Annotated in this window: 59 protein-coding genes and 1 pseudogene (2 of these 60 running past the window's edge); 29 read left to right on the forward strand and 31 right to left on the reverse strand. The window is 71.3% G+C overall.

Annotated elements, in window-relative coordinates; genetic code table 11:
* The 3 genes from ACWEOE_RS15580 to ACWEOE_RS15590 form a co-directional block, all read right to left on the reverse strand.
* Positions 1-633: the 5' portion of a citryl-CoA lyase gene (locus tag ACWEOE_RS15580; protein WP_452008974.1), read on the reverse strand. It extends 168 nt beyond the left edge of the window; only the first 633 of its 801 coding nucleotides appear in the window; the start codon lies at positions 631-633; its stop codon lies beyond the left edge, outside the window.
* On the reverse strand, positions 630-1,808 hold the full coding sequence (locus ACWEOE_RS15585) for a CaiB/BaiF CoA transferase family protein (RefSeq protein WP_452008976.1): 1,179 nt from the start codon (positions 1,806-1,808) through the stop codon (positions 630-632). Before ACWEOE_RS15585 ends, ACWEOE_RS15580 begins: the two co-directional genes overlap by 4 nt.
* A 111-nt stretch (positions 1,809-1,919) precedes the next feature.
* A complete protein-coding gene (locus ACWEOE_RS15590; protein WP_452008979.1) occupies positions 1,920-2,738 on the reverse strand; it encodes an IclR family transcriptional regulator domain-containing protein in 819 nt (272 codons plus the stop codon).
* Between the two features lie 217 nt (positions 2,739-2,955).
* On the opposite strand from ACWEOE_RS15590, the gene ACWEOE_RS15595 reads away from it, so the two are divergent.
* From ACWEOE_RS15595 to ACWEOE_RS15620, 6 genes and pseudogenes are all read left to right on the forward strand, one after another.
* On the forward strand, positions 2,956-4,392 hold the full coding sequence (locus ACWEOE_RS15595; RefSeq protein ID WP_452008982.1) for an amidohydrolase family protein: 1,437 nt from the start codon (positions 2,956-2,958) through the stop codon (positions 4,390-4,392).
* Between the two features lie 84 nt (positions 4,393-4,476).
* Positions 4,477-5,472, forward strand: coding sequence for a non-homologous end-joining DNA ligase (gene ligD, locus ACWEOE_RS15600; RefSeq protein WP_452008984.1), 996 nt, complete (start codon positions 4,477-4,479; stop codon positions 5,470-5,472).
* A 274-nt stretch (positions 5,473-5,746) separates the two neighbouring features.
* A pseudogene (locus ACWEOE_RS15605) lies at positions 5,747-6,121 on the forward strand (hypothetical protein); the annotation flags it as partial.
* A gap of 358 nt (positions 6,122-6,479) precedes the next feature.
* The gene (locus ACWEOE_RS15610) at positions 6,480-7,178 is read left to right on the forward strand and encodes a hypothetical protein (RefSeq protein WP_452008986.1); all 699 of its coding nucleotides are present in this window, start codon (positions 6,480-6,482) and stop codon (positions 7,176-7,178) included.
* 18 nt (positions 7,179-7,196) lie between these two features.
* The gene (locus ACWEOE_RS15615; RefSeq protein ID WP_452008988.1) at positions 7,197-9,341 is read left to right on the forward strand and encodes a bifunctional lysylphosphatidylglycerol flippase/synthetase MprF; all 2,145 of its coding nucleotides are present in this window, start codon (positions 7,197-7,199) and stop codon (positions 9,339-9,341) included.
* 58 nt (positions 9,342-9,399) lie between these two features.
* A complete protein-coding gene (locus ACWEOE_RS15620; RefSeq protein WP_452008991.1) occupies positions 9,400-10,704 on the forward strand; it encodes an MFS transporter in 1,305 nt (434 codons plus the stop codon).
* A gap of 39 nt (positions 10,705-10,743) precedes the next feature.
* On the opposite strand, the gene ACWEOE_RS15625 is transcribed toward ACWEOE_RS15620, so the two are convergent.
* The 3 genes from ACWEOE_RS15625 to ACWEOE_RS15635 are packed head-to-tail and all read right to left on the reverse strand — an operon-like array spanning position 10,744 to position 14,422.
* Entirely contained in the window at positions 10,744-13,089 is a 2,346-nt protein-coding gene (locus tag ACWEOE_RS15625; protein WP_452008993.1) for an aerobic carbon-monoxide dehydrogenase large subunit, read from the reverse strand.
* Positions 13,086-13,559, reverse strand: a complete 474-nt coding sequence (locus ACWEOE_RS15630) for a (2Fe-2S)-binding protein (protein ID WP_452008995.1) — start codon at positions 13,557-13,559, stop codon at positions 13,086-13,088. Before ACWEOE_RS15630 ends, ACWEOE_RS15625 begins: the two co-directional genes overlap by 4 nt.
* Positions 13,544-14,422, reverse strand: coding sequence for an FAD binding domain-containing protein (locus ACWEOE_RS15635; RefSeq protein WP_452008998.1), 879 nt, complete (start codon positions 14,420-14,422; stop codon positions 13,544-13,546). The genes ACWEOE_RS15630 and ACWEOE_RS15635 overlap by 16 nt, the downstream gene beginning before the upstream one ends.
* A gap of 177 nt (positions 14,423-14,599) precedes the next feature.
* Here ACWEOE_RS15635 and ACWEOE_RS15640 point away from each other — a divergent pair, with 177 nt between their 5' ends.
* From ACWEOE_RS15640 to ACWEOE_RS15710, 15 genes are all read left to right on the forward strand, one after another.
* Positions 14,600-14,836: a hypothetical protein gene (locus ACWEOE_RS15640; protein ID WP_452009001.1), complete on the forward strand. Its 237-nt coding sequence runs from the start codon at positions 14,600-14,602 to the stop codon at positions 14,834-14,836.
* Between the two features lie 10 nt (positions 14,837-14,846).
* Complete coding sequence (locus tag ACWEOE_RS15645) at positions 14,847-15,713, forward strand: FAD binding domain-containing protein (RefSeq protein ID WP_452009003.1); 867 nt, start codon at positions 14,847-14,849, stop codon at positions 15,711-15,713.
* Positions 15,710-16,228: a (2Fe-2S)-binding protein gene (locus ACWEOE_RS15650; RefSeq protein WP_452009004.1), complete on the forward strand. Its 519-nt coding sequence runs from the start codon at positions 15,710-15,712 to the stop codon at positions 16,226-16,228. The genes ACWEOE_RS15645 and ACWEOE_RS15650 overlap by 4 nt, the downstream gene beginning before the upstream one ends.
* A gap of 10 nt (positions 16,229-16,238) precedes the next feature.
* Entirely contained in the window at positions 16,239-18,629 is a 2,391-nt protein-coding gene (locus tag ACWEOE_RS15655; RefSeq protein ID WP_452009006.1) for an aerobic carbon-monoxide dehydrogenase large subunit, read from the forward strand.
* Between the two features lie 10 nt (positions 18,630-18,639).
* The gene (locus ACWEOE_RS15660; protein ID WP_452009008.1) at positions 18,640-19,575 is read left to right on the forward strand and encodes an XdhC family protein; all 936 of its coding nucleotides are present in this window, start codon (positions 18,640-18,642) and stop codon (positions 19,573-19,575) included.
* Positions 19,569-20,153 carry an SRPBCC family protein gene (locus ACWEOE_RS15665; protein ID WP_452009010.1) on the forward strand — a complete coding sequence of 195 codons (585 nt, stop codon included), beginning with the start codon at positions 19,569-19,571 and terminating at the stop codon, positions 20,151-20,153. Before ACWEOE_RS15660 ends, ACWEOE_RS15665 begins: the two co-directional genes overlap by 7 nt.
* Before the next feature lie 10 nt (positions 20,154-20,163).
* Entirely contained in the window at positions 20,164-20,418 is a 255-nt protein-coding gene (locus tag ACWEOE_RS15670; protein ID WP_452009013.1) for a hypothetical protein, read from the forward strand.
* A 13-nt stretch (positions 20,419-20,431) separates the two neighbouring features.
* Complete coding sequence (locus tag ACWEOE_RS15675) at positions 20,432-20,659, forward strand: hypothetical protein (protein WP_452009016.1); 228 nt, start codon at positions 20,432-20,434, stop codon at positions 20,657-20,659.
* A 13-nt stretch (positions 20,660-20,672) separates the two neighbouring features.
* The gene (locus ACWEOE_RS15680; protein ID WP_452009019.1) at positions 20,673-20,915 is read left to right on the forward strand and encodes a hypothetical protein; all 243 of its coding nucleotides are present in this window, start codon (positions 20,673-20,675) and stop codon (positions 20,913-20,915) included.
* Positions 20,916-20,917: 2 nt separating this feature from the next.
* On the forward strand, positions 20,918-21,187 hold the full coding sequence (locus tag ACWEOE_RS15685) for a hypothetical protein (protein ID WP_452009021.1): 270 nt from the start codon (positions 20,918-20,920) through the stop codon (positions 21,185-21,187).
* Complete coding sequence (locus ACWEOE_RS15690; RefSeq protein ID WP_452009024.1) at positions 21,184-21,543, forward strand: hypothetical protein; 360 nt, start codon at positions 21,184-21,186, stop codon at positions 21,541-21,543. The genes ACWEOE_RS15685 and ACWEOE_RS15690 overlap by 4 nt, the downstream gene beginning before the upstream one ends.
* 132 nt (positions 21,544-21,675) lie before the next feature.
* A complete protein-coding gene (locus ACWEOE_RS15695; protein WP_452009027.1) occupies positions 21,676-23,160 on the forward strand; it encodes a cytochrome ubiquinol oxidase subunit I in 1,485 nt (494 codons plus the stop codon).
* Positions 23,157-24,158, forward strand: a complete 1,002-nt coding sequence (locus ACWEOE_RS15700; RefSeq protein ID WP_452009030.1) for a cytochrome d ubiquinol oxidase subunit II — start codon at positions 23,157-23,159, stop codon at positions 24,156-24,158. Before ACWEOE_RS15695 ends, ACWEOE_RS15700 begins: the two co-directional genes overlap by 4 nt.
* A gap of 104 nt (positions 24,159-24,262) precedes the next feature.
* On the forward strand, positions 24,263-26,122 hold the full coding sequence (locus tag ACWEOE_RS15705; protein ID WP_452009031.1) for a glycoside hydrolase family 15 protein: 1,860 nt from the start codon (positions 24,263-24,265) through the stop codon (positions 26,120-26,122).
* Complete coding sequence (locus ACWEOE_RS15710) at positions 26,119-27,423, forward strand: NAD(P)/FAD-dependent oxidoreductase (protein ID WP_452009034.1); 1,305 nt, start codon at positions 26,119-26,121, stop codon at positions 27,421-27,423. Before ACWEOE_RS15705 ends, ACWEOE_RS15710 begins: the two co-directional genes overlap by 4 nt.
* Here the strand turns inward: ACWEOE_RS15710 and zwf are convergent, their stop codons facing one another.
* From zwf to ACWEOE_RS15740, 6 genes are all read right to left on the reverse strand, one after another.
* The gene (zwf, locus tag ACWEOE_RS15715) at positions 27,424-28,824 is read right to left on the reverse strand and encodes a glucose-6-phosphate dehydrogenase (RefSeq protein ID WP_452009037.1); all 1,401 of its coding nucleotides are present in this window, start codon (positions 28,822-28,824) and stop codon (positions 27,424-27,426) included.
* A gap of 109 nt (positions 28,825-28,933) precedes the next feature.
* Entirely contained in the window at positions 28,934-29,323 is a 390-nt protein-coding gene (locus ACWEOE_RS15720) for a hypothetical protein (RefSeq protein ID WP_452009039.1), read from the reverse strand.
* On the reverse strand, positions 29,320-29,580 hold the full coding sequence (locus tag ACWEOE_RS15725; protein WP_452009042.1) for a hypothetical protein: 261 nt from the start codon (positions 29,578-29,580) through the stop codon (positions 29,320-29,322). The genes ACWEOE_RS15720 and ACWEOE_RS15725 overlap by 4 nt, the downstream gene beginning before the upstream one ends.
* A 10-nt stretch (positions 29,581-29,590) precedes the next feature.
* On the reverse strand, positions 29,591-30,685 hold the full coding sequence (locus ACWEOE_RS15730) for a vWA domain-containing protein (RefSeq protein WP_452009044.1): 1,095 nt from the start codon (positions 30,683-30,685) through the stop codon (positions 29,591-29,593).
* 1 nt (position 30,686) lies between these two features.
* Positions 30,687-31,553, reverse strand: coding sequence for an AAA family ATPase (locus ACWEOE_RS15735; RefSeq protein WP_452009047.1), 867 nt, complete (start codon positions 31,551-31,553; stop codon positions 30,687-30,689).
* A complete protein-coding gene (locus ACWEOE_RS15740) occupies positions 31,550-31,873 on the reverse strand; it encodes a hypothetical protein (RefSeq protein WP_452009048.1) in 324 nt (107 codons plus the stop codon). Before ACWEOE_RS15740 ends, ACWEOE_RS15735 begins: the two co-directional genes overlap by 4 nt.
* 99 nt (positions 31,874-31,972) lie before the next feature.
* On the opposite strand from ACWEOE_RS15740, the gene ACWEOE_RS15745 reads away from it, so the two are divergent.
* On the forward strand, positions 31,973-32,908 hold the full coding sequence (locus ACWEOE_RS15745; protein WP_452009051.1) for a LysR family transcriptional regulator: 936 nt from the start codon (positions 31,973-31,975) through the stop codon (positions 32,906-32,908).
* Positions 32,909-32,941: 33 nt separating this feature from the next.
* Here the strand turns inward: ACWEOE_RS15745 and ACWEOE_RS15750 are convergent, their stop codons facing one another.
* Both ACWEOE_RS15750 and ACWEOE_RS15755 read right to left on the reverse strand, forming a co-directional pair.
* On the reverse strand, positions 32,942-33,229 hold the full coding sequence (locus ACWEOE_RS15750; protein ID WP_452009054.1) for a putative quinol monooxygenase: 288 nt from the start codon (positions 33,227-33,229) through the stop codon (positions 32,942-32,944).
* A gap of 52 nt (positions 33,230-33,281) precedes the next feature.
* A complete protein-coding gene (locus tag ACWEOE_RS15755; protein WP_452009057.1) occupies positions 33,282-33,494 on the reverse strand; it encodes a hypothetical protein in 213 nt (70 codons plus the stop codon).
* Between the two features lie 129 nt (positions 33,495-33,623).
* On the opposite strand from ACWEOE_RS15755, the gene ACWEOE_RS15760 reads away from it, so the two are divergent.
* Positions 33,624-33,956: a hypothetical protein gene (locus ACWEOE_RS15760; protein ID WP_452009060.1), complete on the forward strand. Its 333-nt coding sequence runs from the start codon at positions 33,624-33,626 to the stop codon at positions 33,954-33,956.
* Positions 33,957-34,018: 62 nt separating this feature from the next.
* Here ACWEOE_RS15760 and ACWEOE_RS15765 read toward each other — a convergent pair whose 3' ends face one another.
* From ACWEOE_RS15765 to ACWEOE_RS15800, 8 genes are all read right to left on the reverse strand, one after another.
* Positions 34,019-34,342 (reverse strand): putative quinol monooxygenase, encoded by a 324-nt coding sequence (locus ACWEOE_RS15765; protein ID WP_452009062.1) that lies wholly within the window; start codon positions 34,340-34,342, stop codon positions 34,019-34,021.
* A 173-nt stretch (positions 34,343-34,515) separates the two neighbouring features.
* Positions 34,516-36,165 carry a chaperonin GroEL gene (gene groL, locus ACWEOE_RS15770; RefSeq protein WP_452009065.1) on the reverse strand — a complete coding sequence of 550 codons (1,650 nt, stop codon included), beginning with the start codon at positions 36,163-36,165 and terminating at the stop codon, positions 34,516-34,518.
* 50 nt (positions 36,166-36,215) lie between these two features.
* Positions 36,216-36,716 (reverse strand): iron-sulfur cluster assembly protein, encoded by a 501-nt coding sequence (locus tag ACWEOE_RS15775; protein ID WP_452009068.1) that lies wholly within the window; start codon positions 36,714-36,716, stop codon positions 36,216-36,218.
* The gene (locus tag ACWEOE_RS15780; RefSeq protein ID WP_452009071.1) at positions 36,713-37,759 is read right to left on the reverse strand and encodes an amidohydrolase family protein; all 1,047 of its coding nucleotides are present in this window, start codon (positions 37,757-37,759) and stop codon (positions 36,713-36,715) included. The genes ACWEOE_RS15775 and ACWEOE_RS15780 overlap by 4 nt, the downstream gene beginning before the upstream one ends.
* Before the next feature lie 95 nt (positions 37,760-37,854).
* A complete protein-coding gene (gene mimD, locus ACWEOE_RS15785; protein ID WP_452009074.1) occupies positions 37,855-38,205 on the reverse strand; it encodes a propane 2-monooxygenase effector subunit MimD in 351 nt (116 codons plus the stop codon).
* Entirely contained in the window at positions 38,202-39,305 is a 1,104-nt protein-coding gene (locus ACWEOE_RS15790) for an aromatic/alkene monooxygenase hydroxylase subunit beta (RefSeq protein WP_452009077.1), read from the reverse strand. Before ACWEOE_RS15790 ends, mimD begins: the two co-directional genes overlap by 4 nt.
* Positions 39,306-39,361: 56 nt before the next feature.
* Positions 39,362-40,411: an FAD-binding oxidoreductase gene (locus ACWEOE_RS15795; RefSeq protein WP_452009080.1), complete on the reverse strand. Its 1,050-nt coding sequence runs from the start codon at positions 40,409-40,411 to the stop codon at positions 39,362-39,364.
* 91 nt (positions 40,412-40,502) lie between these two features.
* The gene (locus ACWEOE_RS15800; RefSeq protein WP_452009083.1) at positions 40,503-42,140 is read right to left on the reverse strand and encodes an aromatic/alkene/methane monooxygenase hydroxylase/oxygenase subunit alpha; all 1,638 of its coding nucleotides are present in this window, start codon (positions 42,138-42,140) and stop codon (positions 40,503-40,505) included.
* 279 nt (positions 42,141-42,419) lie between these two features.
* Here ACWEOE_RS15800 and ACWEOE_RS15805 point away from each other — a divergent pair, with 279 nt between their 5' ends.
* Both ACWEOE_RS15805 and ACWEOE_RS15810 read left to right on the forward strand, forming a co-directional pair.
* Positions 42,420-44,201 carry a sigma-54-dependent Fis family transcriptional regulator gene (locus ACWEOE_RS15805; RefSeq protein WP_452009086.1) on the forward strand — a complete coding sequence of 594 codons (1,782 nt, stop codon included), beginning with the start codon at positions 42,420-42,422 and terminating at the stop codon, positions 44,199-44,201.
* A gap of 49 nt (positions 44,202-44,250) precedes the next feature.
* The gene (locus tag ACWEOE_RS15810; protein WP_452009088.1) at positions 44,251-44,811 is read left to right on the forward strand and encodes an enoyl-CoA hydratase-related protein; all 561 of its coding nucleotides are present in this window, start codon (positions 44,251-44,253) and stop codon (positions 44,809-44,811) included.
* An 82-nt stretch (positions 44,812-44,893) separates the two neighbouring features.
* On the opposite strand, the gene ACWEOE_RS15815 is transcribed toward ACWEOE_RS15810, so the two are convergent.
* Positions 44,894-45,925 (reverse strand): LLM class flavin-dependent oxidoreductase, encoded by a 1,032-nt coding sequence (locus ACWEOE_RS15815; RefSeq protein WP_452009090.1) that lies wholly within the window; start codon positions 45,923-45,925, stop codon positions 44,894-44,896.
* Between the two features lie 148 nt (positions 45,926-46,073).
* On the opposite strand from ACWEOE_RS15815, the gene ACWEOE_RS15820 reads away from it, so the two are divergent.
* Positions 46,074-46,592, forward strand: coding sequence for a L,D-transpeptidase (locus tag ACWEOE_RS15820; RefSeq protein ID WP_452009093.1), 519 nt, complete (start codon positions 46,074-46,076; stop codon positions 46,590-46,592).
* A gap of 16 nt (positions 46,593-46,608) precedes the next feature.
* Here ACWEOE_RS15820 and ACWEOE_RS15825 read toward each other — a convergent pair whose 3' ends face one another.
* The 4 genes from ACWEOE_RS15825 to ACWEOE_RS15840 all read right to left on the reverse strand — a co-directional run bounded on the left by ACWEOE_RS15825 (position 46,609) and on the right by ACWEOE_RS15840 (position 49,824).
* The gene (locus ACWEOE_RS15825; protein WP_452009096.1) at positions 46,609-47,904 is read right to left on the reverse strand and encodes an NAD(P)/FAD-dependent oxidoreductase; all 1,296 of its coding nucleotides are present in this window, start codon (positions 47,902-47,904) and stop codon (positions 46,609-46,611) included.
* Positions 47,905-47,988: 84 nt separating this feature from the next.
* A complete protein-coding gene (locus tag ACWEOE_RS15830) occupies positions 47,989-48,402 on the reverse strand; it encodes a VOC family protein (protein ID WP_452009098.1) in 414 nt (137 codons plus the stop codon).
* A 187-nt stretch (positions 48,403-48,589) separates the two neighbouring features.
* Positions 48,590-49,375 (reverse strand): SigB/SigF/SigG family RNA polymerase sigma factor, encoded by a 786-nt coding sequence (locus ACWEOE_RS15835; RefSeq protein WP_452009100.1) that lies wholly within the window; start codon positions 49,373-49,375, stop codon positions 48,590-48,592.
* Positions 49,372-49,824 carry an ATP-binding protein gene (locus ACWEOE_RS15840; protein ID WP_452009102.1) on the reverse strand — a complete coding sequence of 151 codons (453 nt, stop codon included), beginning with the start codon at positions 49,822-49,824 and terminating at the stop codon, positions 49,372-49,374. The genes ACWEOE_RS15835 and ACWEOE_RS15840 overlap by 4 nt, the downstream gene beginning before the upstream one ends.
* 215 nt (positions 49,825-50,039) lie before the next feature.
* On the opposite strand from ACWEOE_RS15840, the gene ACWEOE_RS15845 reads away from it, so the two are divergent.
* The gene (locus ACWEOE_RS15845; RefSeq protein ID WP_452009104.1) at positions 50,040-50,771 is read left to right on the forward strand and encodes an ANTAR domain-containing response regulator; all 732 of its coding nucleotides are present in this window, start codon (positions 50,040-50,042) and stop codon (positions 50,769-50,771) included.
* 84 nt (positions 50,772-50,855) lie between these two features.
* The gene (locus ACWEOE_RS15850) at positions 50,856-51,383 is read left to right on the forward strand and encodes a bifunctional nuclease family protein (protein ID WP_452009107.1); all 528 of its coding nucleotides are present in this window, start codon (positions 50,856-50,858) and stop codon (positions 51,381-51,383) included.
* Between the two features lie 122 nt (positions 51,384-51,505).
* Here the strand turns inward: ACWEOE_RS15850 and ACWEOE_RS15855 are convergent, their stop codons facing one another.
* From ACWEOE_RS15855 to ACWEOE_RS15870, 4 genes are all read right to left on the reverse strand, one after another.
* Positions 51,506-51,688: a hypothetical protein gene (locus ACWEOE_RS15855; RefSeq protein ID WP_452009110.1), complete on the reverse strand. Its 183-nt coding sequence runs from the start codon at positions 51,686-51,688 to the stop codon at positions 51,506-51,508.
* Positions 51,685-52,170 (reverse strand): STAS domain-containing protein, encoded by a 486-nt coding sequence (locus ACWEOE_RS15860; protein ID WP_452009113.1) that lies wholly within the window; start codon positions 52,168-52,170, stop codon positions 51,685-51,687. The genes ACWEOE_RS15855 and ACWEOE_RS15860 overlap by 4 nt, the downstream gene beginning before the upstream one ends.
* A gap of 176 nt (positions 52,171-52,346) precedes the next feature.
* On the reverse strand, positions 52,347-52,841 hold the full coding sequence (locus tag ACWEOE_RS15865; protein ID WP_452009115.1) for a hypothetical protein: 495 nt from the start codon (positions 52,839-52,841) through the stop codon (positions 52,347-52,349).
* 34 nt (positions 52,842-52,875) lie between these two features.
* Positions 52,876-53,262, reverse strand: coding sequence for an STAS domain-containing protein (locus ACWEOE_RS15870; RefSeq protein ID WP_452009117.1), 387 nt, complete (start codon positions 53,260-53,262; stop codon positions 52,876-52,878).
* 630 nt (positions 53,263-53,892) lie between these two features.
* Here ACWEOE_RS15870 and ACWEOE_RS15875 point away from each other — a divergent pair.
* On the forward strand, positions 53,893-54,683 hold the 5' portion of the coding sequence (locus ACWEOE_RS15875; RefSeq protein WP_452009120.1) for a glycoside hydrolase family 30 protein. 724 nt of this gene lie beyond the right edge of the window; only the first 791 of its 1,515 coding nucleotides appear in the window; the start codon lies at positions 53,893-53,895; its stop codon lies off the right edge, out of view.

A 54,683-nucleotide genomic window follows, 5' to 3' on the forward strand; every position in this document is an offset into this window, starting at 1 on the left:
GGCCAGGGCGGCGCCGCAGACACCGGCGCCGTTGAGCGGCAGCGTTTTGCCGAGCACCTGCGAGTGGACGCGCCCGATCGCGGTGAACAACGTCAGGTGCGGCCCGACGAGCCCCTCCTCGGCCGCGATCTCCAGCAGGCGCGGGGTGCGGGGGTCGCCCTGTTTGTGCACGTGGTGCCCGAGGCCGGGCACGAACTCGCCCGCTTCGCGGCGCGCACGCACGGTTTCAAGGGCGAGCGCGTCCCAGCCCGCGTCGTCGGCAGGGGGGTCGCCGGCCGCCGTGAGCACGTCGTGAAGGAACCGGCCGCAGTCCTCCGTGACGCCGAGGAACCGCGAACCACCGCCGAGCAGGCCGGCGGCGAGCGCGCCCTGGATCGAGTCGGGGGCGGACAGGTAGGTCAGCCGCGTGACGATCGCGGTCGGGGTGAAGCCGTGGTCGGCCAGCGCCGCGAGCACGGCCTCGAACACGCGGGTCTCGCCCGGGGTGGGCCTGCGCTGCGTCGCGAGCCAGAAGGCGAGCTCGCCGAAGCCGACGTTGCCCATCACGTCCTGGGCCAGGTCCTGGCCGAGCAGGGTGATCTTGTCCAGGGACGACGCGCCCAGCGCCGTCTCGTACCCGGGCTGGTCGGTCACGCGGAGTCCTCTCTCGAAGCGGTGAGCCAGGCGCGCAGCTCGGCGCCGTGCTCGTCGAGCTCGGGTGGCGGCAGCCGGTACGACGCCGGCGTCTCCGACAACCGCAGCGGGTGGCGGGTGGTGGGCACAGCGCGCTCGCCCTCACCGACCTCCACGATCGGGTCGAGGCCGAAGCGCTCGGCCATCGCGAAGCCGCCGTCGATCGTCTGGATGGGCCCGCACGGCACGCCGTTGGCCGTCAGCGCTTCGAACCAGTCGACGGCGCCGCGCCCGGCGAGGCGGTCGACGAGGATCGGGCGCAGTTCTTCGCGGTTCTTCGTGCGGTCGGCGTTGCGGGCGAAGCGCGGGTCGACGGCGACTTCGGGGATGCCGAGCACGTCGCAGAGCCTGCGGAACTGGCCGTCGTTGGCCGCGGCGACGATGAGGTCGTCGTCGGCCGTCGGGAGGGGTTCGTAGGGGAACACGCTGGGGTGCGCGTTGCCCATGCGGTAGGGGACCACGCCGCCGGCCGCGTAGGCGGAGCTGTGGTTGACCAGCCCGGTGAGCGCCGAGGACAGCAGGTTGACCTCCACGAGCTGCCCGGCGCCGGTGGCGTCGCGGTGGCGCAGCGCGGCGAGGATGCCGATCACGGCGTGGTTGCCGGCCATCACGTCGAACACGGAGATCCCGGCGCGGTAGGGCGGGCCGTCGGGGTCGCCGGTGAGGCTCATCAGGCCGGAGATCGCCTGCACCATGAGGTCGTAGCCGGGCACGTGGCTGCCCGCGCCGGAGCCGAAGCCGGTGATCGACGCGTAGACGAGCCCGGGGTTGAGCGCGTGGACGCTCTCGTAGTCGAGGCCGTACTTGGCCAGGCCGCCGGGTTTGAAGTTCTCGATGAGCACGTCGGCGCGGGCGGCGAGCTCGCGTCCGAGCGCGGCGTCGGCCTCGTCGCGCAGGTCCAGCGCGATCGAGCGCTTGCCGCGGTTCACGCCGAGGTAGTAGGTGGACGTCTCGCCGCGGGTCGGCGGCATCCAGGTGCGGGTCTCGTCGCCTTGCGGCCCCTCGACCTTCACGACCTCGGCGCCGAGGTCGGCGAGCAGCATCGTGGCGTAGGGGCCGGCCAGCACCCGCGAGAAGTCCGCCACCAGCAGCCCCGACAGCGGGCCGGTGCCCGCGCCCGCCGGGGAGTCGTCCATGCGTTGGCCTCTCCGTGTCCTTCAGTGCCCTCAGCGGTATTGTCCGGCAGTCGGACTGATGTCCGACACGGTCGAGTCTGCGCCTGCCCGGGCGCGCCGGTCAAGCGGGGGTCAGGACGCCGGCGGGCCGGCGGGGGCCGGGACGTGGGGCACGTCCTGCAGGCGCGCGAAGTCCGCGCTGATGTCGCCCGCGGCCTGCAGCAGCAGTGGCAGGTGGTGGCCCACCAGGCGGTCGACGGGGGTCTCGGCGGCGTGGCAGTTGACGTTCACGCTCGCGATCACGCGCCCCGCCCCGTCGCGCAGTGGCGCCGCGACCGAGCGGATCCCGAGGGTGAGCTGCTCGTCGGTGAGCGCCCAGCCGCGAGCGCGGACCTCGCGCAGCTCGGCATCGCGCTCGGCGGGTTCGGGCTGCCAGCGCGGCACGAGACCGGAGCGCGTCGGCTGGGCGAGCGTGGCCTCCAGTTCCTCGGGCGGCAGCGCGGCGAGCAGGATTTTGCCCAGCGACGTCGCCACTGCGGGGAACCGCGTGCCGATCTGCACCGCGAGCGACACGATCTTCGGCACCGAAACCCGGGCCACGTAGACGATGTCGGACCCGTCGAGCTGCGCGATCGAGCACGACTCGTTCGTCTGCGCCACGAGCCTCTCCAGGTGTGGGCGCGCGGCGTCCCACAGTCCCATCGACCGCACGTACGCGACGCCGAGTTCGAGCACGCGGGGGGTGAGGGCGTAGCCGCGGTCGGCCGTGCGCACGTAACCGAGCTCTTCGAGAGTCAGCAGGATCCGCCGGGCGGTGGGCCGGGCCAGCGTCGTGGCGGTCGCGACCTCGGCGAGGGTCATCACCGGCTGGTTCGGCCGGAACGCGGCGATCACTTCGAGCCCCCGTGCGAGCGCCTCGATGAAGTCCGGACCGGTTCCTTCGCGTGGCATGGCACGACCTCCTCACGGCCTGGCGGGCACGGCGTCGGGCGAAGCGTATCCGCTGGCTGTCCGCGAGCCGGACAGCGTCGTCCGGCCACGCGCGGCGCCGGGCATTGACACCGGCTGCGTGGTGCGCAAAGGTGTCTGCACCCCACTGGTTGTCCGCTGAGCGGACGAGTGTACGCGCCAAGGAGTCCAGCTGTCCCGGCGCGGAGGAGAGGCAGCCATGAGCGAGCCCACCGGCCGGCCGGTCGTTCTGCGCGGCGGGACCGTGCTGACCGTCGACGCCACCCGCCGCGTGTTGCCCGGGCACGACGTGCTGGTCACCGGCGACACGATCACCGCCATCGGCTCGGAGCTGGCCGTGCCCGAGGGCACCGTGGAGATCGACGCGACCGGCGGCATCGTGATGCCGGGCATGATCGACACGCACCGGCACATGTGGCAGACGGCGATGCGCGGCTACGGCGCCGACTGGACGCTCACGCAGTACTTCGTCTGGTACTACCTGGAGCACGGCAAGGCTTTCCGGCCCGTGGACGTACACGCCGGCAACCTGCTGTCCGCCTGGGAAGCGCTCGACGCCGGCGTGACGACCACAGTGGACTGGTCGCACGGGCTGCAGACGACCGAGCACGCCGACGCGGCCGTCGACGCGCTGCAGGCCGTGCCGGGCCGGTTCGTGCTGGCGTACGGCAACATCCAGGACGCACCCGCGCACTGGACCGCCACGCCGGAGTTCCGCGCCTTCGTCGCCCGCCGCGTGACCGGCGACCCGATGCTCGGGTTCCAGCTGGCCTTCGACGTGACCGGCGACCCGGAGTTCCCGGAGAAGCCGGCGTTCGAGGTCGCGCGGGAGCTCGGCGTGCCCGTGACCACCCACGCGGGCGTGTGGGGCGCGACCGGCGACGACGGCATCCGCCTCATGCACGACCACGGGTTCATGACGCCGGAGACGGTCTACGTGCACGGCGCTTCGCTGTCGGCCGACTCGTACCACCGGATCGCGGCGACCGGCGGCTCGGTGTCGGTGTCGACCGAGAGCGAGCAGAGCGCGGGCCAGGGCTACCCGCCCACCTGGGCCCTGCGCGCGCACGGGATCCCGGTCTCGCTGTCGATGGACACGTCGGTGTGGTGGAGCGGCGACCTGTTCTCCGCCATGCGCAGCACGCTGGGCGCCGACCGCTCGCGTGAGCACCTGGAGGCGCACGCGAAGGGTGACACGGTCACGCACGCCGCACTGCGGGCCGAGCAGGTGGTGGAGTGGGCCACGCTCGGCGGTGCGCGGGCGCTCGGGCGGTCGGGTGAGCTCGGCAGCGTCGAGGTGGGCAAGAAGGCCGACCTGGTGCTGGTGAAAAACGATCACTCACCCGTTTCGTTCCCGTTGCTCAACCCCCACGGGCACATCGCGTTCCAGGCCCAGCGCGGCGACGTGCACACCGTGCTGGTCGACGGCCGCGTCGTGAAGCGCGACGGCCGGCTCGTGGACGTCGATCTCGCGGCAGTGCGGCGCACAGTGGAACAGACGGTGGAACACCTGCGTGCCGAGCTGGGCGAGGAGGCGTGGCAGCAGGGGATGAACCCCGACGTGCCCGAGGCGAAGGTCCTCGACAACCCCTACACCTACACCGACTACCAGAGCGGCAGCACGCACGGCGGTTGATCCACTGTGGACCTTCCCTGAGCGCGATCGCCGCGAACGCCTTACGGTGGAGCGGCGGGGAAGACGTCGACGAGGGAGGCGCGCATGGCCGGTGCAGCGGATCGATCACGGGTGCCGGGCCCGATCGAGCCGATGCTCGCGACCCCCGACGGTGGCGTGCTGCGCGACGGGCCGGACTACGCGTACGAGTTCAAATGGGACGGCTACCGCTCGATCATGCGCGTGGCCGCCGACGGCACGACCGTGCTGACGAGCCGCAACAACAACGACTTCACCGGCCGGTTCCCCGAGCTGTCCGGCGTGTTCGCCGATGCGCTGGGCGGCCGGCCCGCGGTCCTCGACGGCGAGATCGTGGCACTGGACGAGCAGGGCCACCCGGACTTCGGCCTGCTCCAGAACCACGACGCCACCGTGTCGTACTTCGCCTTCGACGTCCTCCGGCTCGGCGGCGACTCCCTGCTCGACGCCACCTACGACGAACGGCGTGCGGTGCTGGAGGAACTGGAGCCGCCGGACCGCCGCGTCGTGGCCATCACCCCGTCCTACAGCCACAGCGACCTGTCCGCGCAGGGGATGAGCCCGCAGGACCTGCTGGACGTCGCGCGCAAGATGATGCTGGAAGGCCTGGTGGTCAAGGCGCGCGCCTCGAAGTACCACCCGGGCCGGCGCAGCCCGGACTGGCTCAAGCACCCCCTGATCCGCACCACGGAGGTCGTGCTCGGCGGCTGGCGTCCGGGGCAAGGCCGCCGCTCCGGCACGCTGGGCGCCTTGCTGCTCGGCGCGCACGACCCCGTTTCGGGTGACCTGCTTTACCTGGGCGACGTGGGGACCGGGTTCACCGACCGGATGCTGGTGGAGCTGCGCTCGACGCTGGCGCCGTGGGAACGCTCCTCGAGCCCCTTCGCGAACGCCGTGCCCCGCGACCGTGCCCGCGGTGCGCACTGGCTGGATCCCGCGCTCGTGGGGGAGGTCGTCTACCGCCGCCTCACCCCGGGCGACGGGCGGCTGAGGCACACGGCGTGGCGGGGGCTGAGGCCGGACCGGAAACCGGGTGAGGTGACGGTTCCCTTGGCGCAGTGAATGCACCGTGGTGCCGATGCGGTGATCACGATTCTCACTGGTCGCGTGTTGCGCCGGCATCGGCCTCCCGAATCCGGGTTCGGCGTCGCCCAGCCCCTTCGGCGAGCCCCGTCGCCGGCGAGGTCAGTGTGACCCGGCGATGACGTGCGGTCGGTGGCCCCGGGCGGACGCTTCACCCGGCGCCGCAGCAGGCTGTACCGGAAAGTGGCGATGGATCCCGCCGGGGCCCACGGCCTGAACCGCCGGCTGTGCCGGCTGATGGCTTCACCCGCAGCGTCGGCTGCCGTTCGGTTCGGATCTGCCGCTGCTGATCGTCATCGTCGATTCCCCCGAGAAGATCCGGGGATTCCTCGCACAGCTCGACGACCTCGAGCTCACCGCACCCGGGGTGATCGACGAGCTCGAGTCTCTCCGCCTCGTCGAGTCGGCTCCGGCCCGCCGTTGCGGTCGGCGACGAGCGCAAGAGCTGCCTCGACGAATCCGTGCCGGCGTTCACCCATCCGGCGGCAGCCGAACGGGTCCCCTGGACCACCTCACGCCAAGGCCGCACCCCGATCCGCTGACAGTCCGCTCGTTCGAAGCACTCGGCCACCACCGGGTGATCTCGGCGGCGGGCGGGTTTTTCAGCGTCGCCGCGCTCATCGGCTGATCATCGGGCGGCCGGTGGTGGCGGACGATCAGTCGCGGAGTGTCCACAGTGCTCTCGCGTGGCCCGAGTCCGGAGGTTCGGTCCACTGTGGCCGGTGGTCGCGGAACTGTTCGGCGGCAGCAGCATTCCGTCGGCGGCCGGCGCGCAGCGGAGTCCCGCCGAACGAGCCGGACGGGCGTGTCGAGGGACCGCCGCCACAGCCGCGACCTCGCCGGGGATCGCGGCCGTGAACCGCGTGGCCACCCACTGGCCGGCGCCGAACCGGGTAATCCTGCCCGATAACGGGGTTACCATCCCGTTCACGCACTTCCCACCGGAGCCACTCGGTGGGGCCTGTCTTCGAGCCGGGGAGGCGCCGATGACCGCTACCTATCCGCCGCGGCGCAGTCCGGCGCGGATCGCCGTCATCGTGATTTCCGTGGTCGCCCTCGTGATCGGCGTGTGTCTCGCCGTGGGTGGCGGGTTGCTGCTGCTGCTGTTCGGATCGGGCGGGTCGCTGAAGTCGGGGGAGCACACCGTGTCGACGCCGACCGCGGCGATCGTGACGGACACCGCGCAGATCACCGACACCAACCGGCTCACGAGGGCGCTCGGGTCACCGTCGGTGACCGTGCACGGTTCGGGCGGCAACACCTCCGGGCTGTTCATCGGGATCGGGCCCGCGGCGGAGGTCGACCGGTACCTGACGGGCGTGGCGATCGAGCAGGCGCGCAACATCGACCTCGACCCGTTCGCGCTCGACTCCGTGCGCCGCGACGGGACGCCGCTCGCGGTGCCGCCGGCCACGCAGCCGTTCTGGGTCGCTTCCGGGGCCACGGACGTGACCTGGCCGATCGCCGACGGTGACTTCCGCGCGGTCGTGATGAACGCCGACGGCACGCCCGGCGTGGACTCCCGGCTCGCCGTGGACCTGAACCTGCCGGGGCTCTTCGGCTACGCGCTCGGGTTCTTCATCGGCGGTCTCGTGCTGGTCGTGGCCGCGATCGTCGCGCTCGCGCTGGGCCGGCCGCGCCCCCGGGTCCCGCAGCCCACGGCGCCCGCGCCGCCGCGGTACTGACGCGGCGGACCGGCGACCATGGCGGAGCACAGCATCGACCAGACCGTCGAGCACGCGAAAACCCCCGAGCTCCTCACCCGCACGCGGTCGATCGCGCTGCTGCTGTGGCGGCGCGCGCCGTTCACCACCGCGGTGGTCGTGGCGATGGTCGCCCTCGGCCTCGCGACGGGCACCCTCTGGAGCGCCGTCGAAACGCGCGAGTGGTTCCCGCAGGTGTCCTACGGGCTGCCCTCGCTCACTGCCGGGCGCTGGTGGACGTTCCTCACCGGACCGTTCTTCGCGCTCAACCCGCTCTTCTACCTCCCCGTGGCCGGCGGCTTCGCGCTGCTCGTCGGCCCGGCCGAGGCACGGCTGGGCACCCGCCGGACCGCCGCGATCGCCGTCGGCGCACAGCTGGCCGCCACGCTCGGTGCGGCGTTGATCCTGCTGGCGTTGCGCGGCACCGGCTGGGACTGGGCGGTGCAGCTCGCCGGACGCACCGACGTCGGTTTTTCGGCGGGCGCGCTGGCTGTGGTCGCGGTGGTGAGTGCGACCATCCGCTCGCCGTGGCGGCTGCGGTTGCGGGCGCTGCTGTGCGTGTACGTCGGGGTGTCGATCCTCTACATCGGCACGCTCGCCGACCTGGAGCACCTGCTCGCCGTCGGGCTCACGCTGCCGTTCGCGCGCCGCCTCGCCGGCCCGAAACGCATCCGGTCCACCGGCCGCCCGACGCGGCGGGAGTGGCGGCTGCTCGCGGTCACCGGCCTGGTCGTGGCCGGGGCCGTGCAGATCGTGGTGCGCATCGCACCGGGCACGAGCCCGCTCGGGTCCACGGCGGGCCAGGCGGACTCGGCGCCGGAGCTGGCCATCGTGCTCGTGGTGATCGCCTTGATGATCAACGGGCTGCGGCGCGGCAAACGGGCCGCGTGGCGGTGGGCCGTGGGGCTCGCGTCGCTGATCGTCGCGCTCGGGGTCGTGATCGCGGTGCTCGTGCTCGTCGCCGAGATCTTCGGGCTGGCCTACACGATCGAAAACGCGTCGTTCCTCGTCGCCGACGCCGTGCTCTGGGGCGCGATGCTGACGCTGCTCATCGCGGCCCGCGGCGCCTTTCGCGTGCCCTCACGTCGCAAACGGCGCCGCGCCCTGGGCTCGCGCGACGTCGAGGGCGCCACGGAACTGCTGCAACGCCACGGCGGCGGCACGCTGTCGTGGATGACGGTCTGGCCCGAGAACTTCCACTTCTTCGGCCCTGACGGTGAGTCCTACCTCGCCTACCGCCGCCACGCCGGCGTCGCCATCGCCCTCGGCGACCCGATCGGGCCCGCGGCCGGGCGCGCGGCCACGATCACCGCGTTCGCGGAGCTGTGCGAGAACTCGGGCCTGGTGCCGTGCCTGTTCTCGGTCACGGACGACACGACCGCGGTCACGGCGTCGCTGGGCTGGTCGTGCGTCCAGGTCGCCGAGGACACGCTCGTGGACCTCGCCGGGCTGGAGTTCAAGGGCAAGGCGTGGCAGAACGTGCGCTCGGCGCTGAACCGCGCGGGCAAGGAGGGCGTGGAGTTCCGCCTGGTCACGCTCGCCGACGAGCAGTGGTCGCTCGTGGCGCAGGTGCGCGCGATCTCCGAGGAGTGGGTGGGCGACAAGGGCATGCCCGAGATGGGCTTCACCCTCGGCGGCGTGGACGAGGCCCTCGACCCGCGCACCCGCGTGGGCCTGGCGGTCGACGCCGACGGGGTGGTGCAGGGCGTCACGTCGTGGCTGCCGGTGTACCGCGGCGACGGCGAGGTCGAAGGCTGGACGCTCGACGTGATGCGCCGCCGCGGCAACGGGTTCCGGGGTGCGGTGGAGTTCCTGATCGCGTCGAGCTGCCAGGCGTTCCGCGCCGAGGGCGCGCGGTTCGTGTCGCTCTCGGGCGCCCCGCTGGCCCGCGCGCCGGAGGCCCCGCCCGCCGCGCCGCTCGAAAAGCTCCTCGACTCGTTCGGCGGAGCGATGGAGCCGTACTACGGGTTCCGCTCGCTGCACGCGTTCAAGACGAAGTTCAAGCCGCGGTACGTGCCGATGTACCTGGCCTACCGCGAGGAAGCCGACCTGCCGCGGATCGGCGTGGGGCTGGCGCGGGCGTACCTGCCGGACGCGTCGATCGGGTCGCTCGTGCGGATGGGCAGGAACTCACAGGGAGCTTGATCACTCCGAGGACTTCTGGCCATTCCGCTCCTGACCTGCGCGCACTATGCTCGCCGCCGTGATCGACAGGGGAGAGGCCGGCGTCGTCGTGCGCGGCGAACACGTCCGGCGGGTCGCGGTGGCGAGCGCGATCGGCACGACCATCGAGTGGTACGACTACTTCATCTACAGCACCGCCACCGCGCTGGTGTTCAACAAGCTCTTTTTTCCTTCGCTGTCCCCGGCTTCGGGCACGCTGGCGGCGTTCGCGACGCTCGGCGTGGGCTTCGTCGCGCGGCCGCTGGGTGGGATCGTATGGGGCCACTTCGGCGACCGCGTCGGCCGCAAGGCGATGCTCGTCGCGTCGCTGGTCCTGATGGGCCTCGCGACCGCCGCGGTCGGCGTGCTGCCCACGTTCTCGCAGGCCGGCGTGCTGGCACCCGTGCTGCTGGTCGTGCTGCGGGTGCTGCAGGGCATCTCCGCCGGCGGCGAATGGGGCGGCGCGGCGCTGATGGCCGTCGAACACGCCCCGCCCGGCCGGCGCGGGCGCTACGGCTCGTTCTCGCAGATCGGCGTACCCGCGGGGCTGATCATCGCGCAGCTGGTGTTCTTCACGGTGACCAGCTCGCTGTCCCCGGAGGACTTCCGCTCGTGGGGCTGGCGCGTGCCGTTCCTCGTGAGCCTGGTGCTCGTGGTCGTCGGCCTGGTGATCCGGCTGCGCGTGGAGGAGAGCCCGGTGTTCGCCCACCTGCGCGCGACCGGCGAACGCAGCCGCGTGCCGATTGTCGATGTGCTGCGGCAGCGGCCGCGCTCCGTGGTGGTGGCGGCGCTGAGCTTCATCGCCAACACGGCGCTCGGGTACGTGTTCTTCGCGTACCTGCTGTCCTACGGCACTTCCGTGCTCAAGCTGAGCAGCACCACGATGCTCGTGGAGATCATCGTGGGCAGCGTGGTGTGGCTCGCGAGCATCATCGCGGGCGCGATCTGGTCCGACCGCGTCGGGCGCAAACGGGTGTACCTCGTGGGGTCCGTGCTGCTCGTGGTGTGGTCGATCCCGTTTTTCCTGCTCGTGGACACGCGCCAGCCGTGGCTGCTCGGCGTCGCGGTGGTCGTGCTGAACCTCGGTCTAGGTGCCACGTACGGGCCGCAATCGGCGTTGTTCGCGGAGCTGTTCGAGGCCCGCTTCCGCTACAGCGGCGCTTCCTTCGCCTACGCCGTGGGCGCCGTCCTGGGCGGCGGCTTCGCGCCCCTGATCGCAACGGCGTTGCAGACGTCGACGGGGACGTCGTTTTCGGTGTCGTTGTACATGGTGGCGGTGGCGTTGATCAGTCTCGGTGCGGTGATCGCGTTTCCGCGGACCACGGCGAATTCAGCCGTTGAGTGAATCCGCCTTCGCGGACATCACGAGGTCCTGGCAGGTGGGTCAGGGGATCGCCAGGTCAGGACGCAGAGGCGCGCCACGCATCGCGCGCCAGACCGCGGCCGGCGTGAGCGGCATGTCGGCGTGGACGACGCCGAAGGGCGCCAGCGCGTCGACCACCGCGTTGACCACGGCGGCGGGGGAGCCGACGGTGGCCGACTCGCCGATGCCCTTCGCGCCGATCGGGTGGTGCGGGGAGGGCGTGACGGTCTCGCCGAGTTCCCACGAAGGGCACTCCAGCGCCGTGGGCAGCAGGTAGTCCATGAACGAGCCGCCGAGGTGGTTGCCCTCGGCGTCGAAGGCCATGAGTTCCATCAGGGCCATGCCGATGCCGTCGGCGAGGCCGCGGTGCACCTGGCCCGCCACGATCATCGGGTTGATCCGCACGCCGCAGTCGTCCACGGCGACGAAGCGGCGCACGCGCACCTGGCCGGTGTCCGCGTCGACGTCGACCACGCACAGGTACGCGCCGAAGGGGTAGGTCAGGTTCGGTGGGCTGTACACGGTGCTGGCGTCGAGCTGTCCCTCCACACCGTCGGGCAGCGCGAGGTCGGAGTGGGCGGCCAGCGCGATCTCGCGGATCGTGTGCCCGCGCCCGGGCACGCCGCGCACGAACCAGCGCCCGCGTTCCCACTCCAGGTCGTCCGGGCTCACCTCGAGCATCGCCGACGCCACCTGCCGCGCGCGGTCGCGCACCTTGCGGGCCACGGTCACGGCGGCGGCTCCGGACACGGGCGTCGAGCGGGAGCCGTAGGTGCCGAGGCCGAACGGCGTGTGGTCGGTGTCGCCCTGCACCACCTCGACCTCGTCGGGCGGGATGCCGAGCTCGGCCGACACGAGCTGCGCGAACGTCGTCTCGTGGCCCTGGCCCTGCGACATGCACGAAAGCCGCAGCACGGCCGAGCCGGTGGGGTGCACGCGCAGCTCGGCGCCGTCGGCCATGCCGAAGCCGAGGATGTCCATGTGCTCGCGCGGGCCGGCGCCCACGGCCTCGGTGAAAAAGCTCAGCCCCAGCCCCATGAGCTCGCCGCGGGCCCGTTTCGACGCCTGCTCGCGGCGTAGCTCGTCGTAGCCCGCCAGCTCCTTCAGCAGTGTCAGCGCCCGCGGGTAGTCGCCCGAGTCGTACTGCCAGCCGGTGGCGCACGTGTACGGGAACTGCTCGGGCCGAAGCAGGTTGCGCATCCGCAGCTCCGCCGGATCCAGACCCAGTTCGCGCGCCAGCACGTCCATCATCCGCTCGACCACGTACACCGCTTCGGTGATCCGGAACGAACACGCGTACGCGACCCCGCCCGGCGCCTTGTTCGTGTACACGCCGGTGACCGAGCAGAACGCGGCCGGCAGGTCGTAGGACCCGGTGAACACGTGGAAGAACCCGGCCGGGAACTTCGCGGGCTGCGCGGTGCCGTTGAACGCACCGTGGTCGGCGAGCACCCGCACGCGCAGCCCCAGCAGCCTGCCCTCGCGGGTTGCCGCGATCTCGCCGCTCATGTGGTAGTCGCGGGCGAACGACGTGCTCATCAGGTTCTCGGACCGGTCCTCGGTCCACTTCACCGGCCGCCCGGTGACCATCGAGCCCACCACCGCGCACAGGTACCCGGGATACATCCCGACCTTGTTGCCGAACCCGCCGCCGATGTCGGGCGCGACGATGCGGATCCGGTGCTCCGGCAGGCCCGTGATCCGCGAGTACAGCAACCGGTGCGCGTGCGGGGCCTGCGCGGTGGCCCACACCGTGAGCTTGCCGGTGATCGCGTCGACGTCGGCCACCGCGCCGCACGTCTCCAGCGGTGCCGGGTGCACCCGCGGGTACAGCATGTCCTGCCGCGCCACCACGTCCGCGGCGGCGAACGCGGCCTCGGTCGCGGCCTCGTCACCGGAGGACCAGTCGAACACGTGGTTGTCGGCCTTGCCGAGGTCGTCGCGGATCACCGCGGCGCCGGGGGCGAGCGCGGCCCGCGCGTCGACGACCGCCGGCAGCGGTTCGTACTCGACGTCGATCAGCTCCAGCGCATCCCTTGCGGCATAACGGTTCTCCGCGATGACGAACGCGATCTCCTGGCCCTGGAAGCGGACCTTGTCGGTGGCCAGCACGGCCTGCACGTCGTGCGAGAGCGTCGGCATCCACGCCATGCCGCGCTCGGCGAGATCCCGCCCGGTGAGCACCGCGCGGACCTTCGGGTGGGCCTCGGCCGCGCTCGTGTCCACGGACACCAGACGTGCGTGGGCGTGCGGGCTGCGCAGGATCGCGCCGTGCAGCATGCCGGGCAGCACGAGGTCGTCGACGAACTTCGCGGCGCCGCGCACGAACCGCGCGTCTTCCTTGCGGGGCAGCGATCCGAAGGTCATGCCGATGCTCCGTCCGGGTGCTCGGCCGCCCAGCGGATCGAGCGGACGATGTTCTCGTAGCCGGTGCAGCGGCACAGCTGCCCGGAGATCGCCTCGCGGATCACGGCCTCGCTCGGGTCCGGGTCGTGGTCGAGCAGCCAGCGCGCGGTCATCAGCATGCCCGGCGTGCAGAACCCGCACTGGATCCCGTGGCACGCCACGAAACCCTCCTGCACGGGATCCAGCTCCGCACCGTGGCCGAGGTCCTCGACGGTGCGCACGCGCTTGCCGTCGGCCATCGCGGCCAGCACCGTGCACGATTTCACCGGCACGTCGTCGAGCCACACCACGCAGGTGCCGCAGTTGGACGTGTCGCAGCCCCAGTGCGTGCCGGTGAGCCCGAGTTCGTCGCGCAGCAGGTGCACGAGCAGCAGCCGCGGCTCGATCGTGCGGCGGCAGGGTTCGCCGTTGACCGTCACCGTGATGTCCACGACGCCGTCCTCTCCGCCGCCCGGTGCAGCGCGCGGGTGGTGAGCGTGGCGACGAGGTGGCGTTTGTAGTCCACCGGCCCGCGTTGGTCGGCGGTGGGGCGGCAGTGCTCGGCCGCGATGAGGCCGGCCTTCTCGAAGCGGTCCGCCGAAGCGGCGCCGCCCCGCAGGAAGTCCTCGGCTTCGGCCGCGACGAACCGCGGCGCGCCGACCGCCGTGAGCCCGACGCCGGCCTCGGCCACCACGCCACCCTCGAGCACCAGCGCGGCCCCGGCGGCTGCCACCGCCCAGTCGCCCGCGCGGCGGCCGACCTTCGCGTACGCGCTCGCGCCGCCCTTGCGGATCGGCAGCCGCACCTGCACCAGCAGCTCGGCCGGGCCGACGACCGTGCCGTAGGGGCCGGTGAAAAACTCGCGCACCGGCACGGTCCGCGTGGCCTCGGCACCGCGGATGACGGCGGTCGCGCGCACCGCCGTGAACGCGGCCGAGAGGTCCTCCGACGGGTCCGCCTGGCACAGCGACCCGCCGATCGTGCCGCGGTTGCGCACGATCGGATCGGCGATCACTCGCTCGGCGTCGGGCAGGATCGGGAACAGCTCGCCCGCCTGGGCGGAGGCGAGCAGCTCGGCGTGGCGCACGAGCGCGCCGATGCGCAGCTCGCCGTCGGCGACCTCGATGCCCGCCAGCTCGCCCAGCTCGTTGACGTCGATCAGCGCTTCGGGCCGGGCCAGGCGGAGTTTCATCATGGGGATCAGGCTGTGCCCGCCCGCGATCACGCGGCTTTCGGGGCCGTAGCGGGCCAACAGCGCCAGCGCGTGCTCGACGCTCGTGGCCCGCTCGTACTCGAACTGCGCCGGCACCTGCATGACGGTCGATCGTCCCCGGTGCGCGGGCGCGGGGCAACAGCGGATTAACCGATGGCCTAATCCGCGCGAGCACCCGTTGAGCGAGGGGTTAAGCAAAGGGTTAATCGCGGATTGTCGCCCGCCCCGGCCGGGCGGAGCATCACGGCAGCTGACCGACGGCGGAAGCAGGTGCGCGTGATGCGGATCGAATCCGACGGGCACAGTCGCGGCAACCCCCGGCTGTACGAGCTCGTCGAGGACGCACCGAAAGAAGGACCCGGACCGACCGTGTGGGCGTGGCCGCAGCTCGTGGACTTCCTGAAGGTCGCGGGCCGGCCGGTCGCCGGGCCGTGGCCCCCGCACCAGCGGCCGCGCCCCGAGCCGGACGAGGACACGCTGCCCACGGCCGTGGCCGAACCTCCCGAGAAAGGTTGAGGGGGTCCGCGTGTACCCGTCCCGGTTCCGCTACGAAGCGCCCCGCTCCCTGGCCGAGGCGCTCGACCTGCTGCGCACCGACGGCGACGAGGCCAAGGTGCTGGCCGGCGGGCAGAGCCTGGTGCCGCTGATGAAGCTGCGCTTCGCGGCGCCGACGCTCGTCGTCGACCTCAACACCGTGCCCGGCCTCGGCCACCACCTGCTCGACGCCGAGGGCAACCTCCACGTCGGGGCCCTGTGCCGCCACGCCGACCTCGAGCGTTCGGAGCTGATCGAGGACGCCCAGCCCACGATGGCCGCGGCCGCGCCGCTCATCGCCGATCCCATCGTGCGCAACCGCGGCACGCTGGTCGGTTCGCTGTGCCACGCCGATCCGCAGGGCGACTGGGCTTCGGTGGTGCTCGCGCTCGACGGCTCGATCGTCGCCGAGGGCCCGGCCGGGCGGCGCAGCATCCCGGTGCGCGAGTTCGTGCGAGGCCCGTTCCAGAACGCGCTGGCGCCCGACGAGATCGCCGTCGAGGCCGTGATTCCCGCACCCCGCGGCACTCCGGCGGGCAGCTACCTCAAGCTCGAACGCCGCGTCGGCGACTTCGCCACGGTCGGCGTCGCGGTGGCGGTGGAAACGCAGGCCGGCACGGTCACTCGCGCCGGCATCGCGCTCACCGGCGTGGGTGGTTCGACGATCGAGGCGACCGAAGCCGAACAAGCGCTCGTGGGCAGTGCGCTGACGCGCGAGCGGGTCGCGGAGGCCGCCGAGCTGGCCGCCGCGGCGGCGCGCCCGAAGACCGACCACCGCGGCACGGCGGGGTTCAAGCGGCACCTGGTGCGCACGTTCGTGGTGCGCGCGCTGGGCCGCACCGGGGAGGAAGCGGCATGACGAGCGTCCACGAGATCCACGAGGAAACCACCGGCGACGTCCCCCTCCGCCGCGTCACGGTCACGGTCAACGGCGAACGCCGGGTGGTCGAGTGCGAGCCGCGGCTGCTGCTGGCGCACCTGCTGCGCCAGGGGCTGCGGCTCACCGGCACGCACCTGGGCTGCGACACCACGAACTGCGGTGCCTGCACCGTGCTCGTCGACGGGCGCGCGGTGAAGTCCTGCACGATGCTCGCGGTGCAGGCCGACGGGCACGAGGTGACCACCGTGGAGGGGCTCGCCAAGGCGAGCGAGCTGCACCCGCTGCAGGAGGGCTTCCGCGAGGAACACGGCCTGCAGTGCGGCTTCTGCACGCCGGGGATGCTGCTCTCGGCCAAGGCGCTGCTGGACGAGAACCCGGATCCGTCCGAAGAGGACGTCCGCTGGGCGCTGTCGGGCAACCTGTGCCGCTGCACGGGGTACCAGAACATCGTGAAGTCGGTGCTGTGGGCCGCGGCCAAGCTGCGGTCCGAATAGGAGGCTCGACGTGTCGCAGGCGTTGGACGAGAACAAGATCGGCGGGCTCGGCGTCAGCCGCAAGCGGGTGGAGGACAACCGCTTCATCCGGGGGCGCGGCAACTACACCGACGACATCGTGCTGCCCGGCATGCTGCACCTGGAGATCCTGCGCAGCCCGCTCGCGCACGCGCGGATCAAGTCGATCGACACCAGCCGCGCGTGGGAGATCCCGGGCGTGCGGCTCGTGCTCACCGGCGAGATGGCCGCCACGCGCAACCTCGCGTGGATGCCCACCCTGTCCTACGACACCCAGGCGGTGCTCGCCACGGACAAGGTGCGGTTCCAGGGCCAGGAGGTCGCGTGCGTCGTCGCCGACGACCCCTACATCGCCAAGGACGCCTGCGAGGCCATCGACGTCGAGTACGAGCCGCTGCCGGCGATCGTGAACCCCGAGCAGGCCGTGGCCCAAGGCGCGCCGCTGATCCGCGACGACAAGGCGGGCCAGGCCGACAACGTCGTGTACCGCTGGGAGGTCGGCGACCGGGCCGGCACCGACGCGGCGTTCGAAAAGGCCGATGTGGTCTCGAAACTGCGCCTGCACTACCCGCGCTCGCACCCGTCGCCGATCGAGTGCTGCGGGTCCGTCGCGGACTTCGACCGCGCGACGGGCAAGCTCACCGTGTACCTGACCACGCAGGCGCCGCACATCATCCGCGCCGCCGTGGCGATGGTGGCGGAGCTGCCCGAGCACCTGATCCGCATCATCTCCCCGGACATCGGCGGCGGGTTCGGCAACAAGGTGCCGGTGTACCCCGGTTACGTCTGCGCCATCCTGTGCTCGATCCTGCTGGAACGGCCGGTGAAGTGGATCGAGGACAAGACCGGCAACCTGATCTCCACCGGCTTCGCGCGCGACATGTACCTCGACGGCGAGATGGCGCTGCGCGCCGACGGCAGGATCCTCGGCGTCCGCATGCACGCCGAGGCCGACCACGGCGCCTTCTTCGCCGACGCCCAGCCCAGCAAGTTCAAGATCGGGCTGCTGCACTCCACGTTCGCCTGCTACGACGTGCCCGCCGCGCACCTCACCGCCCGCGGCACCTACACCAACAAGGCACCCGGCGGCGTCGCCTACCGCTGCTCGTTCCGGGTCACCGAGGCGATGTTCTTCCAGGAACGCATGGTGCACCAGGCCGCGAAGGACCTCGGGCTCGATCCGGCGGAGTTCCGGCGGCGCAACTTCGTGCGCGCCGAGGAATTCCCGTACCGCACGCCGTTCGGGTTCCTGGTGGACTCCGGTCAGCCGCAGGCATGCCTCGACGTCGGGCTGCGGGCCGTGGGCTACGAGGATTTCCTGCGGCAGAAGGAAGAAGCGCGCAAACGCGGGCGGCGCCTGGGGATCGGGATCTCCACGATGACCGAGCCGCTCGGCGCCGGCAACAGCCGCGAGTACGACATCCTCGGCATCAAGATGTTCGACTCGGCCGAGCTGCGCGTGCACATGACCGGCAAGGCGATCCTGCGGGTCGGGGCGAAGAGCCAGGGGCAGGGCCACGAGACGACGTGGGCCCAGATCGTGAGCCACGAGCTGGGCATCCCGGCCGACGACGTGACGGTGGAGGAGGGCGACACCGACACCGCGCCGTTCGGCATGGGCACCTACGCCTCGCGCAGCACCCCGGTCGCGGGCGCGGCGATCTCCTTGGTGTCGCGCAAGATCCGGGCCAAGGCGCGCAAGCTCGCGGCGCACCTGCTCGAAGTGTCCGAAGAGGACCTGGAGTGGGAGCTCGGCCGGTTCTCCGTGCGCGGGGTGCCCGAGCACGGCGTGACGATCCAGGAGTGCGCGATGGCCGCGTACGGCAACATGCCCGACGGCATGGAGCCCGGGCTGGAGAACCACGCCTACTACGACCCGCCCAACCTGACCTGGCCCTTCGCGGTCTACATCGTGACGGTGGAGGTCGATCCGGAGACGGGTGTGTGGGACGTGCTCACCACCGTGGCCGTGGACGACTGCGGCGTGCGCATCAACCCGATGATCGTCGAGGGCCAGATCATGGGCGGGCTCACGGAGGCCTACGCCATGGCGAACATGCAGTTCATCACCTTCGACGCCGAGGGCAACTGCGTCGGCTCGAACTACCTGGACTACCTGCTGCCGACCGCGTGGGAGACGCCGGGGTTCGAGCTGCACAGCGAGGTCGTCACGCCGTCGCCGCACCACCCCATCGGCGCCAAGGGCGTGGGGGAGTGCGCCGCGGTCGGCGGCCCGGCGGCGTTCGTGAACGCGGTGATGGACGCGCTCGACGACACCGGCGTGCGCAACATCGACATGCCGCTGCTGCCCGACCGCGTGTGGGAAGCCCTTACTCAGCACCACGACGTGTCCGGTGCGCCGCCGGTGCGGACGGACGAGTGAGGTGCGCGCAGTGTCTGCTTCTGACGGTTGGGACGTTCTCGTGCAGGCGGGCGAGCTGGCCCGCCGCGGGGAAGCCTTCGCGCTCGCGACCGTGGTGTGGCGCAAGGGGCCGTCGTCGGGCAAACAGGGCTGCCGCGCGATCATCACGGCCGAGGGCGAGGTGCGCGGGTGGATCGGCGGCGCGTGCGCCGAGCCCGCCGTGATCCGCGAAGCGCACCAGGCACTCGTCGAAGGGACCCCGCGGCTGCTGCTGCTCGGTTCGCCCGGTCAGTTCGGCGCGGGGGTGCCTGAAGGCATGACGGTGGTGCCGATCTCGTGCCAGAGCGAAGGCGCGCTGGAGGTCTACGTCGAACCGGTGCTGCCCGTGCCGCACCTGGTGGTGGTCGGGCGCTCGCCGATGGCGCACACGCTGGTGGAGCTGGCGGGTTCGCTCGGCTGGCAGGCCCGGCTCGTCGAGCACACGGAGCTGGACGAGGTCACCGTGCGGTCGTTCGTGGTCGTGGCGACCCAGGGCCACCACGACGAGGAGGCCCTGCAGCGTGCGCTGGCCGCGCGGCCGGCCTACGTGGGGCTCGTCGGCTCGCGCCGGCGCGGGCAGGGTGTGCTCGGGTACCTCGCGGAGCGGGGCGTGGCGGCCGACGCGCTGGAGCGGGTGCAGGTGCCGGCCGGGCTCGACCTGGGCCGGGTGTCGCACCGGGAGATCGCGGTGGCGATCCTCGCCGAGCTCGTGCGGATCCGGGCGGCGCGCGGGGTGCCACCCGTGCCGCCCGTGCCGCCCGTGCCGACGGTGTTGGCCGAGGTCGTCGATCCGGTGTGCGGGATGACCGTCGAGGCCGACGACCCGGTGGTGTTCGAAGGACACGAGTACAGCTTCTGCTGCGCCGGCTGCCGTGCCGCGTTCCTGCGCGACCCCGGTGCGTACGCGAAGAAGGAGAGCCGATGCTGATCCGCAACCGGTTCGAGGTCGCCCAGCCCGTGGACAAGGTCTGGCGGTTCTTCGACGACGTGCCGGCCGTGGCCGCGTGCCTGCCGGGTGCCGAGCTGACCGAGGACCTCGGCGACGAGCGCTACCGCGGCCTCGTGAGCATCCGGATGGGCCCGGTGTCACTGCGGTTCGACGGCGTCGCGGCCATCACCGCACGCGACGAGGACGACCGCCGCATCGTGGTCGACGCGAGCGGCGCCGACGCACGCGGCCGCGGTCAGGCAGCCATGGTCGTCACGGCCACGCTGGCCCGCGCGACCTCGGGCACCCGCGTCGACGTGGAGCAGGACCTGCAGGTCTCCGGCGCCGCCGCGCAGTACGGGCGCGGCATGATCGCCGACGTCTCGAAGGTGCTGATGGGGCAGTTCGCCACCAACCTGCAGGACGCCATCGCGCGCGCCGAACGCGGCGACACCACCGCTGCCGGCCACGCGGCGGCCCCGGCCCAGGGGTTCACCCTCGGCCTGCGGGCGACGCTGATGGCGCTGGCGCGCGTCTTCCGCCGGTTCTTCGCGCCCTATCCGAGCACCCCGGCCTGAGGAGGCAACCGTGGTCCTGTGGTGGATCGGCAACGCCGTGCTGCTGTTCGTGGTGCTGCCCGTGGTGATCGCCCTGCTCAACCGCGTGCTGGCCGCCCTCGAGCGGATCCGCGCCGCGGCCGACGACATCCTCGCGGGCGGCGTGCGCCTGGCCGGGCAGCTCGAACCCGTGCCGGCGGCGCTCGCCCGCACCGACCGCACCATCGACGAAGTGGCCGTCGGCGCGACCCGTTACGCGGGCAGCGTCGCGAAGCTGCTGGGCTGAAAGGAGTTCCGCCATGCCTGCCGCCGCCTGGGCCACCCTGGCCATCAGCGCGCTGATCGTCCTCTTCGCCGCCGTCGGCCTGCTGCGCGTGATCCTGCACCTGCGCCACGTGCGCAGCACGCTCGGCAGCGTGCTGGGCGGCGTCCGCGTGATCGCGGACGAGACCGCGCCCGTGCCCGGTGCGCTGGGTTCGCTGAACGCGAGCCTGAAGCCGGTGCGCGACTTCTGCGAGTCGGTGTGAGAGGGGGCCGGGCATGACCACGGGCTGGATCATCGGGTTTTCCGTCGGCGGCGCGATCGTGGTGGTCGTGGTGCTGCTCGTGCTGCCGATCCTGGCGCTCGCGCGCTCGATCGGCCGCGCCGCACCGCTGATCAACGGCGAGCTCGTGGCGACCGAACGCCACACCGCCGCGTTGCGCGAGCTGCACACCACCATCGACCACGCCGAAGTCATCACCGCGGGCCTGCGCCGCGGCCGCGCGCGGCTGGGAGGCTGACCATGTCGACCGACCCGCTCTGGTGGATCGCGATCGCCGCGGGCTTCGTGGTGATCCTCGTGGTCGTGGCCTTGCTGAGCCTGCTCATCCGCGCCGTCAAGGAGATCGACCACGGCGTGGCGGGCATCCGCGACACCCTGCACGGCGCCGAGGCCAACACCCGCGACACCGCGCTCATCCCCGCCACGGCCACCCGCGTGGACGCCGTGCTCGCCGAAGGCCTGCAGCACCACCTGTTCCTCGGCCGCGTGCTCGGAAAGGTGAAATCGTGACCACCACCCTGATCGTGCTGACCGTGGTCGACATCGCCCTGCTCATCGCGGGCCTCGCGGTGTACCTGTTCTGGGTCGGCGGCCTGCTCGCCCGCATCGCCACGAACCTGGAGGACTGCGCGGAGACCGTCGCGCGCATCAACTCCCACGCCGCGGCGATCGTGCCGGGCGTCTCCCACATCAACCGCACCGGCGCCGTCGTGGCGGGCGCGCTGCCGCTGCTGTACGGGATGGCCGAGGACATCGTGGCGGGTGCGACGTACACGCCGCCGACCGGGGGGCGCCCGCCCGCGCGCCCGGCGTCGGGCACGCGGCGGTCGCGGTTGCACGACGCCGTGGGGTTCGCGGCGCACTGACCGAGCCCGACGTCATCCCCGTGGGGTGATGCCCGCCCGGTGCCGGAGCCGACAGGGTCGGGGCACCGCCGCGAACGGCGAGCCTTCCGGACGGCCGGGGCCGGCGCACGGGAAAGCGGGCAGGGGTGACGAGTGGGCGAGACGCTGACCGTGCTGACGAACGCGGCCGCCGCCGTGAACCCCGTGCCCTGGGCGCGTGCACAGATGGCGTTCACGCTCGGCTTCCACATCATCCTGGTGCCGCTCGGGGTGTCGTGGGCGTTCATGACGCTGATCGCGAACTACCGCGCGGTGCGCCACCGCGACCGGGCCGCGCTGGTGCTCGCGCAGCGCTGGTCGAAGTACATGGCCGTGACGTTCGCGGTGGGCGCGGTGACCGGCACGGTGCTGAGTTTCGAGTTCGGCCTGCTCTGGCCGCGGTTCATGGGGACCTGGGGTGAGGCCTTCGGCATCCCGTTCGCCTTCGAGGGGGTCTTCTTTTTCACCGAGGCGATTTTCGTGGCCATCTACATCTTCGGCTGGCGGCGGCTGAAGCCGTGGACGCACTTCTGGACCGGCGTGCCCATCGTGCTCGCCGGGGTGTTCGGCTCGATCTCCGTGGTGGCCGCGAACGCGTGGATGAACGCGCCGTCCGGGTTCACCGCGAACGCCCGAGGTGAGATCGTCGACGTCGACCCGCTCGGGGTGATCTTCAACGACGCCATGCCGCTGCAGGCCGCCCACATGGTCGTGGCCGCCTACCTGGTCGGCGGGTTCCTGGTCGCGTCGGTGTACGCGGCCGGGATGCTGCGCGGCCGGACCGATCGCTACCACAAGCTCGGGTTCACCATCGCGTTCACCGTCGCCGCGGTGGCAACGCCCATCCAGATCGGCGTGGGCGACACCCTCGCGCGCTGGGTGTATGCGAACCAGCCGGTGAAGTTCGCCGCGATCGAACTCGTGCCGAGGACCTCCTCCGACGTCCCCGAAACGCTGCTCGGGCACCTCAACGCCGACGGCACGGTCACCGGCGGCATCCCGATCCCCGGGCTGGCGTCGTGGCTGTCGAACCCCGGCACCGGGCGCTCGACGGTCGTGCAGGGGCTCGACTCCGTGCCGGTCGACGCGCGGCCGACGGTGCTCGAGGCCAACATCGTCCACCTCGCCTGGGACGTGATGGTCGGCCTCGGGACGGCGCTGCTCCTGCTGTCGCTCTGGTACGCCGCGGTCTGGTTGGTCCGGCGCCGGCTGCCGGTCGGCAAGTGGTTCCTGCGCGCCGCGGCGTGCGCGGGAGTGCTGGCCGTCGTCACGATGGAGGCCGGCTGGGTGGTGACCGAGGTCGGCCGGCAGCCGTGGATCGTCTACAACCTCATGAAGGTCGAGACCGCGGCGACGGGCAACACCGGCGTCTGGATCACCTTCATCGCCGTGGCCGTGCTGTACCTCGCCCTCGGTGTCACGACGATCGTGGTGCTCCGGTCGATGAGCAGGCGCTTCCGACGGGCCGGCGGGTTCGCCGACCTCGACACGCCGTACGGGCCGGGCACGGAAGCCGAGCCGGAAGAACCTCAGCCGAAACCGCCCGAACCGAAAGAACCCCGATCCGAGCACCTCAGGGCGAAGGAACCCGAGCCGTGAGCACCGCCGTCGCGGCCGTGCTGCTGCTCGCCCTCGCCACCTACGCCGTGTTCGGCGGTGCCGACTTCGGCGCCGGTTTCTGGGACCTGATCGCCGGCGGACCCGAGCGGGGTGCCGCGCCGCGCGAGCTGGTGGAGCGCTCCATCGGCCCGGTGTGGGAGGCCAACCACGTCTGGCTGATCTTCATCTTCGTCGTGACCTGGTCGGCTTTTCCGGAGGTGTTCCAGGCGATCACACTGACGATGTTCGTCCCGCTCGCCCTCGCGGCCTTCGGGATCGTGTTGCGCGGCGCGAGTTTCGCGTTCCGCAAGACGATGGTCACGGTTCGCTTCCGGCGGGTCTTCGGCGGCTTGTTCGCGCTCTCGTCGGTGCTCGTGCCCTTCTGCTTCGGCGCGGTCGCGGGCGGTATCGCCTCCGGCCACGTGCCGGCCGGTGGCCGGGCCGGCGACCCGGTGGGCAGCTGGCTCAACCCGACCTCGCTCGTGACGGGTGGGCTGGCGGTCGTGTCGGCGGCGTACCTGGCGGCGGTGTACCTCGTCAAGGACGCGGGTGACACCGAGCTGGCGGGCTACTTCCGCCGCCGCGCCGTGGTGAGCGCCGTGGTCGCGGCGGTGGTCGCCGCGATCGGCTTCGTCGTGTTGAGCGCCTCGGCACCGCACGTCTTCGGCCGGCTGGTCTCGTGGGCGCTGCCCCCGGTCGCGCTCAGCGTGCTGGGCGGGTTCGGGGCCCTGGTGCTGCTGGTTCGCGGCGCCGCGCGCGGCGCGCGCGTGCTCGCCGTCGTCGCGGTGGCCTGCCTCATCGTCAGCTGGGGCGTCGCGCAGTGGCCGTACCTGCTGCCGGAGAGCGTCACGGTCTCCGGCGCGGCCGCGCCCACCGGAACCCTGGTCGCGTTGCTGGTCGCCGTGGGACTGGCGGTGCTGGTCGTGCTGCCCGGCTTCGTGCTGCTGTACGTGCTCGACCAGCGCCGGTTGCTCCCCGGGGAAGGCGCCGCCGACTGAGCCGGACCGCAATCACCTGCGAGGGGTGATTGCCGCGCCGCCCGGTGCATCGATCGTCGAAGCAGGCCCGCGACTCCGCGCGTCACGAATGTGAAGGAGCCCCCGTGAACGCCACGACCTCGCCCTTCCCGCGGATCGCCGACTACGCGTTCCTGTCCGACTGCCACACCGGTGCCCTGGTGGCGCCGGACGGATCCGTCGACTGGCTGTGCCTGCCCGCGTTCGACGCGCCGAGCAGCTTCGGCAACCTGCTCGACCGCGGAGCCGGCTCGTTCCGGTTCGGTCCCTACGGTATCAACGTGCCGACCTCGCGCGCCTACGTGCCGGGCACGAACGTGATGACGACCGCCTGGCACACCCCACGCGGCTGGCTGCTGGTGCACGACGCCCTGACGATGGGCCCGCGCCGTGGCCCCGACACCGTCACGCCCCACACGCGGCCACCGGCCGACTTCGACGCCGACCACCTCCTCGTGCGCACCGTCGAGTGCCTCGAAGGCGAGCTGGAGGTGGAGCTGGTGTGCGAGCCGGCGTTCGACTACGGACGGGAGCCGGCGGCGTGGACCATCGTCGGCGACGAGCACCGCGCCGACGCGACCGGCGCCGGCCAGACCTTCCGGCTCGCCACCTCCATGCTCATCGGCATCGAAGGCGGCACCGCGCGGGCACGGCACGTGCTCGCCAAAGGCGACAAGGCGTTCTGCGCGCTGTCGTGGGCCGAGGGACTGGCCACACCGGCCGACGTCGAAGACGCGCAGGCCCGGATCGACGCGACGGTGCAGTTCTGGCGCAGCTGGCTGTCCCGCGCCCGCATCCCGGACCACCCGCTGCGCCCGCCGCTGGAGCGTTCGGCGCTCACCGTCAAAGGCCTGACCTACATGCCGACCGGCGCGACGGTCGCCGCGCTGACGACGTCGCTGCCCGAAGCACCGGGCGGCGAGCGCAACTGGGACTACCGCTACACCTGGATCCGCGACACCACGTTCACGCTGCAGGCACTGCACTACCTGAACCTGGACTGGGAAGCCGGCGACTTCATGCAGTTCGTCGGCGACCTCGAACCGAACGCCGACGGCGGCCTGCAGATCATGTACGGCATCGACGGACGCCGCGACCTGACCGAGTCCACCCGCGACGATCTCGGCGGCTACGAAGGCGCCCGCCCGGTCCGAGTCGGCAACGGCGCCTTCGACCAGCGTCAGAACGACGTCTTCGGCGCGGTCCTCGACTCGCTGCTGCTGCACACCGCGCGCAGCAAGCACCTGCCGCGCCGGTTGTGGCCGCTGGTCCAGTCGCAGGCGGCGGCCGCGATCGCCGCGTGGCGCGAGCCGGACCAGGGCATCTGGGAGGCGCGCGGCAAGCCGCAGCACTACGTGTCGTCGAAGCTGATGGGCTGGGTGGCGCTCGACCGGGCCGCGAAGCTGGCCACCATCCGCGACGACGGCAAGCTGGCGAGCGAGTGGCGCACGATCGCCGACGAGATCCGCGCCGACATCCTCGAGAACGGCGTGAGCGAGCGGGGAGTCTTGCGCCAGCACTACGACACCGACGCGCTCGACGCCTCGACCCTGCTCGCGGCCCTGTTCGGTTTCCTGCCGGGCACCGACGAACGCATGCGCAAGACCGTCGACGCGATCGCCGACGAGCTGACCGAGAACGGCTACGTGCTGCGCTACAAGGTCGACGAGACCGACGACGGGCTGTCCGGCAAGGAAGGCACGTTCCTGATCTGCTCGTTCTGGCTGGTCTCCGCGCTCGCCATGGTCGGCGAGATGGACCGGGCGACCAGCCTGCTGGAGCGGCTGCTGCGGATCGCTTCGCCGCTGGGGCTCTACGCGGAGGAGTTCGAGGTCGACCGGGCCCGGCACCTCGGCAACTTCCCCCAGGCGTTCTCCCACCTCGCCCTGATCCAGGCGGCGAGCCGGATCATCCTGTCCGACTTCATGGGCGAGCTGTCGCTGTGACCGGGCAGCATGACGTCGTGGTGCTGGGCGGCGGGCTGGCGGGCGTCGCGTGTGCCCGGCACCTCGGTGACGAGGGCATCGGCGTGACCCTGGTCGACCGCAACGACTACCACCAGTTCCAGCCGCTGCTCTACCAGGTCGCCACCGCGCAGCTGCCCGCCGAGGACATCGCCCGGCCGCACCGAGTGATCTTCCGCGACCACCCGACGGTCGAGGTCCGCACCGCACACGTCACGGATCTCGACATCGCGGGCCTCGCGCTGGCCCTGGCCGACGGCACGAGGATCAGCGGCTCACACCTGGTGATCGCGGCCGGCGCGCAGCCCGAGTACTTCGGTGTGCCGGGCGCCGCCGAGCACGCGTTCCCGCTGTACTCGGTGGCGGACGCCGTGCGGCTGCGGCGCCACGTGCAGGACCTGGTGCGGGCGGTCGCGGACAAGGAGCTCGGCGTGGACGCCCTCGACATCGTGGTCGTCGGTGGCGGCCCGACCGGGGTGGAGATCACCGGGGCGCTCACCGAGCTGATGGCCGCCCTCGCGTCGATGGACCACATCCCCCAAGCCGGGCGGATCTTCCTGATCGACCGCGGCGGCGAGCTGCTCGGCGCCTTCTCCCACCGGTCGCACGAATACGCGCACAAGCGGCTCACCGAGCACGGCGCCGAGCCCCGGCTGCGCACGGGCGTGGCGGCGGTGCACGCCGACCGCGTGGAGCTCGACGACGGCACCGCCATCCCGACCCGCACCGTCATCTGGGGCGGCGGCGAGTCGGCGGCGCCCGTGGTGCAGGCGGCCCCGGGGCTCGACACGGGCCACGGCGGGCGGGTCGACGTGCTGCCCGACCTGACGATCGAGGGGCACCCGGACGTGTACGCGATCGGCGACGCCGCGAACATCCCGGCGCCGCACCACAAAGCTTTGCCGCAGCTGGGTTCCGTGGCCCAGCAGTCCGGCGAGTGGGCCGCCGCCAACATCCTGCGCCGGCGCGCCGGACAGCCGGCGAAACCGTTCCACTACAAGGACAAGGGCATCATGGCGATGATCGGGCGCAACGCCGCCGTCGCCGAGGTCGGCAGGCACCGCCACCAGATCGATGGCCCGCTCGCGTTCGCCGCCTGGCTCGGGGTCCACGCGATGCTGCTGAGCGGGGTGCACAGCAAGGTCGATGCGTTCCTGTCGTGGGCGTGGGACTACTTCGAGCGCGACCACGCCGCGACGGTCGAGTGGTCCGCGAGACCCCGCCGCATCGTCTGGAGCGACGACGACGCGGACCACCCGCACATCTCGCTGGGCCGGACCTGATCAGCGAGTCGTCCAGGGCGTGCGCCAGCCGCCGAACCCGGCCGTGATCTCCGCGGCCGCGGCCGGGCCCCAGCCGCCCGGCTCGTAGGTCTGCACCGGCGGCGGCGCGTCGAGCAGCGGCTGCATGACCCGCCAGGTCTCCTCGACGCCGTCCTGCCGGGAGAACCGGGTGCTGTTCCCGATCATCGCCGCGTGCAGCAGGACCTCGTACGGCGTCGGGCCCTCACCGCCCTCGTCGGCGAACTCCATGTCGAGCTCGATCGGCGCGATGCGGGCCACGTCGGCGCGGAAGGCGTCGACCTGGATCCGGACCCCGGTCGACGGGTCGAGCCTCAGCACGAGCTGGTTCGGCTCCGCCGCGTGCCCGACCAGCCCGAACCCCAGCTTCGGCGGGCGTTTGAACACCAGCCGCAGCTCCGTCTGCGTCACCGGCAGCCGCTTGCCCGTCCGGAGGAAGAACGGCACGCCGGCCCAGCGCCAGTTCTCGATGTCGAGGCGCAGCGCCGCGTACGTCTCGGTGGTCGAGCCGCGCGGAACGCCGTCGATGTCGAGGTAGCCGCGGTACTGGCCGCGCACGTAGTGGGCCGGGTTCGCCTCCACCACCGCGCGGAACAGGCCGACCTGCGACTCCTTCAGCGTCACCGGATCGCCGCGCGAGGGCGGTTCCATCGCGGCCGCCGCGACCACCTGCATCAGGTGGTTGACCACGACGTCGCGCAACGCGCCGACCGGATCGTAGAAGTGACCGCGGTCCTCGACGCCGAAGCTCTCCGCCATCGTGATCTCGACGCACTCGAGGTAGTTGCGGCTCCACAGCGGCTCCAGGACGGCGTTGGCGAACCGCAGGTGCAGGATCTCCTGCAGCCCCATCTTCCCCAGGTAGTGGTCGACGCGGAACAGCTGCTCCTCGTCCACGTACTGGTGCAGGTCGGCGGCGAGCGCGCGGGCGGACTGCTGGTCGTGGCCGAACGGCTTCTCGATCACGAGCCGGGCGCCGCCCGTCAGCCCCGCCTCGGACAGCCCCTGCACCACCCGGGAGAACAGGAACGGCGGGATCTCCAGGTAGAACACCGGAGTCGTGGCGCCTTTCACCGCGGCGCCGACCCGGTCGTAGGTGGCCGGGTCGGTGAAGTCACCGCCGACGTAGGACAGCTTGGCGGCGAAGCGGTTGAAGACCGCCTTGTCGAGGTCGCCGGTCGCCTCGATCGACGATCGCGCCCGTTCGAGCAGCCGGTCGAGTGTCCAGTCATCGGCGGCCACCCCGACCACGGGGCACGTGAGCAGGCCACGCGCCTCGAGCCGGTAGAGCGACCGGAAGGTCATGACCTTCGCCAGGTCGCCGGTGATCCCGAAGATCACGAGGACGTCCGCCTGCGGCGGTTCGGTGACTGTCGCTGCCATCCCTGCCTCCACCTCCGGCCCGTCGCTTCGCGGCCTCGCGGTCGTGTCCGGGAGCATCGTCACCGCCGACCGAACCGGCGGGCCTCATCCGCGGAGGATGAGAGGGGCCTCAGCGTTCGTGGCCGATCCACTCCGCGGCCCAGCTGTGGTCGAACTGGGTTTCGTTGCAGCGCGGGTGGTAGACGGCCGTCAGCTCGCGCACGATCTGCTCGCGGTGCGCCCGTTGCCCGCCCGGGACCTCGTAGGCGCAGATGTGCACCTTCCACCGCGAACCCGCTCGCGCGACCCAGCACGGTGCGCGTGGGTGGCGCCAGGGAAGACCCGCCCGCGACAGGTCGTCGGCCTGGTCGACGTACACCACGGCGTAGCGGTCCGGCCGGGTGTCGGGCGCGGGGCGGTACAGCACGGCGTACACGGCGGCCACCGCGGGCGGGGCCCAGCCGCCGAGCAGGTGCGGGCCCTCGAACGGGTAGCCCGACGCGGGGCCGAGCCGGATCATTCGCTCACGGCTTCGACGCGGCCGACCGGCAGCACCGGCAGGCCGGCCTCCCGCGCGGCGCGGCGGAACTCCGCGGTGGCCAGCGCGATCGCCTTCTCGCGGTCGGGGGCCTCCACGAGCAGCCGCACGCCGTAGCGGGTGGTGCCGATGCCGCTGGCGATACCGCCCGCGGCGGCCACGGCGTCGGCCAGGTTCACGATCTCCTCGCGCGTGAACACGCGCTCGCCGTCTGCCTCGATCCCCACGCTCCACCGCATCGCCGGCTCCTCACCGAACCCGCGGCAGCGCCGCCGCGAGCTCTTCCAGGCTGCGCAGGTCGTGGCCGGTCACGAGCAGGTCCACGGACGGCGCGGCGATTCTCATCCCGAGCGAGCCCGCGGCGCCGTGCGGGTTCGCCCACACCAACCGGTGGCACAACCGCGACAGCCGCCCGACCGCCCGCGCCAGCACGTCCGGGTCGCCGCGGTCGAAGCCGTCGGAACAGATCACGACCACCCCGCCGCGGCACCGGCTGCGGCGGCCGTACGTGCGCACGAACTCGTCGAGCGCGGCCCCGATCCGGGTGCCGCCCTCCCAGTCGACCACGGCTTCGGCCGCCCGCGCCAGTGCTTCGTCGGCGTCGCGGGTGCCCAGCTGGGCCGTGATCCGGGTGAGCCGCGTGCCGAAGCAGAACACCTCGACCTTCGCGGCCGCGCGGTGCGCGGAGTAGGCGAACTGCAGCAGCGTGCGCGAGTACGCGGCCATCGATCCGGAGACGTCGAGCACGAGGATCAGCGGCCGCAGCCGCACCCGCCGTTCGCGCCACCGCAGTGCACGGGGTTCGCCGAACGTCCGCAGGCACTCGCGCACGGTGCGGCGCAGGTCCGGCTCGTGGCCCTTGCGCGCGGGCCGGGTGCGGCGCGTGCGGCGGCTGGGCGGGGTGAGCCGCAGCCGGGCGACCAGGCGGCGGATCGCGGCGAGCTCTTCGGGGGTGCAGGAGCCGAAGGACTTGCGCTTGAGGCTGTCCACATCGGACGCGCTGAGCCCCAGTGGCGGGTCGGTCTCCTGTTCGTCGCGAGTGCTGTCGGGTTCGGGCAACGCCAGCGTCGCGTCGGCGGCCTGTTCGGCCAGGATCGTGAGCAGCGCGACCGGGGTTTCGTGCTCGCCGAGGAAGTAGCGCCGGAAGGTCTCGTCGTAGCGGGGGAGGTCCTCGTGGCGCTTGAGCAGCGTGGTGCGCCCGCCCCAGTAGACGTCGGCGAGATCGGTGGTGTCCAGGACCGCCATCGCGCGGCAGTGGACGAGCGCGTCACCCGAGCCGACGGGCAGGCCCGCGTCGCGCAGGGCCCGCGCGAAGCCGGTGAGCACGCCGACGAGCTCAGCCACTTCAGGCGAGTTCCGCGAGGTGCTCGCGCACGACGTCGAGGTCGTCGCGGTCCTTCACGACGGCGCCCAGCGTGTCGGCGGCGGAGCGTTCGTCGAGCGTGCCCTCGCCGAGGAACCGCAGCATCCGGGCCCAGTCGAGAGTCTCGGCCACACCGGGCGGCTTCGCGAGGTCGAGCTCCCGCAGCCGCCGGACCGCGGCCACGACCTGGCGCACCAGGGTCTGCTCGACGCCGGGCTCCCGCACGAGCACGATCTCGGTTTCGCGGTCGGCGTCGGGGTAATCGAGCCAGTGGTAGAGGCAGCGGCGCTTGAGGGCGTCGTGCAGCTCGCGCGTGCGGTTGGACGTGAGCACGACCAGCGGCGGGCTGGCAGCCACGATCGTGCCGATCTCGGGCACGGTGACCTGGAAGTCGGACAGCAGCTCCAGCAGGAACGCCTCGAACTCGTCGTCGGCCCGGTCGATCTCGTCCACGAGCAGCACGGCGCCGGCACCCGCGCGCACGGCGGCCAGCAGCGGCCGTTCGACGAGGAACTCCGGCCCGAACAGCTGTGCCACGACCTCGCCGGACTCGGCCTGGTGGTCCTGAAGTGCGCGGATTCGCAGCAGCTGGCGGGCGTAGTCCCATTCGTAGAGGGCCTGGGCGGTGTCGATGCCCTCGTAGCACTGGAGCCGGATGAGGCGGCGGCCCAGCACGGTGGCCAGCGTCTTGGCGACCTCGGTCTTGCCGACGCCGACCTCGCCTTCGAGCAGCACGGGGCGGTGCAGGCGCAGGCCCACGAGCAGTGCCGTGGCGAGGCCGCGGTCGGCGAGGTAGCCGCCTTCGCGCAGGGCGGCGGTGAGGGCCGGAACGGTGTCGGGCTCGCTCATCCCTGCTCGTCGGGGCCGGGCGCTTCTGGGTCGGGGTTTTCGGGGCCGGGCGCTTCCGGGCCGGGTCCTTCCGGGCCGGGGTCTTCCGGGCCGAGCACGAGGTCACGCACCGTGGTCGTCCCGGGCGTGAGCTTCCCCTCGCGGGCGAGCTGGTCGTGCCACGCGGCGTGCAGGTCGCCGTTGTCCGCGAGCGCGTCGAACCCGACGGCGGACATGTTCCTGCACGAGCGCTGGGGCCCGCAGGCGGCTTCGAGCTCGTCGGCGTCCTGGCCGGGGGCGCGCCAGACCTCGCGCAGGACTTGCAGCGCTTCGTCGTCCATGGGGCGAGTCAACACGGCGGCGTGGTGCGCGAGGCGCTGGATTAACCCTTTGCTTAAGGAGTAATGTCCGAGATCCGAGGTTACCGAGAGTATTTGACCATGACACTGGGCCAGCTCAACGCGTTCGTCCTGGTGGCGAGGCTGGGGTCGGTCACCGACGCCGCGAAGGCGCTCGGCGTGAGCGAGCCCGCCGTGTCTCAGGCGCTGGCCGCGCTGCGCCAGCACCACGGCGACAAGCTGCTCATCAAGCGCTCCGGCGGCATGACCCTCACCGCGGGCGGCAGCCGGCTGCTGCCGATCGCGTCGCAGATGGTGGCGCTGGGCGCGGAGGCCGACGCCGCCGTGCGCCAGGCCAACGGGGTCGCCGCGCGCCTGCAGCTGGCCGTGACGAGTGAGATCGCGGAGTTCGTGGCCAATCCGCTGCTGGAGGCCTTCACGCGAAGATCGGGCAACGCCATCGACGCGTCCTCCGGCGTCGCGCGCACGGCCGAGCTGCCCGTGCTGGTCGCCAACCGGCTCGCCGACGTGGCCCTCGGCCCGGAGGTGACCGGCGACCTCGACTGCACGCCCATCTTCCGCGCGTCACTCGTGGTGGTCGGCTCGCCGCACTGCCGCCACCAGGGCAGCCCGGCGCACTGGCCGTGGCTGCTCGACCCCGCGGGCGCCGACCCCGGCAGCGACACCGGCCGGCTGCTGGCCCGCCTCGGCGTCCCCGACGACGCGATCCAGGTCTTCCCCAACCAGACGGCCGCGTGGTCGGCCGCCGCGAGCGGGAGCGGGGTCTCGGTGGCGCTGGAGCACCTCGTGGCGCCGCAGCTGCGCCGCCACGAGCTCGTCGTGGTCCCGACACGCCACACGCCGATGTCCACCTGCTGGTTCGTGACCACCCTGCCCACGGACCGCCGCACCGGCGCGGCCAACTCCCTGCGCCACTTCCTGGGCACTCCCGCGGCGATGCACGTGATGCGCGCGCCGGGCAGCGGGGTGCCGCCGTCGCGCTTCCGGCCGCCGGTGTACGTGACGATCTGGTCCTAGGCCGACTACACCGTCACGGAAGAACCCGGGCTGTCACGTCAGCGGCCGCACGTCGGCGACTTCGTACTCGGCCACGTCGGCGCCGCGGATCTCGGCGTTCTGCTCGTCGCTCGACCCACTGCCCCTGAACGCCTCGACGGCCGCTCGCGACTCCCACCGCTCGAACACGACGATGCGACCGGGGTCGAGCAGATCCGCGCTCAGCGAGAACTCCAGGCACCCGGGCGTTTCCCGGGCCCGGCGCACCACTTCCACACACCCCGCGAGATACGCCTCCCGCCTTCGCGGCTCCACAACGAGATACCCGGCGACGATGAGCATGCCGCTCCTTTTCGTTGTGGCTACGGCGTTTCCGTGCGTTTGCCGCGGTTTTTCACCGGGGGAGCGGCTTGCCCACGCTCCCGGTCACGAGGTTCCCGAGACTCACCCCCACCCCGACCCCCACCTCGGCCGCCCAGGCGACCCCGAGCGCGGTCGTGAGCGCGATGCTCACCACGAGCCGGGGTTTTTCCTTGCCGCGCAACGGTTCCTCCCCCTGCGGTGTTCTTCGTTTCGTGCCGGTCCGCTCCTGCACGGGTGCTGTCATGTCCCCACCGTCCGTCGAGTCAGCGGCGTCCACGCTAACAACGTGAGCCGCCGTGGCCAGGGACTTCACCCGGACGTTGTAATCGGCGGGCATCATCGGGTCAGGCCCTCACAGCGAAGGAGTGACCACATGGGACTCAAGGACATCGCCGCGTCCACCACCGAGCTCTACACCGCCACCCGCGTCTTCAGCTCACCGGTCGAAAAGGATGGCATCGTTGTCATCCCGGCCGCCATGATCACCGGCGGCGGAGGCGGTGGCCAGGAGGCCCCGGACAAGGAAGGTCTCGGCTACGGCCTCTTCGCCCGCCCGACGGGCGCCTTCGTGATCCGCGGCTCGGAGGTGAAGTGGGTACCCGCCATCGACCTCACGGCGTGGGGCATCACGGCGGGGACGGTGGTGGTGTCGCTGGCGTGGATCCTGGCCCGCGCGACCCGGCGCAGGCGGGGGAGAAAGCACTGAAACACCCACCGAAGCCGGACCCGTCGCGGGAACCCGGCTCCGGTGGGTCGTGGTGGGAGCGGTCAGTCGACGCGGAGCTCGGCCATGGGGCTCCAGCCGGCGCCCGGGGCGTCGAGGCTGACGATCTCCGGGGTGCGGGCGAGGACGTCGGGCAGCCACGCCATCGTGCGGGCGAAGTGGGGTGACGCCACGTGCGCGCGGCCGGCTGCGGCGTCGGCGAAGGCCTCGACCAGCACGAACTGGTGGGGGAGGTCGACGCTGCGCGACCACTCGAAGAACAGGTTGCCGGGTTCGCGGCGGGTGGCCAGGGTGAAGTCGTCGACCAGGGTGAGCCAGTCGTGGGCGCGCTCGGGGCGCACCGTGAACTTCACGACGATGAAGATCATGCTGTCCTCCGCACGGCGCGCACTGCACAGCAGACGAGAGACCGGGCGTGAGCCGGGCGCCGCGACCACCCGTGCTCACGACCGGCCGCGGTGCCCGGCGGGCGTCCCGCGCCGGGTACCGAGTCCCGGAAAGGGGGCCGGCGGGGGACGGAAACCACCCGCCGGCCCGCCGATCAGTAGATGTTCGACGGCCGGACCATGCCCTCGGCGAGGTCGCCGAAGCCGGGGGCCACGATGGCGCCCGGGTTCTGGATGATCTCCTCGACCACGAGCGTCTCCGTGGTCAGCAGCAGGGCCGCGATGGACGCCGCGCTCTGCAGGGCCGAGCGGGTCACCTTCAGGGGGTCGATGACCCCCGCCTCGAACAGGTCGCCGTACTCGCCGGTCAGCGCGTTGAAACCGTGGCCGAGGCCGGCGGCGCCGACGCGGGCGAGGACCTCGTCGCCGTCGTAGCCGGCGTTGATGGCGATCCAGCGCAGCGGCTCGGCGAGCGCGCGGCGGACGATGTCCCGGCCGATGGCCGCGTCGCCGGTCAGGTCGAGGCTGTCGACCTCCGCGCGGGCCTGCACCAGGGCCGTGCCGCCGCCGGCGACGATGCCCTCCTCGATCGCGGCGCGTGTGGCCGAGAGCGAGTCCTCCACGCGGTGCTGCTTCTCCCGCAGTTCGACCTCGGTGGCCGCGCCCACGTGGATCACCGCGACACTGCCCGACAGCCGCGCGATCCGCGCCTGCAGGCTGTCCTGGTCGTGCTCGTTCTCGGCGCGTTCCAGCTCGCGCTTGATCTGCTCGATCCGCGCCGACACGGCGGTGTCGTTGCCCGCGCCGCCCACCAGCGTGGTGCTGTTCTCGGTGATCGTGATGCGCCGGCAGCGGCCCAGCTGCTCCAATCGCACGGCGTCGATGCTCTGGCCCGCGTCGCCGGTGATCACCTCGCCGCCGGTGAACACGCCGAGGTCCGAGAGCTCGGCGATCCGCCGGTGCCCGAAGCCCGGCGCTCGCACCACGACCGAGCGGAACGTGTTGTGCACGTTGTTCGCCACGAGCATGCCCAGCGCGGGCCCATCCACGTTCTCCGAAATGATGACCAGCGGCTTCTGCGTCCGCGTCACCTGTTCCAGGATCGGCATGAGCGTCTGCACCTTCGAGATCTTCTCGTTGGTCAGCAGGATGTACGGGTCCTCGAACACCGTCTCCATCCGGTCTTTGTCCGTGGCCATGTACGGCGAGATGTAGCCGTTGTCGAACTCCACGCCGTCCACGAAGTTCACCTGCAGCCCGAACGCCGGCGACTCCTCGACGGTCACCACACCGCCGAGCCCCACGCGGCCCATCGCCTCGGCGATGATGTCGCCGATCTCCGGGTCGTTGTTGGCCGACAGCGTCGCGACGTGCGCGAGGTCGGCCGCCTCGGTCACCTCACGCGCCGAAGCCTGCAGCACCTCGACCACGCGCTGCACGGCCTTCTGGATGCCGTTCTTGAGCAGCTGCGGGTTGGCGCCCGCGTCGACGGCCCGCAGGCCCTCGCGCACGATCGCCTGCGCCAGCACGGTGGCGGTGGTCGTTCCGTCGCCCGCCACGCCGTTGGTCTTCATCGCCACCTCCTTCACCAGCTGTGCGCCCATGTTGGCGAACGGGTTGCGCAGCTGGATCTCCTTGGCGATGGTCACGCCGTCGTTCGTGATCGTCGGAGCTCCGGTGAGCTTCTCGATCACGGCGTTGCGCCCCTTGGGGCCGAGCGTCACCTTCACCGCGTCGGCGAGCGCGTTCACACCCGACTCCAGCAGCTGGCGAGCTTCGACGTTGAACCTTAAATCCTTGGCCATGTCTGTCCTTTCCGTACGGAGGTTGTGGTCGCGGCAGAACCTGCCGGCGGTCAGGCGGGGTCTTTGGCGGACCCGGTGCCGGTGCCGACGAGAGAAATCCGGGGGAGGGGAGACCGGCCGCGCAGCTGCACGGCGGTCACACCGTCGCCGGGCCGCCCCGGCGACAGGGCGTCCACCTGCCACCCCGCGGCCGCCAGGTCGCGCACGGCCTGCTCCAGACAGGCCACGTGCACGCCGGTGCGCGGCGCCGGGAGCACTTCGACGACGGACGGGTGATCCTCCAGCACGATGTCGACGGTGTCGACGCACGGCAGCGCCAGCACCGCGTTGTGTGCGTCGGCCACCAGCACGTACGCCAGCTCGGGTGAGCAGAACTGCGCGGGCAGCCGAAGCCGCACCGAGACCGAGTGCCCGCGGTCCTCGCACAGCCGCACGTGGACGCCGGCCACGAACCCGAGGTTCGTGATCGGCTCGTGGAACTCCGGGTCCACCACGCCGGCCAGCGCCTGCCGGACGCGGCTCGTCAGGGTCTCCGCCGTCGCCGCGGTCACGACCGAGCCGCCGATCCGGCCCCCGCGCCCGCACCGACGGCCGGGCGGGCGTCCGCCATCCCGGCGGTCACCTCCGCCGGCACCTCGAGGTCGTAGAGCCCGGCCGCGTTGAGGCCGAGGATCTTCTTCTTCGCGTCAGTGCTCAGCGTGCCGTACTCGCCCTGCATGTCGTCGGGGAACTCGAAGTCCACGAACGACTCGACGAGCCACTTCGGCTGCCAGATCGCGTAGTCACTGGCGAAGGTGATGCGGTTCTCGCCGAGCCAGTAGAGCAGCTCGCCCACGACCTGCGCGAAGTAGCGCGGTCGCGTGTGGATGAACGGCATCGCCACGGCCAGCCCGCCGTAGACGTTCGGCTCCTGCGTGGCGATCCAGCAGAAGTCCTCCAGCCGCGGCAGGCCCACGTGCTCGACGACGAAGTTCAGGTTCGGGAACGCGGTCGCCGCTTCATCCACGTCGGCCACGTCGAACCCCTCGTGCACCGCGGGGTCGATGGCCGGTCCTTTGTGGACGTGGATGTTGCGGATCCCCAGCTGCTCGCACTTTTCCAGGTACCGGTGGCACCACGGGTCCGAGAGCCGCCAGCCCCGCGACTCACCCTTCCACTCGGCCGGGTACAGCGTCACGCCCTTGAGGTCCCAGCGCCGCGCCAGCGCTTCGAGCTTCTCCAAGCCGGCCTCGCCGTCGCGAGGGTCGAGCGCGCCGTTGACGATGAACTTGCCGGGGTGGTTCTCCGCGACCGCCCCGTCCTGCTCGGTGGTGCTGAACCCGTTGACGTAGAAGTCGGTCAGGTTCCTCGGCTGGAAGATGGCCTTGTCCACGTGGCCCGCGGTGAACAGGTCGGCGACCAGCGTCTCCTCGGAGTATTTGCCGAACTTTTCCGGCGACCACAGCCATTCGGCGGGGCTGAGCGTGCGGTGGTGGTCGTAGAAGCACTCGATGAAGCCCTTGCCGTACCGGTTGGCCTGGTTGGCCGGCGAGCCGTCCCAGAAGTGCACGTGGCTGTCGACGATGAAGTAGCTCTCGCCGTCCTTGCGGTACATGGGGAGTCCTTTCGCGGAAGGGCCCGGGGGCCGGGGCCGGGACGGCGAGCACCGTCCCGGCCCGGCCCCCCTTGGGGTGAACCGGTGTGCGCGGGCTACTCGACCGGTTCGAGGTCGAAGTCGATGTACTCGGCCGCGTCCTCGGGGTTGGCGAACAGCACCGTCTCGTCGTCGAGGTGGACCATGCGCCCGTAGTGGGTCGACATGATCTCCTCGAAGTCCGGCTGCTCGAAGTCGAACCCGATCGCCTCGGAGATCTCGTCCCAGTTGAAGACGATCTTGTTCGTGCCGTCCACGCGGATCATGGACGGGTACTCCGCCACCGTCACGCCGGCCTTGCCGCGCATGACCTCGGCCACGACGTAGCCGTTCTGGTTGTTCATCAGGGTGACGCCGCACATGTTGGAAGCGGTGCGGTCCACGGAGAACTGCCTGCTCGCGGTCATGAAAGCAGCCCCTTCGGTTCGTCGAGGGAGAGTTCGGACAACAGGGTGCGCAGGCCGGTGACCGACGCGTTCCACGACTCGGCGAAGGACACGACCTTCTCCTGCGGCTGCGACCAGATCGGCTGCAGCGCGCGGGCGGCGGCTTCGGACACCGGCACCCACTTCTCGAGCCACCCCGTGAGCACCTGCTTGTTGTGTGCGGAGTGCTCGGCGTCGCTGGTGAGCATGCTGAACAGGGCACGCGTGTAGGAGCGGTCCCGCTCGTAGTCGTGCTCGCCGGCCCCGACCACGGTCGGCGTCACGTAGTCGCCGTTGCGGGCGGCCACCTGCATCACCAGGTGGCTGCGGAACAGCACACCCACGAGCGACTCGAACACCACGTTGGCCGCGAAGAGCGACTCGGCCCAGTCACCGATCGCGGTCAGGCGCTCCACGTTCTCGCGCACGCCCTGCCACGCCGGGTCCTCGTGCCACACCGAGCGGTGCACCGAACCGTCGAAGTCGATGCCCGACTCGGTCACGTCCAGGTTGTACAGCGCGAGGTCCTGGGCGAAGCGCAGCTTGTGCGCGGTGTTCACGGCGATCGCGTTGTTGATCATGTTCGTCGGGGCCGAACGCTGCTCCGAGCAGAACACGTGCATGCCGAGGCCGTGCTCGGCGTGCATCCACGCGCCGAGGTGGCGCTCGACGAACCTGGCCCAGCTCGGCGCCCAGTTCTGGTAGGCGCCGGCCTTCTTGGCGTTCGCGAGGTTGAGCTGGATCTGCCGGACGACGTTGGAGTTGTTCCGGAAGATCGTCTGTTCCCACTCCTCGTTGGGGTCGAGGAACTGGTGCCAGTTGCCGGACTTGAGCTCCGTCCACTCCTTCGGGTAGCCGCCCGGACCGTCCGCGAAGCCGTAGATCCAGCCCTGCGAGAGGTGGCGCTCGGGGTCGGGCTGGACGTCGAAGGTCACGTCCTCGTACATCGTCGCGCGCAGCTTGCGCGGCTTGAAGTAGTTGTAGCTTCGGCTCTTCGAGCTCGGGAAGTCCAGCAGCCCGGCCTCGGCGCCCGTGAACTCGGGCTTCGGGAAGCTCTGCTGGGGCTTTTCCGTACTGACCATGAGCACACCTCTCTGTGTGTGGTGGCCTGCTTCGGGTGGGGTCGGCCTCGCGCGGTCTAGTCCTGCGCCGCGGCCGTGATCGTGAACTTGTCGTAGAAGACCTGATCGGACGGCACACCCAGGCTTTCCAGCAGGGGCAGGGCCGCGTCGATCATCGGCGGCGGGCCGCACAGGTACACGTCGCATTCGGCGAGGTTGTCCTCCCGCCGTTCGAGCACCTGGGTCACCAGCCCGGTTTCGCCTTCGCCGTCACCCGGCCAGCCGTCGGGAGCGGTGTCGGACAGGCACGGCACGAACCGGAACTTCGGCAGCTGCCGCGCGAGCTCCGCCATCTCGTCGAGGTGGAAGAGGTCCCGTTCGGTGCGGGCGCCGTAGTAGTACACAACCTCCCGCTCGTTGCCGCTTTCCGCCATCTGCCGCAGCAGCGCCAGGATGGGGGACATCCCGGCCCCGCCGCCGACGAAGACCAGCCGCCGGTCGGAGCTGACCCGCAGGGTGAACGTGCCGTAGGGCCCGGTCACCTCCAGCGGGTCGCCGGCGGACAGGGGTCCTTCGAGCAGCCCGGAGAACTTCCCACCGGGGTAGCGCTTGATGATGAACTCGAGGATCCCGTCGGCCACCGTGACATTGGCCATGGAGAACGACCGGTGCTCGTCCGTGCCGGGGATCTTGATGTCCACGTACTGTCCCGGGTGGAACCTGATGCCCGCGTCCTCGTCCACCTTGAGGCGGACGAGCGAGATGTCGTGGGTCAGGTCGGTGATCGACTCCACCGTGGTTCCCGCCGTGACGACCGGCAGGCCGGACCGGATCATGTCCTCGTCGTAGTTGGTCAGCTCGATCTCGACGTCGGAGTACGCGTGCCCTCGGCAGAGCAGCACGAACCCTTCTTCGCTTTCGTAGTCGGCCAACGCGAACGTGGAGTACCGGTCCATCTGCAGGTCACCCTCGAGCAGGAAGGACTTGCACGCCGAGCACTGCCCCTCCTTGCAGCCGTGCATGAGCATCACGCCCTGCCGGAAGGCCGCGTCGAGGATGGTCTCGTCCTCGTCGGCCTCGATGTCGATGCCGACCGGTTCGAACCGGATCTTGTGCTTGTCGCCCATGGACGCCGCTCCTGGGGATGGGGGCACCCACCGGGGCACCCGGGACTCGAACCCGGGAACCCCGGCGGGATGCCGTTTCGGGGTTGCGGCCTCAGGCCACCGTGACGTTCGGGTTCGCCTTGTACGCGGCGACGTGCGCCTCGCGCTCGGCGTCCGACATCTTGTTGAGCGCGATGTTCGGGCTGCCGAAGGTGATCCCGCGGACGTCGTTCAGCGTCCACAGCTTCTTCGGGTCGTCGAGGTCGAGGTGCGGCTGCGGAATGAGGGTCTTCCCGTCGTCGCGGACGTATCCGAGGTCGGAGATGATGTCGGCGAGGTCCATGCCGTCGTAGAGCGTCTCCCACTCGCGCTTGCCCGTGAGCCGGCCCATGTTCGGGGTCTCGCGGCCCTCGTACTCGCCGCGGAACGCCGTGGTGTCGGTCCAGGCGCAGGTCTCCGAGCAGTAGGTGCGCCACTGGTCGTCGACCTTCTCGGTCACCATGTCCTCGCGGATGAGGCACGGCACCATGCAGGTCCAGCAGCGGTGCGGGTACTCGTAGCCGACGTTCTCGAACGCGATCGGCTTGTTCTTGCCCGGGTAGCGCAGGCGGTTGTACGCCTCCCACCACTTGCCGAACTGGTTGTACCAGCCCGGGTACTTCGCTTCGAACCACTCGAAGTCGGTGTCGGTCATCGGGTCGATGCGCCAGTAGTTCACCGGCCACCCGGTGGCGAAGAACTGCGCCACGCGGTGCACGTAGTGCTTGTTGATGATCCGGTCCCACGCCTCTTCGACGAGGTCGTGGGGGATCTTCAGGCCGTACTTCTCGAGCGGGATGAGGTAGCTGCGGTAGTAGTCGTCGTAGATCCACCGCCGCCACATCTCGGCGTAGCTGTCGCGGTCCTTGCGGCGGTCCTTCGTGCCGTACTCGATGAAGGTGCCGATGGCCGCGTCGACCACGCAGTGGTTGTTCCACCAGGCGTAGCGCAGGTCGCGCTCGAGCAGCTGCCGGTTGTCCTCGTCCGCCAGCGCCATCAGCAGGATGGAGTAGCCGTTGCTGATGTGGCGGGACTCGTCGGACTGCACGGAGTGGAACACCGTGGGCAGCAGGTAGTCGCCGTTGGCCGCCGCCTCCGAGGGCATGGCGACGAACAGGGTGTTCGTGAACGCGGTCTCGGCCACCACCGTGAGGTAGATGTTGGCCGCGGTGATCGCGTCACCGGTGATGAAGCCCTCCCCGAACTGCCGGCCGATGGTGCCGGCGTAGTTGTTCGAGAACGCCTTCTCCGTGATGTCGAACCCCGCGGGGTCGATGTAGTGGTTCATGTAGAGGCGCTTGAGGTTCATCTGGATCGTCGAGTGGCGGACCTCGTCGATCATCTGCACCGCGAGGCCGTTGTGCACCTCGGGGTTGGGCACCGCGTCGATGGCCATCGGCATCGCGCGGGCCGCGGAGATCTCCGGGAACGGGATGATGGACAGGAACAGCTTCTGCCACTCCATCCAGCGTTCCTGGACCTGGCGGAACATGTTGCCGCGGATGGCGCCGTCCATGGCGCCGAACACGCGGTTGTCCTTTTCCTCCTCCATCGGGAAGTAGGACCGGAGAATCTGCTTGAGCGGGTCCTTCTTGGGGGCCTTGTCGAACTTGTAGTCGGTCCCGAAGCGCTTCGCGGGGGTCGCGAAGGTCGGTTCCCACGACAGTTCCGTGATCTTCTTGTGTGCCTTGCTCAGACTTTGTCGACTCACGCCGTGTACCTCCACCTGATCGCCTCGTCGGCAGTTCCTGGCTCGGCTTGGTTCGCGCCGCTCGCGGGTGGTGATCCGGTCCCCGGCCGCTTGGCCCGCCGGGCACCGGATGCAGCTCGCACGTCGCCGTCCGGATGCAGGGAATGACACCGCGAGTACCCTGTGATGGTGGTCTCAATATGAGACAGGCAGTGGTCGGCGCTGCCGTTATGGTGACTGGCACACGACGTCGTGTGCCTGGCTGGGGCGCACGGCGCCCTACTGCCGGGAGGTGAGGCTTTGACCGACGCAGGCGCCTCCATCACGTCGCCGGACCGCCTGGCGACGGCCAGGGAGCAGTTCCTGTCCACGGAGCAGGTCGACGCGGAAAGCGTCCGCAAGACGATCCTCGCGTCCTGGTGGCGGTCCCGGACCCACCGGGTGGCCGCCGACTCCGTGAAAACGCCGTACGTGGCGGACCCCGATCTCGAGACGCCGCTGCTGCAGAGCGCGGGCGCGGTGCTCGACGCGCTGGAGGACAAGCTGAGCGACCTCGCCGTGAGCGTGGTGCTCACCGACGACCAGGCGCTGGTGCTCGACCGCCGCACGGAGGACCGCGCGCTGGAGCGGTACCTCGATGGGGTGCAGCTCGCGCGTGGATTCAGCTACGCCGAGGAGTTCGTTGGTACGAACGGGATCGGCACGGCACTCGAAGGCAGGCAGCCGACCGCCGTGTTCGGCCACGAGCACTACGCGGAGAACCTCGACACGCTCGCGTGCGCCGGGGTGCCGATCCGCCACCCGATCTCGGGCCAGGTGCTGGGCCTGCTGGACCTCACGTGCTGGAAGAAGGACGCCGGCCCCCTGCTGCTGGCGCTGGCGAAGGCGACCGCGCATGACATCGAGACCGAGCTGACGAACCAGGTCGGGCTGCGGGAGCTGAGCCTGTTCTCGGCCTACCTGCGCGCCTGCCGGCGTGGCCAGGGGATCGTGCTCGCGGTCAACAACGACCTCGTGATGCTCAACGACCACGCCCGCCAGCTGCTCGTGCCCGAGGACCAGGCCGCGCTGCTGGCGCGGGCCGTGGAGGCGCTGAGCTCGCAGTCGGACCGCTCGCTGTCGATGGACCTGCCCAGCGGCGCCCGCGCGCGGCTGTCGTACACGCCGGTGTCGAGCGACGTCGGCCCGGCCGGCGGCGTCGTGCGCGCCCGGCTGCTGCAGGAGCCCGAGGTGGTGTCGGCGCGCATCGACACGCGTCAGCCGGTGCTGCCCGGGATCGTCGGCACGGGGGCGCTGTGGGCGCGGGCGTGTCACTCGGTCGGCCGCTTCGCGCGTGACCGGAAGTGGACCGTGCTCGAAGGCGAACCCGGCAGCGGCAAGCTCGCCATGGCCCGCGCCGCGCACTCCGGCTCCACGGCGAGTGCGCCGTGCGAGGTCGTGGAGCTCGCCGGCGTGGGGCCGGGGGAGTGGGAGGCCCCGGTGCGGCGTGCGCTGCGCAAGGGCCCGGGCACGGTGGTGTTCCGCCACCTGGACAAGCTTTCGGCCGGCGAGCAGCGGTCGCTGGCCGCGGTGCTCGATGCGGCGCGGCTCGACGCGAGTGTGTGGGGCGTCGCGACGGTGTCGGAGGGTGAGCAGGACGGTCTCGACACCGACCTGATGCGCCACTTCCCGACGTCGGTCACCGTGCCGCCGCTGCGCCACCACATCGAGGACGTGCGCGTGCTCGTGCCGTTCCTGCTCGCGCAACTCGGCAAGGGCCCGCTGCTGCACTGCTCGCCGGCCGCGCTTCAGCTGCTGCTGCGCAACGAGTGGCCGGGCAACGTCGCCCAGCTGCGGCAGGTGCTGCGCAAGGTCGTGCACACCCGCCGCGCCGGCGTGATCGAGCCGGAGGACCTGCCGCCGGAGTGCCGCACGGTGGTCAAGCGCGTGCTCAACCCACTGGAGTCCCTGGAGCGCGACGCGATCGTGCGCAGCCTGCTGGACGCCGACGGAAACAAGTCCCGCGCGGCCCATTCCCTCGGCATGTCGCGGGCCACGATCTACCGCAAGATCCGGGACTACGGCATCGACATCCCGTCGTGAGCGGCGCCCGGATCAGGGTGTCCGGGATCGGGTGCTGGGAGGACGGCACATGATCGACCTGGAGCACGACCACGGCGTCGCGGTGGTCCGGATCCACGAGCACCCGGACTTCGAAATGCACTGCGGCACCATGGTTCCCGAGACCCTCGACCGCATCACGGCCGCCCTCGCCTACATCGGTGGCTCCCACGCGGTCGTCCTCACCGGCGGCGACGACGTCTTCGCCCGCGGCTTCGCGGGCGGCGCCGCCGACCGCCTGGAACGCGCGGTGCTCGCCATCGCGCAGCACCCGAGCCCGGTGGTCGCCGCCCTGGGCGGCGACGCCCTCGGCGCCGGCTACGCCCTCGCCGCGGCGGCCGACTCCCGCGTGATGTCGGCCGGTCGCCTCGGCCTCGGCGCGGGCGCCCGGGTCACCCCCGCCGTGACGGAGGTCCTGCGCCGCCACGCCGGCCCGGTCTGGCGCACGGTGTTCACGGGCGAGCGCACGTTCAGCCCGGAGTCTGCACTGGTTGCCGGGTTGGTCGAAACGTGTTGCGCGCCAACGGATCTGCTCACGGTGGCGGTGCGCCGGGCGGCTCGGCTGGCGGGTGGGGCGAAGCAGTTCTGCTGACTCCGCGCGGCGAGGGAGGTGCACTGCCGCTCGTACGATCGTGGGCCGGGCGGCGCGACCCGCGAGCCCGCCCCCGCACCGCTCAGCCGAACTCCTTGCGCACCTGCGGCAGCACCTCGGTCCCCAGCAGTTCGATCGCCTTCATCACCTTCGCGTGGGGCACGCCCGACCAGTCCATCTGCATGGCGTAGCGGTCGGCACCCGTCAGTTTGCCGACGGTGATGAGGCGGTCGGCGACCTCGTTCGGGCTGCCGACGAACAGGGCACGGGCGCCCTCGGTGAACTGGTCGTACTCGCGGCGCGTGGGCACGGCCCAGCCGCGCGAGCGGGCGCCCCACTTCATGGTCTCGAGCCAGTACGGGAAGAAGGTTTCCTTGGCGTCCTGGGAGTTCTCGGCGAGGAAGCCGATGGCGCCCATGGTCACGTCGTGTTCGTCGTCGGTGTGGTCGCCGGCCGCGGCGGCGCGGCGGTAGAGGTCGACGAGCGGGGCGAAGCGTTCGGGCTCGCCGCCGATCACGGCGTAGACCACGGGCAGGCCGAGCAGGCCGGCGCGGATCGAGGACTCCGGGTTGCCGCCGGTGCCGACGGAGATGCGCAGGCGCCGGCCGTACGGGCGCGGGTAGATGTGCGCGTTGTCCAGCGGCGGGCGGAAGCGGCCCGACCAGGTGATCGGGTCTTCGCGGTCGATGCGCAGCAGCAGGGCGAGCTTTTCCTCGAACAGCTCGTCGTAGTCACCGAGGTCGGCGCCGAAGAGCGGGAACGACTCGGTGAACGAGCCGCGCCCGGCGAGCAGCTCCGCGCGGCCGCGGCTGAGCTGGTCGAGCGTGGTGAACTGCTGGTACACGCGCACCGGGTCTTCGGTGGAGAGCACCGTGACCGCGCTCGCGAGCGTGATGTGCTCGGTCACGCTCGCCGCCGCGGCCAGCACGGTGGCGGGGTTCGAGATCGCGTAGTGCTCGAGGTGGTGCTCGCCCAGGCCGTAGAACCCGAGGCCGAGCTCGTCGGCGAGCTTGATGCGCTCCAGCGTCTCGGCGAGCCGCTGCGCCACCGACACCTGCTCGCCGGTGATCGGGTCGGGGGTGCGATCACCGAAGCTGTAGATACCGAGTTCCATGTCCACTTCCTCGCGAGGTCCTGGCGTCGAGCCTACCCGGAGTCGATGACGCGTCAACATTCTGCGCCGGTAGTGTCCGCGGTCACGGACTCAACCTTCGGGGCCGCCCATGCGTTGACCACGGTGGACCGGACAAGAGGAGTTGCCGATGCAGGCGAAGATCCGCGCGACCGTGCTGGTGGTGACCGCGGCCGCGCTCACGGCGTGCGCCGCACCGCAGGCGGCCACACCCACGCCCACACCGCTGGCCGACGCGTCGAGTCTCGCACCCGCCACCACCGTGACGACGCCTTCCTCGACGACCCCGCCGCCCCCGGCTCCGCCGTGCACGGTGAGCACCGGGGCGTGCGCGAGCCTGTCGCTGCGGCTGGCGTGGCTGCTGAAGGACGGCGTGGTCGTGCACGGCCCGGTGGCGATGGAACCGGGCGACGCGAGCCAGCCGACCCCCGTCGGCAGCTTCGCGGTCGCGTGGAAGGACAAGGTCCACACCAGCAGCGAGTACGGCGACTCGATGCCCAACTCGGTGTTCTTCGCCGCCGGGGGCATCGCCTTCCACGCCGGGCCGTTGGACAAGCCCTCCCACGGCTGCGTCCACCTCTCCGACGCCGACTCCGAGGTGTTCTTCGACGGGCTCCCGGTCGGAGCCTCGGTCCAGGTTGTGGCGTGATCCGTCCACACCGGACTCACCGGCGGAGGTGCGGCACCTCCGGCGAGTCAGTGTCGAGCGGCACGGACGGGCCGCGGACCAGTCCCAGTTGGACGGTCGGGCGCCGGCTCACCGTCGCGAGCGCCCAGCCCGTGGCGGTGCGCAGGCGGTTGCCCGGCATCGCCAGCAGGTGGTAGCCCCGCGTCACGAGCTTCGCGGGCCAGCCCGACAGCGGCAGGTGCAGGGGATTGGCGGCCGCGCGGCCCGCGCCGAGGTCGACGACGAACCCGAGGTCGTGGTGGCGGTACATGGCGGGCTTGCCGTAGCCGAGTGACGCGGCGACGTTGTGCCCGGCGAGCCGGCCCTGGCGTTCGGCGTGCTGCGCGGTCATGGCCGTGTACTCGCCGGGGCGCGTGAGGTCCGGCACGGCCGCGGCGTCGCCGCACGCGAACACGTCCGGGTGGCCCGGCACGCCGAGCTGTGCGGTCACCACCACGCGGCCCTTGGCCGTGGGCAGGCCGATGTCGGCCACCAGCGGGTCGGGCCGCACGCCGACGCACCACACGAGCGTGCGAGCGGGCACGCGCTCGCCGGTGGTGAGGGTGACGCCGTCGGCGTCGGCTCCGGACACCGAGGTCTTCATCAGCACTTCGACGCCGCGCTCGCGCAGCACCGCGTCCGCGGTCCGGCCCAGCCGTGGCGACAGCTCGGGCAGCACCCGGTCGGCGATGTCGAGCAGCAGCCACCGCACCGGCTGGCCCGCGAGCTCGGGGTGGCGCGCGGTGAGGGCCTCGGTGAACGGCGGGCCCTGCGCCGCGACCTCGGTGCCCGTGTACCCGGCGCCGACGACCACGAACGTGCAGCGCGCGGCGCGTTCCGCCGGGTCGTCGGCCGCGGCGGCGAGCTCGATCTGGCGGGTGATGTGGTCCCGCAGGTAGAGCGCCTCGGGCACCCCGCGAAAGCCGTGGGCGTTCTCGCAGACGCCGGGGATCGGCAGGAGCTTGTTCACGCTGCCGGCGGCGAGCACGAGCCGGTCGTAGGTCAGCTCGTGGGTGCGGTCCTCGGGGTCGGTGTAGCCCACCGTGTGCGCGTCGAAGTCCACAGTGGTCACTGCGCCGAGCACGAGCCGCACGCCGTGCAGGGTGTCCGGGATGGACACGGTGATGCTGCGCGGGTCGAGCAGGCCGGCCGCGACCTCGGGCAGCAGGGGCAGGTAGAGGAAGTAGTCGGTGGGGTTGACCACCACCACTTCCACGTCGTCGTCGGCGGTCTTCAGCAGCTGCTTCGCCGCGTTGTACCCGGCGAACCCGCCGCCCACGATCACGACCCGCATCACGTCTCCTGTCCCTCGGGGTGGTCCGGACACGCGAGGGCTACCCGGCGGCGGTGCCGGGTAACCCGGGCGCCGCCGGGTGGCTCAGCCCTGCGGCTGCGCGATGTTGACCATCCAGCCGATGCCGAACTTGTCGACGCACATGCCGAACTCGTCGCCCCACATCTGCTTTTCGAGGGGGACGGCGACCGTTCCGCCGTCGGAGAGCTTGCCCCAGTAGCCGCGCAGCTGGTCGCCGTCGTCGCCGGAGAGGCTCACCGAGATGTTGGTGCCCGGGTTGTGGTCCATGCCCGGCGGTGTGTCGGCCGCCATCAGCGTGAACCCGTTGTCGGTGGTGAGCTGGGCGTGCATGATGTTGTCCGCCGCGGGGGAGTCCGCCATGCCGGATTCCCCGAACGTCATGATCGTGAGCGTTCCGCCGAACACGTCCCGGTAGAACTCCATCGCCTGCCGGGCGTCGTCGCGGAAGCTGATGTACGGGTTGAGGATCGAAGCCACCGGACACTCCTTCGTCGTGGACGGGAATGAATCCTCGCAGAAGACGCAGGGCCGGACAACGGGTTCGCTCCTGCGGGTGAAGAAGCCGAATTCCCGTAACGGGAACGGGCGGCGGTACCGCGGAGTTTTTGTTGGTGTGTGGCGTTTTCCGGCGTTGCCGGTGAAAAGATTTCGGTTCGTGCCGCGCTCACGGGTCGGTGGTGAGCTTTCCGCGGAGCTGTTCGAGGGTCTGCGACAGCAGCCGCGACACGTGCATCTGCGAAATGCCCACGCGATCGGCGATCTGGGTTTGCGTGAGGCCGCCGAAGAAGCGCATCACGAGGATGGCGCGTTCGCGCTGCGGCAGTTCCCGCAGGAGCGGTTCGAGGGCCTCGTGGTTTTCGATGTGCTCGAGTGCCGAGTCCTCTTCGCCGAGGGTGTCGGCGAGCGAAAGGGGTTCCGCGTCGTCGTGCACGGGCTTGTCCACCGACAGCGTCTGGTACGCGTTTCCGGCGATCAGGCCTTCGTGAACCTCGTCGACGTCGAGCCCGAGGTGCTCGGCGAGCTCGGTCGGTGTGGGCGAGCGCCCGAGCGTCTGCGACAGCGCGCTCGATCCGTGGCTCAGCGCCAGGTGCAGTTCCTTGAGCCGGCGCGGCACGCGCACCGACCAGCCGGTGTCGCGGAAGTGGCGGCGGATCTCGCCCATCACGGTGGGCACGGCGAACGACAGGAAGTCGGGGCCGCGGTCGGGGGTGAACCGGTCGATCGCGTTGATCAGCCCGATGCGGGCCACCTGCACGAGATCCTCGCGCGGTTCGCCGCGGCCGGTGAAGCGCGTGGCGATGTGCTCGGCCACGGGGAGGAACTCCGTGACGAGCCGCTCGCGCAGGCGCGGTCGCCGGGGGTCGTCCGCCTCCAGGGCGGCGAACTCCTCGAACAGCGGCACCGTGTGGGCGTATTCGTCGCGGCGCCGAGTGATCGGCTGCTGGTTCACCGGGCCGTCCCCGCGCCCAGCTCCAGGTGGATCGACAGCGTGTTGCCGGCCGAAGCCGACGCCGGGGCGCTGGTGGCCGACACGGAGGTGGCCAGGGTGGTGAGCACGTGCCAGCCGAAGCTGCGCTCGCTGGGCAGCCGGGCGTGGCCGGTCGTGGTCTCCACGGTGATGGTGATGCCCTCGGGTGCCACGCGGAAGCGGCACGTCATCGTCTCGCCGAAGTCCGCGAGCTCCACGAGCTGCGCGCACGCCTCGTCCACGGCCATCTTGGCATCGGCGATCGCGTCGAGCCCGTAGTCGGCGCGGGCGGCCACCGCCTGCGCCAGCATCCGCACCAGCGGGATCTGCCCGGTCTCCGCGGGCAGGCGCAGCTCGACCACCTCCGCGAGCAGGTCGTCGACCGCCGGCATCCCGTGGCTCGGCGAGCTGCCGGCTCCTTCGTTCTCCATGACCCCCGGTTACCCACGCGGCCCCGGTCCGACACGTCGAATCCGTGGGACGCGTGGTGCAGGAGGGGAGCGGCACCGCGTGTGGGACAGGCGATCGGATGCAGTAATGTCCTGAGAGGACCCGTTAAAGCGCTAGCGGCCAGTAGTGGCGCGCGCCCGGGTCTCGCCTGGTCTGCGGCGCCCTTCAAGTACCCAAGAGAAGGGGCCAGGGAAACATGACCGGCGGCCAGGAACGGCTATCCGCACGGCTTGACGAAGTCACCGTGGCGATGGAGTCGCTGACCGCGATGCTCGACCACCAGGAACTCGATCTCGGGCAGATGCTGCAGGCGGTGTGCGAGCACGTGGTGCAGGTGGTGGCCGGGGCTGACATGGCGAGCATCACCTTGGTGCGCGACGGGGTCGGGGAGACCGTCGCCAGCACCGACCAGCGCGCGGTGAACTTCGACCGCGAGCAGTACCGCATCGGGGACGGGCCGTGCCTGCGCGCGGCCGAGACGGGTGTGCCCGTCCGCGTCGGGGTCGGCGCGGTCGCCGACCAGTGGCCGCAGTTCGCGTCGGCCGCCGAAGAGCTCGGCGTGGCGAGTTTCCTCGCGGCGCCGCTCACCGTCGACGGCGACATGAGCGGCGCCATGAACTTGTTCGGGTTCGGCGAACACGGGTTCAGCGACCTCGAGGTGAAAATCCTCGAGCTCTACACCGCGACGGTGGTGTTCGGCCTGCGCAGCGCGCGCCGGTACTTCGACGCGCAGGAGCTGGTGGCCCAGCTCAACCGGGCGCTGGCCACGCGCGCGGTGATCGACCAGGCCAAAGGCATCCTGATGGCCGCCCACCGCATCACCGCCGAAGAAGCTTTCCAACGCCTCGTGAAGCGTTCGCAGGACGGAAACCGCAAGCTCTACGACGTGGCGGCCGAGTTCGTGGCCGCCGTGTCCAGTTTTACCTGACCCCGCCCCGCGCCGGTACGCGTGCCCGCGCGCGACACTGGGTACATCCCCACGGGGACCTCAGTCCGGAAGCAGGTGAACCACATGGTGCAAGTGCGGGTCCAGGGCCTGGCCGTCGTCGCTCAGGAGGTGGCGCCGGTGGTGCTGCTGCGTGAGGAAACGGGGCAGCGCCGCTGGCTGGCCATCACCATCGGGGCGCCGGAGGCACAGGAGCTGGCCGCGGCGCAGGAGCAGGTCACATCGGCGCGGCCGGGCACGGTCGAGCTCATCCTCGAGGTGGTGTCGGCGTTCGGCCGGCACGTGACGAGCGTCGAGGTCACCGAGCTGCGGGACAGCATCTTCCACGCCGACCTCGTGCTCTCCGACGGCGTGCGCGTGTCGGCGCGGCCCAGCGACGCGATCGCGGTGGGCCTGCGCGCCCACGCGCCCATCGACGTCGCCGAGGCGGTGCTCGCCGAGGCGGCGGTCGACGTGACCGTGGCCGGCGGCGAGGATCCGGCCGAGGCGCTCGGCGGTGAACCGGGCGAGGGCACCGAAGACGAGATCCGGCAGTTCCGCGACCTGCTCGACGAGGTCAGCCCGGACGACTTCCGCGACCCCGGCACGGCCTGAACGGGAATAGCGATCACCGCTCGTGATGTTGAACGAGCAGGCCGATGCGGTGACGCACCGGCCGCGAGACGATGGCCGCCACCCTGGCTCCGGGTGGCGGCCATCCTCGTGTCGAAGGGAGCTCAGCCGCGCAGCTGCGGTGGCTCGCCGTCCACGCCCAGGTCGACCTCGGCCTCGAAGGTGTTGTGCTCGTGGGTGGGCACCGGCTGGGCGAGGTCGGTTCCGAGGTCGAACCCGGCGTGCTCGGCGGCTTCGGCGAGCCCGGTGCTGTCGTCGGACTTGTGCCGGTGGTGGCGCTCCATCATCCCGCCATCTTGGGCAGTCCGGTCCTCACCGGACAACCAACGGAGGGTGAACGCGCCTCAGGTCGTGAGCGGTCGCTGCTCGGGCACGTCGACGGGGGAAGGCCCTCGGCGGCGCCGGGGCGTTCGCAGCCCAGCGGCATGAGCTGCAACAGTCGGCGAGCCGGGTGCGAGTCGCCGGGATCCACGTAGAAGTCGGTGTCGAACAGCCGCGCGAGCAGCTGCATGCGCCGCAGGACCTTCAGGCCGGCGACGGCGAGGAAGGTGGTGCGGCCCAGGTCGATGATCACCACGCCGACCGCGCTGCGGATGCGGGCTTCGACGACTTCCTCGAGGTGGGGCGCGGTGCACAGGTCCACCTCGCCGACCACCTCCACCACGGACGCGCCGGGAACGGGACGGTGGACGTGCAGGTGGAGCAGCCCGTGGGGGTCGACGTGGTCGACCGGGCCGGCTGAAGATTTCGTGCGGCGTAGGGCGCTCATGGCGGCCCGCCTCTCGTTGGTCGCGCCCGGGCGGCGGCCGGGCGGCCGGAGTTCGCACATCCCAGCCGATCGGCGCCGACGCTCCCTGAGCGCGGTAAAAATCGCGGCGGCTGGTGGCTCAACCGAGTTCCAGCGTAGTGCAAGTGCACTACGGCCGCCAGCCGCCGCGCGAGTGGCTACCGCCGCACCTGCCGGCCCGCAGCGATGTAGGCGTTGGAATCGCCGAGGAACGAGAACACCACGCCGATCACCGCGGCCACCGCCGACACGTAGCTCAGCCAGGTGCCGCCGTCGCTCCTGAGCAGCGACAACACCTGCAGTGCGGTGAGCACGGTCAGCACGATGCGCGCCCAGTTGCGCCCCGCGCGCAGCTTCACCGCGAAGAGCAGGTACAGCAGCGCGATGACCACCGCGATGACCACGCCGATCACGAGCGCGATGTTCGCCGCCTGGTCGAGCTGGGCTTCACTCAGCGTGCTGTTCGTGCCGCGGGCGGCGTCGATCAGCTCGTCCTTCTGCCCGAACAGCAGCAGACCACCGACGATGCCGATCACGGTCGAGGCGACGAACGCCCAGAACGCGACCGTGATGGTGGTCGGCACGGCCGGACGTGCGGGTTCGCCATAGGGAGGTGGGGTGGACTCCTCGGGAAATCTTGGCAGATCGCTCATACAGGGACGTTAGGCCCGGCCGCGCGGTCGCGCATCACGACGAGGGAACCGCGCCCGTGGCGCTCTCCAGTGTCGGGTGGATCTCCAGCACCGAGTCGAGGTGCAGGAGGCTGATCGGGCGCAGCAGCCCGCGCTGCCGCGTCACGATGCGGAACGCGACGCCGGCCTCGATCGCGCGGCCACGGATGTCGATCAGCACCGACAGGCCGCTGGAGTCGCAGAACGGCACGTCGGACAAATCCGTGACCAGCACTTCCGGACGGCTTTCGAGCGCCGCGGCCAGTGCACCGCGCAATGCCTCCGACACCGCCGTGTCGATTTCGCCGGCTGCGGTGACCACGGTCACGCCGGGACCGGCCGTGGTGGAGATGTCGAGGGTGGGCAGACGGCGCGCGCCGGGCCCTCTGAGGTCGTCGGTCACGACGGGTAACCTCCCGGGATCACGGGCCCGCCCCGGCAGCCACCGGCAGCAGGCCCTGGTGCCCGGTGGGTGGCCGGGACACGGTCTGGTGACGGCTGGGTGCTCAACCGTGGTCGGACCGAATTTAACAGCCCGTGCGCGACCAGGCCGAGTGAGCCGTCACCGGCGTGGCGGATCTCCGTTGGCCACGGTGGGTGAGAGGTGGGGTGGGGTCGGGGTGCGTGAGCGGTTCGAGCCATGACGTCGTTCCTGCCTCGGCCGGTGCGGTTGTGGACAACTGCGAAGGCGGTGGTCAGTCCCCTGGCGCCCTGCCCCACACCCGGGCAAGACCCTGGGCACACCGATACCTCACTCGGGAAGGCGCGGCAGACGATCAGCGGGCTGAATTGCCTTGCCGGACAAGAGAACGCTCACCCAGGGGTTGCCGGTCAGTGGCACGGGAACGGGCCGGACGTGCGGACAAACCGCCTGAACGCGGGGAAGCCGGGCCGGGGATCTTGTCACCACGCCCCGGTTTTGGTTGTGTCGGGGCGAACCCCGGTCGCGGCCGCCAACGTGGGCGCGGGTTCCCGCGGCGCTCCCCACGCCGCCGGGTCCGCTGGGTTTTCCCCGTGAAACGAAGGAATCTGCATGCCGCGCTTGCGAAGAGTGCTGTGTTCGGTGACGGCCGCCGCGGCCGCCGTGACGGTGGCGGCCGGGTCGGCGACCGCCGCGTCCCCGGCAGACCGAGAGGCCCAAGCAGCCCGAGCCCAAACCCAAGTCCAAGCCCCTCTTTCCACGAGCGTCCACGAATGGCTCACCAACCCCGGTGACGCGACCCCGGTCGACACGCAGCTGAGCTGGCAGAGCCCGGCCGCGGTGGCGCCGACTACGGTGCGGCTCGATCCGAACGTGAAGTTCCAGACCGTGTCCGGCTTCGGCGCCGCCATCACCGACTCGTCGGCGCACGTGCTCTACGGCCTCGCCCCGGGCAACCGCGACGAGGTCATGAAGAACCTGTTCGACCCGCGCGCCGGCGCGGGCATCAGCTTCCTGCGCCAGCCCATCGGCGCGTCGGACTTCGCCGTCGGGCAGGACTACAGCTATGACGACATGCCGGCCGGGCAGACCGACTACGACCTCAAGCACTTCTCGATCGCGCACGATGAGGCCCAGATCCTGCCTTTGGTGCGCCAGGCGAAGAAGCTGAACCCGAAGCTGGAGATCGTCGCGAGCCCGTGGAGCATGCCGGGCTGGATGAAGACCTCCGGCTCGATGATCGACGGCAAGCTCATCGACTCGCCGCGGATCTACCGCGCCTACGCCCAGTACCTGGTGAAGTTCCTGCAGGCCTACCGCAAGGCCGGGGTCCACGTGGACTACCTGACCGTGCAGAACGAGCCGCAGGCCCTGGAGCGCGACAACTACCCGGGCACCGACCT

This window comes from Amycolatopsis sp. NPDC004368 (assembly GCF_053602515.1).

Excerpts from the sequence above, each read along its gene's own strand:
- ACWEOE_RS15585 (WP_452008976.1), bottom strand. The coding sequence starts at position 1,808 with ATGGACGACTCCCCGGCGGGCGCGGGCACCGGCCCGCTGTCGGGGCTG.
- ACWEOE_RS15590 (WP_452008979.1), bottom strand. The coding sequence starts at position 2,738 with ATGCCACGCGAAGGAACCGGTCCGGACTTCATCGAGGCGCTCGCACGG.
- ACWEOE_RS15595 (WP_452008982.1), top strand. The coding sequence starts at position 2,956 with ATGAGCGAGCCCACCGGCCGGCCGGTCGTTCTGCGCGGCGGGACCGTG.
- ligD (WP_452008984.1), top strand. The coding sequence starts at position 4,477 with ATGGCCGGTGCAGCGGATCGATCACGGGTGCCGGGCCCGATCGAGCCG.
- ACWEOE_RS15610 (WP_452008986.1), top strand. The coding sequence starts at position 6,480 with ATGACCGCTACCTATCCGCCGCGGCGCAGTCCGGCGCGGATCGCCGTC.
- ACWEOE_RS15615 (WP_452008988.1), top strand. The coding sequence starts at position 7,197 with ATGGCGGAGCACAGCATCGACCAGACCGTCGAGCACGCGAAAACCCCC.
- ACWEOE_RS15625 (WP_452008993.1), bottom strand. The coding sequence starts at position 13,089 with ATGACCTTCGGATCGCTGCCCCGCAAGGAAGACGCGCGGTTCGTGCGC.
- ACWEOE_RS15635 (WP_452008998.1), bottom strand. The coding sequence starts at position 14,422 with ATGCAGGTGCCGGCGCAGTTCGAGTACGAGCGGGCCACGAGCGTCGAG.
- ACWEOE_RS15640 (WP_452009001.1), top strand. The coding sequence starts at position 14,600 with ATGCGGATCGAATCCGACGGGCACAGTCGCGGCAACCCCCGGCTGTAC.
- ACWEOE_RS15650 (WP_452009004.1), top strand. The coding sequence starts at position 15,710 with ATGACGAGCGTCCACGAGATCCACGAGGAAACCACCGGCGACGTCCCC.
- ACWEOE_RS15665 (WP_452009010.1), top strand. The coding sequence starts at position 19,569 with ATGCTGATCCGCAACCGGTTCGAGGTCGCCCAGCCCGTGGACAAGGTC.
- ACWEOE_RS15675 (WP_452009016.1), top strand. The coding sequence starts at position 20,432 with ATGCCTGCCGCCGCCTGGGCCACCCTGGCCATCAGCGCGCTGATCGTC.
- ACWEOE_RS15680 (WP_452009019.1), top strand. The coding sequence starts at position 20,673 with ATGACCACGGGCTGGATCATCGGGTTTTCCGTCGGCGGCGCGATCGTG.
- ACWEOE_RS15685 (WP_452009021.1), top strand. The coding sequence starts at position 20,918 with ATGTCGACCGACCCGCTCTGGTGGATCGCGATCGCCGCGGGCTTCGTG.
- zwf (WP_452009037.1), bottom strand. The coding sequence starts at position 28,824 with ATGGCAGCGACAGTCACCGAACCGCCGCAGGCGGACGTCCTCGTGATC.
- ACWEOE_RS15720 (WP_452009039.1), bottom strand. The coding sequence starts at position 29,323 with ATGATCCGGCTCGGCCCCGCGTCGGGCTACCCGTTCGAGGGCCCGCAC.
- ACWEOE_RS15725 (WP_452009042.1), bottom strand. The coding sequence starts at position 29,580 with ATGCGGTGGAGCGTGGGGATCGAGGCAGACGGCGAGCGCGTGTTCACG.
- ACWEOE_RS15735 (WP_452009047.1), bottom strand. The coding sequence starts at position 31,553 with ATGAGCGAGCCCGACACCGTTCCGGCCCTCACCGCCGCCCTGCGCGAA.
- ACWEOE_RS15740 (WP_452009048.1), bottom strand. The coding sequence starts at position 31,873 with ATGGACGACGAAGCGCTGCAAGTCCTGCGCGAGGTCTGGCGCGCCCCC.
- ACWEOE_RS15745 (WP_452009051.1), top strand. The coding sequence starts at position 31,973 with ATGACACTGGGCCAGCTCAACGCGTTCGTCCTGGTGGCGAGGCTGGGG.
- ACWEOE_RS15750 (WP_452009054.1), bottom strand. The coding sequence starts at position 33,229 with ATGCTCATCGTCGCCGGGTATCTCGTTGTGGAGCCGCGAAGGCGGGAG.
- ACWEOE_RS15755 (WP_452009057.1), bottom strand. The coding sequence starts at position 33,494 with ATGACAGCACCCGTGCAGGAGCGGACCGGCACGAAACGAAGAACACCG.
- ACWEOE_RS15760 (WP_452009060.1), top strand. The coding sequence starts at position 33,624 with ATGGGACTCAAGGACATCGCCGCGTCCACCACCGAGCTCTACACCGCC.
- ACWEOE_RS15765 (WP_452009062.1), bottom strand. The coding sequence starts at position 34,342 with ATGATCTTCATCGTCGTGAAGTTCACGGTGCGCCCCGAGCGCGCCCAC.
- groL (WP_452009065.1), bottom strand. The coding sequence starts at position 36,165 with ATGGCCAAGGATTTAAGGTTCAACGTCGAAGCTCGCCAGCTGCTGGAG.
- ACWEOE_RS15780 (WP_452009071.1), bottom strand. The coding sequence starts at position 37,759 with ATGTACCGCAAGGACGGCGAGAGCTACTTCATCGTCGACAGCCACGTG.
- mimD (WP_452009074.1), bottom strand. The coding sequence starts at position 38,205 with ATGACCGCGAGCAGGCAGTTCTCCGTGGACCGCACCGCTTCCAACATG.
- ACWEOE_RS15790 (WP_452009077.1), bottom strand. The coding sequence starts at position 39,305 with ATGGTCAGTACGGAAAAGCCCCAGCAGAGCTTCCCGAAGCCCGAGTTC.
- ACWEOE_RS15795 (WP_452009080.1), bottom strand. The coding sequence starts at position 40,411 with ATGGGCGACAAGCACAAGATCCGGTTCGAACCGGTCGGCATCGACATC.
- ACWEOE_RS15810 (WP_452009088.1), top strand. The coding sequence starts at position 44,251 with ATGATCGACCTGGAGCACGACCACGGCGTCGCGGTGGTCCGGATCCAC.
- ACWEOE_RS15815 (WP_452009090.1), bottom strand. The coding sequence starts at position 45,925 with ATGGAACTCGGTATCTACAGCTTCGGTGATCGCACCCCCGACCCGATC.
- ACWEOE_RS15820 (WP_452009093.1), top strand. The coding sequence starts at position 46,074 with ATGCAGGCGAAGATCCGCGCGACCGTGCTGGTGGTGACCGCGGCCGCG.
- ACWEOE_RS15825 (WP_452009096.1), bottom strand. The coding sequence starts at position 47,904 with ATGCGGGTCGTGATCGTGGGCGGCGGGTTCGCCGGGTACAACGCGGCG.
- ACWEOE_RS15840 (WP_452009102.1), bottom strand. The coding sequence starts at position 49,824 with ATGGAGAACGAAGGAGCCGGCAGCTCGCCGAGCCACGGGATGCCGGCG.
- ACWEOE_RS15845 (WP_452009104.1), top strand. The coding sequence starts at position 50,040 with ATGACCGGCGGCCAGGAACGGCTATCCGCACGGCTTGACGAAGTCACC.
- ACWEOE_RS15850 (WP_452009107.1), top strand. The coding sequence starts at position 50,856 with ATGGTGCAAGTGCGGGTCCAGGGCCTGGCCGTCGTCGCTCAGGAGGTG.
- ACWEOE_RS15855 (WP_452009110.1), bottom strand. The coding sequence starts at position 51,688 with ATGATGGAGCGCCACCACCGGCACAAGTCCGACGACAGCACCGGGCTC.
- ACWEOE_RS15860 (WP_452009113.1), bottom strand. The coding sequence starts at position 52,170 with ATGAGCGCCCTACGCCGCACGAAATCTTCAGCCGGCCCGGTCGACCAC.
- ACWEOE_RS15865 (WP_452009115.1), bottom strand. The coding sequence starts at position 52,841 with ATGAGCGATCTGCCAAGATTTCCCGAGGAGTCCACCCCACCTCCCTAT.